We start from the raw sequence: 56,940 nt of genomic DNA, 5'->3' as shown, positions 1-56,940 counted from the left end.
GGATTTTTTTCATCAATCTTCCTTTCGGTATTTTGTCTCTGGTAATTTTGCAGAAGAATCTTACGGAAGATTTTGTCAGGCAGGAGCATACCATTGACTATGGGGGCATTGCTTTTTTGTCTATCGCTATTACCGCCTTTTTAGGTGGCTTAGTCAAATGGTATTCTTTCATTATTTTTCTGATAGCACTGATCTTTTTTTATTCTATCGAAAAAAAAGCCAAGGAACCTGTAATTCCTCTTGAAATTCTTACCAAGGACAGTGTCCTGGTTAATGGCCTAAGTTTTCTTGCCTCGGCAGTTCTGATGGGCGGGGATGTTTATTTGCCTCTTTTTATTCAAAGTGTCCTGGGATACCGAGCCACCATTTCCGGCTTGACCATGGCCCCCATGTCCATTTCCTGGCTGATTGCGGCTTTCTTTCTCGCTAAAGCCATTCCCCGTTACGGGGAGCGGTGGGTGATGATCCTTTCCTTTGGAGTTATTTTGGCAAGCTGTTTCATGCTGATATTTTTGGATCCCCAAACTTCATTATTTTTGATCGGGATCATCGTTTTTTTATTGGGACTTGGTTTTGGCGGATGTTTTACAGCCCTCACCCTTATGGTCCAGTCTTCTGTGGGTTATGAACAACGGGGAGCAGCCACGGCTCTTAATGCCTTGGTGCGTACAGTGGGTCAAACCATTGGTGTTGGTGCTTTAGGCAGTATGCTTAATTTATTTATGGCACGCTTTTATACATTCCATGGATCCTCGGGAACGGGGCAGGATATTTTAGCTTTAAATTTTTCCATCCATGCCCTATTCATTGCTTTCGTGGTGATTGCCTTGATTTGTTTCCTATTTTCTTTTTTCCTGCCTAATCATTTGAAAGAAGAACAGGGAGGGCTGTCATGAAAATTTCTTCGGAACATGCTGGGGTAATTTTCACATTAGCCTCAGCGATGCTTTTTGCTGCCGGCCCTATTATTATTAAATTAGCCTATCAGGTGCAGTTAAGCAATTGGCAATTTTTGTCCTTGCAATACCTCTGGTCCGTAGCATTGCTGCTGCCTCTTTATCTTCTGGGCAGGAACAAGCATCCGGAACAACCGATGACAAAGGAGAAGTTAGGTTCTTTAGCTCTTCAGGGGAGTATTGGTGCCTTTGGAGGTGCAGCCTTTCTTTTTACCGGGTACCAATATATCGGCGCCGCTGTGGGGACGGTGATCTTTTACACTTATCCGGCCTTTGTCGCTTTAGGGGCAAGAATTTTTTTCCGGGAGCGCTTGGGAAAAACCCATTTTATTTGTCTGTTCTTAACTTTTATTGGAGTTCTTCTGACCATAGATTTGCAGAGTTTCGGACAGGGTGATGTTTCATTAAAAGGAGTGCTGCTTATCTTTGCTTCCACCCTTTGCTATGCCTTTTTTAGTTTATATGGGGAGAGGAATTTAAAGCTCTCCTCTCCCCTGGAAGTAACTTTTTTTACCCAGATGTTTGCGCTGCTCACCTGCTTGATTATCAAGCCGCCCTATTTTTTATTTCAAGGGGTCTCCAAGCATGCCCTTTTGCTGGGATTTGCCATGGCATTTTTAACTTCAGTCTGTTCCTATCTCCTCTTATTTAAAGGGATATCTTTAATTGGCGCCAGTAAGTCTGCGGTGATTGGTACTTTTCAAATTCCCTTTGCCATTTTTTTAGCGATGGTAGTTTTAAAGGAGCATCTCACTTTATCCCAGTTTATCGGAGCATCCTTAATCTTGGGCGGAATAATTTATCTCTATGCAGGAAAAAACCATGACGATCGTCATGGTTTTCGGCAAGATTCATGTTAAATGATTAATAAAAGTCATTCCGGCACTACAGGTGTTTCCTCTTGTTTTTTTGGCCGACCAAAACTGAGGGCGATGGCACCTAAGCCGGTAAGGAGAGTGATCAAAATTACGGGGAAGCCGACCCAGGGTATGATGCTTGCGACACTATAGATTACTAACCCCAGAAGCGCCAGCCAGACACCCTTGTGCTTTTCCGGCCAGGAAAATTTATTGGCGACCCATGCTCCGATAAAGACGGCCACAACGATTTTTGCCAGATAGAGACTGACACTGTAAATTAAGCCTAAAATAATGCCTAAGGGAATGCCGATCATCGTTACCATGAGAAGAATGGCGACGATAGGGGTCAGGATCAGTACCAGTGCCCCCACCCCGATGGTTTTCAAAGGCTGCTGGGTAATAGTCCGGGTTGTTTTTGCCCATGCTTCAGGGCGCCATATTTTGATGACAAACCAGAGCAGCAAGGCGGAGGCAATGCTCCATAGCATGTTCATCAATGCACCCTGCCAGGGCATCATCGGTCTCTTTTCATCTTTGGCTTGTCCGGGGGAGCTTTTATGCCAGTTTCTTTCTCCCGTGATCTGAGCTTGGGATGAAATCAGTGCTTCATTAGCACTGTTGTAATTAAGATTCCCCTTAATAACGGCAGTATCCTGAATGGAAATATTTTCGGCGGCGATGTTGGCGTTGTCACCGACTGTTCCTTGCAAAATCATTCTGTTGACACCGACAAAAAGCTGACGGCCGGCTGCACCGGAAAAGGTAACGGTTTCTCCCGCTAGAAACACATCTCTGGAAAGCAGGGCATCGGAAGTAACGGTGGCCATCTGTCCAACTCCAAAAACGTCTCCCGTCACAGCTCCTTTGATTTCCAAGTTTTGTGCCGCGGCATAGATATTTCCTGTGACTTTTCCGTTGATATGAACGTACTGACCGGCGACAATAAGATCTCCGTTAATAATCCCGTCAACAATAACAGACTGACCGGCAGCAAAGGTGGTTCCGTCAATGTTTCCCTGAAGGTGAACGGTACTGCCGCTGTAAAATCCCGGGCCTTTCACATTTTTTTCAGCAGATACAACCACATTATCTCCACTGAGGGCACTGCCCGGGGCAAACCAGTCTTCATATTGATCCCCAAGGGCTGCGCAGGAAAACACCAGCAACATTGCTGTGATCAACAGGAAACATCCAAGTGTTTTTTTTAGTTTGATCATAGGAAACCCTCCTTTTCATCAAATACAGATTTTTCGTGAAGTCTTTAAAAACCACCCCTTTCCATCTCACCGTTCTGCATGTTACTGGAAGTTGAACCGGGTTATTCCTTGATTACCTTGTTTTTGTTCTTATTATATAACAAGAAGAGAGAAAAAATAAAGTATAATGATAAGTTCCAATACAATAATTAAGAAAGTCTTCATTTCATAGTGAATAGGCTGCATATTAAAATTTTAGGAGGAAAACTATGTATTCAGACTGTGAGGAAAAGGGCTTTGCATGCCTTGCCCAAATGATTGGGAAAACTCCTTTGCTGGAAATTAAATTTCGCTATCAGGGACAAGTTCGGGAAATATATGCTAAAGATGAGCGTTATAATTTTACCGGGAGCATTAAAGACAGAATGGCTCTGCACATCCTTTTTAAGGCATATGAAAAAGGTGCTTTAAAACCAGGGAGCAGGATTATCGAAGCGACCAGCGGCAATTCGGGCATTTCTTTTACCGCCATTGGCCGGGCTTTAGGTTACCAAGTCACCATTTTTATGCCGGATTGGATGAGCAGTGAAAGAATTAATCTGATCAAAGGTTACGGGGCGGAGAGTATTCTTGTCAGTAAAGAGGAAGGAGGTTTTTTGGGCTGCATCAAGATGGCCGATGAAAGAGCAGCTCAGGTGAAAGACTCCTTCCTGCCTCATCAATTTTCCAATCAGGATAATTGCGAAGTCCATTATCTCAGCACCGGTCCGGAAATTTGGCAGGAGCTCCAAAAGCACGACATCATACCAGATGCACTGGTCGCCGGTGTAGGCACCGGCGGTACAGTGATGGGTGCGGGGGCATATTTAAAGGAAAAAAACCCCGAATTAAAGGTTCATCCTCTGGAACCATCTAATTCTCCCACTATCTCCACCGGTTTTCAAACAGGGCATCATCGCATCCAAGGGATTTCAGATGAATTTATCCCCCCTGTCCTGAAGGTGGATAAACTGGATCAGGTTATTGGGGTAGATGATGGGGATGCCATTATTATGGCGCAAAAAATGGCTCGGGATCTGGGGATCGGAGTGGGTATTTCTTCAGGAGCCAATTTCTTGGGTTCGGTCAAAGCCCAATCCCAGTTGGGGGGTAATGGTTCTGTGGTGACGATGCTGGTAGATGACAACAAAAAATACATCAGTACGGATCTGATGAAGGATGAACCCCTTCAGGAAAACTTTCTGGCCCCACAGGTGGAGCTTCTGGACTTTAGACGACTTTAAAGACACTTGATTTTAATATCACAGGTCATAGTTTAACTTTGGTGATAGAGGGAAAAGATTGCGTCAAGAAAATCATGCACCTTTTCAAACATCAGCCCCAGGACAAACCAAACAGGAATAAAGTAGGGGGTAATAATGCTGTATATCAAGCCGTGAGCACCATAATTCCATGGACACTCCCCGATTAAGGAACGCAGCATGAGACCTGCGGCCAGCTCTACAAAAAAAATCAGCAGCATGTAAATTGTGCCCCGGAAGAAAAAGTTTTCTTCTTTCAATTTGTCTTGAAGCGGTTCCAGAAAGACCGCGAGACCATAGATGAAAAACATCCAGACATAGGTTCTCCCTTCCATAGTGTAGTCGGAATAAAGAAGAGATTGAAAGCCGGTCCAAAAAATTTCCAGACAGATGCCCAGCAGACCATAAATCAAGTATTTATATGGTGTGATTGTTTTATTCATATTCTTATTATCAATAATTTCGTTTAAGATATGCGAAAATCACACAGGGAAATAGTGGGATTATCCCAGCAACTCTGTCGAACTTCGGACAGCCTTATTGGAAAGGTTTACCGAGGATTTAATTTATTAACAATATATGATATACTGTTACAATAAAATTAGAAATCTAAAAGTGGAGAGATTTTAATGCAGGATAGGGATATTGAACTGATCAAGCAATATTTAATAAAAAAAATATCACCGGATGTTATTTATATATTTGGCTCTGCAGTTAAGGGAGTGGTTCATAGAGATAGTGATATTGATATTGCCTTTCTCAGTAATAAAAATATCGATAGTTATGACGTATTTATAATTGGTCAAGAATTGGCGGATATTTTAAATAAAAGAGTAGATCTGGTCGATCTGGGGAAATCATCGACGGTATTTCAGTCTCAGGTGGTAGGCAAAGGTAAAATAGTGTATTGCAAAGATGAACTGCGAAGGATGAATTATGAGCTTTTAGTCTTAAAAAAATATGCAAGATTAAATGAAGAGCGAAAAGATATTATTGATAAGATAATTGAAAGAGGGACTGTTTATGGTAAATGATGTTGTTCTTAATAAGGGTCAGACTATTGAGAGATGTATAAACAGGGTAAAAGAGGAATATCAGAATACACCAGAAAACCTGAGTAATTATACCAAACAGGATTCAATTATCTTGAATATTCAAAGGGCTTGTGAAGCAAGTATTGATTTAGCCATGCATTATGTTTTGGAAAATAAATTTGGAATACCACAAAGCACGAAGGATGTATTTGATTTTTTATATGATAATAAGATTATTGATGAACACCTGGCAAAAAGCTTGAAGAGCATGGTAGGTTTTCGAAATATAGCTGTTCATGATTATCAAAAGATGAATCTGGAAATAGTACAGAAGGTGATTGAGAACCATTTAGAAGACTTACTTGAATTTTCGAAAATTATGCTAAAGAAATAATTCAAAGACCTGTCACGAACTTTCAATAATGTTTCGTGACAGGTCTTTCTTTGATTTTTTATAATTCTGCTCGTCCAGCCATAAAGATTAATCCTCGTTTAACTTCTTCTTCTAATTCTGCCAGGTAGGTATCTTTTTCCGGGCTTTTCATCAAATGGGCATAGCGACCCTGGCACCCGATATATTCCTCCACAGGAATGGTTGCTGCTTTTCCTTGGGCATACAGGGCAGTGGGATTATTCAGGGTTAATTTGCCGTATTCTCCTTCCCACAGCATCCAGGCGCCGGATTTTACTGCTAATCGGCTCATCTGCACTGTATCACTGGCAGCAAATTTCCATCCGGGATAACAGGGGGCATGAACCTCAATATATTTGAAGCCTTTGATGCTCTTGGCCTTGGCTACTTTGCGGTACAAATCCATGGGATAGGCCAGAGAAGCAGTGGCTACATAAGGAATCCGGTGCTCCAGCATCAAAAGGGGCAGATTCTTCCGGTTAACTTCTTTGCCAAAAGGGGTGGTAGTGGTGGTGGCATAAAGGGGTGTCGCCCCGCTTCTTTGTACCCCTGTATTGGAATAAGCCTCATTGTTGTAGCAAAAATGGATAAAATCATCGTTTCTTTCTGCTGCGGCAGAAATACCTTGGAAGCCGATATCATAAGTGCCGCCATCCCCCACCCAGTTAAACACGGTGGGCTTTTCTCCCTGGAGACGGCCTTTTTCATAAAGAGCGTCCAAAGCCAGAGACATACCGCCGGCAGAAGCGCCGGCTGAGGCGAAGCAAATGTTCAGGGTGGGCACGGAATAACAGGATTTGGGCAATAGCCCGATGCTGGCTACGGCACAGGAGGGAGTCATAATCATAATGGCGTTTTCCCCCAGGGCTTTCCCAACCACACGCAAGGCCATGACAGAAGGACAACCGGCACAGGCTGCCGAGCCGGAGACGACAAATTCAGTTTCAGAAAAATCTTTCAGTTTTACACTCATTTTATCACCTCCATCATTTCCCGGGCTTTTTGCGCTAAATATGCGGCAGGCAGGTCTTCTCCGCCTAAACCCATAATCTGTCCCGCTACTTTAAGATTGTCTCTGCGGTCAAACAAAGCGTTCTTGGCTTCGCTTAAGAGAGCACCCCCGCCCGTACCGAAGGCACAGTTGCGGTCAAAGACCAATAATTTGGCACCCTGAGGCAAGATCTGAGAAAGTTCTGCTCCCGGGAAAGGGCGAAAGACGCGGAGACGGAGTCCAGCGGCAGGAATTCCTTCTTCTCGCAGCATATCGACGGCAATTTCCATTTCCGCAGCCATGGAGCCCATGGAGAGGAGAAAGACCTCTGCCCCGTCCTGACGGTAAACATCGAAAAGATCACCGTGCCAATGACCGGTCAGCTCCTGATATTCCCGGCTGAACTTCTTGATCAGATCACCGGTTTTCATAATATCCTCGGCCTGCCGGGTGCGAATAGGCACATATTCATGGGAAGGGGTCACGTTGGCAAAGGTACCGCCCCATTTTGGATGAAGTTGCCAAGCGGGCTCATAGGGAGGTAAAAACTTATCGATCACTTCCTGTTCCACCAGTTGGAAGGGCATCATGGAATGGGAGAGCAAGAAGCCGTCAAAGTTGACCATCACGGGAACATTGCTTGCTTCGGCTACCTTATAGGCCAAGAAGACAGTATCATAAATTTCCTGGTTGGAAGCAGCGTAGAACTGAATCCAGCCGGTATCCCGCTGGGAAATGGAATCCTGGTGATCCACATAAAGACACCAGGGAGCACATACGGCACGGTTCACATTGGCCATAACCAAAGGCAGCCGTCCTCCGGCCGCATAATGAATAATTTCATGCATATACAATAAACCCTGGGATGAGGTGGCGGTAAAGACCCTGGCACCGACAGTGGATGCGGCCGAAATCGCGCTTAATGCGCTGTGCTCTGATTCCACAGGGAGATACTTGGCGTTCATTTCTCCAGAACCAATATAAGAAGCCAGCTTTTCTGCAATCGAGGTTTGAGGAGTAATGGGATAAGCGGCAATCATATCCACATGGGCAGCTTTAACTGCCAGAGCACAAGCCGCATTTCCCGTATCAAGAATTTTTTTCATTATTCCTCCTCCTCCTTTACCATAGTAAATGCCTTCTGGGGACACTCCACCGCACAGATACCACAGCCTTTGCAATAATCATAATCAACGCTGCGATCTTCTTTGCGGATGACACCCTCCGGACAAAAGATCCAGCATAAGAGACATCCATTGCATTTTTCAGGATCTAAAACCGGGCGGATAGTGCGCCAGGTACCGGTAGGGCCACCGGCTCCTCTTGTCGGTTGGGATAGAGGAAAGACGACAGATTTAGTCATGGATAGCACCTCCCTGTACAACTTTGACAGATTCATAGGATTTCTGGGCTGCCCTCACATTGGGAAGGGCTTTTTTTTCAGTCCATTGCTCCCGGATGGTTTCCTCTACCAAGGGAAAAGGAATCTCCAGAATCCGGGCGAGTGCCCCCAACATGGGCACATTAATAAAAGGTTCTCCCCCAATGACAAGATCACTATCTAAAGCAATGCCGGTGGCGTCTACCAGCCATTGTTTTTGGTCAATGGCCAGGGGATGGGTGCCATTAGAGATAATGATCCCCTCCTGGGCGATCCCGTCTCCCAAGCCGATGGGGAGCAGGTTTTGATTCATAAGCACCAGAATATGAGGATGATAAGATTGGGAATGAACCTTAATGGGCTTTGTGTCAAAGCGAACAGCGGCTTTGACGGCAGCGCCTCTTCGTTCCACACCAAAGAAGGGCAGGGTTTGTACCTCTTGTCCTGCCTTCAGCGCAGCTTTGCCTAAAAGCTCAGCCAGGGTGACCACACCTTGTCCGCCCCGGCCGTGAATGCGCATTTCTAACATTAAAGGGACCTCCTTAACAGGGGAGTTCCGCAGACCCCCCGGATAATTTCCAAAGCTTATCCATTGTTATTAGATGCAGGTATTTCCTAAACTAACGCTGCATCTCAGTTTTATGGATGCACAAAGGATGTAGAAAAAGATATCATTCTAACTAAATATACTATAACAAAATGAAGAATTTCGTCAATGCAAAGTTTTGGTCTAAACAAGGGACGTCATGGAGTGAAATCCAAGACGTCCCTGCACTTTTATTTTAACGAGGCTACTTTTTCTTGGCCATAGCTTTTTTTAAAAGATCGCCTAAGCTGGTTCCTACATCCTCTTTGTCGGAATAAGTATTAATCAGCTTTTGATTAACCATGCTGGCCTTTTTGGAACTGCGGAAATTACCGAATTCTTCTTGCTTTTCCTGCTGCCGGTATCCACACCCTCGGTCGGGACAGGAGAGCATGCGCCCTCTTTTTCCGTTGACCAGGAGCATGTATTTACCGCACATAGGACACTTGGTTTTGCTGATATTATCTGCTTTATAAACGGATTCCTCGTCGTTTGCGATTTCTTTTACCAGGTGCTCCGTGTTGGCCTGAATGTCGGAGATAAAAGCCTCCTTTTTCCCTTTGCCCTGGGCAATATCGGAAAGCTGTTGTTCCCATTTGGCGGTTAACTCCGGGGATCTCAAATCAGGTGCGACCAATTTGATTAATTGCTTTCCTTTTGAGGTTGGCACCAGTTCCTTACCATGGCGTTCGATGTAGCTGGTATGGAGCAATTTTTCAATGATTTCCGCCCGGGTTGCCGGTGTCCCCAGCCCACTTCCTTTCATGGTTTCCCGCAGTTCCTCGTCCTCAATGAATTTACCGGGGTTTTCCATGGCAGTAAGGAGGGTAGCTTCGTTGTATCGGGCAGGGGGCTTGGTTTTAGCTCTTTTCAGGAGCACCTTCTTAACCTGTTTTGTTTCTCCTTTTTTAAACAGATCCAATGATTGTTCCGGCACCTGATCATCAGAGACTTCGTCCTTTTCTTTTGACGGAGCGCTTACGGCACGCCATCCCTGATCGATTACTCTTCTCCCCTTAGCATAGAATTTTTCTCCCTTGACTTCTGTCACCAGGGTGATCTGCTCATAACGATAAGGCGGATAAAGCAGAGAAATAAATCTTTTGGCGATCAGATCATAGAGGTTTTTTTCATCATGACTGAGGGCGGCCAGGTTTAAGGGCTGTTCTGTGGGAATAATGGCGTGGTGATCCGTCACCTTGCTGTTATCCACAAACCGTTTGGTTAGTGACAGGGTTTTCCCTAGAAGGGGCTGCACCAAAGACAGATAGGAGCCGGCAGCCATCCCTTTCAAGCGAGCCGGGAGAGTGGGTGCCATGTCGGAGGTAATGTACCGTGAATCTGTCCGGGGATAGGAGACTAGCTTGTGCTGTTCATAAAGATTCTGGAGTACAGATAAGGTTTTCTGAGCGGCCCAGCCAAAACGTCGGTTGGCATCCCGCTGTAGTTCCGTCAGATCATAAGCGAGAGGCGCCGGTTCGCTTTTCTTTTCCGTTTTAACTTCTTTAATGGTCCCGGTTTGATTCTGGATGCGGGCAAGGATTTCTTCCCCTTGAGCAAGATTAAAAATCCGGCTTTGTCCCGATGAATCCCGCCAGTCCCCAAAAAATGATCCAAAATCTGCCCGAATGGTCCAATAGTCAACAGGCCGAAAATTGTTAATCTCCTCTTCTCTTTGGACAATCATGGACAGGGTGGGTGTTTGTACCCGGCCCGCATTGAGCTGGGCATTAAATTTACAGGTTAAGGCGCGGGTGACGTTGAGCCCCACTAACCAGTCTGCTTCTGCCCGGGCGACAGCCGCATCATACAGCTTATTATAATCTTTACCCGGCTTTAGATGAGCGAACCCTTCCCGAATGGCCGCATCTGTTTGGGAAGAAATCCATAAGCGGCTGAAAGGTTTTTTCCAATCAGCCAGCACCATAATCCAGCGCGCCACCAGTTCTCCTTCCCGCCCGGCATCGGTGGCAATTACCAATTCGCTGATATCATTCCGTTTCATCAGTTTTTTTACCGTTTGATATTGATGTGAGGTCTGCCGGATCACCTTGAGCTTCATCCGTCCCGGAATCATGGGGAGATCCTCCAGACGCCATTCCTTATATTTATCGTGATAGTCCTCCGGCTCCGCCAGAGTGACGAGATGTCCTAAAGCCCAGGTGACCACATAATCAGGCCCTTCAATAAAGCCTTTATTTTTATGGGTGCATTTTAATACCTGTGCAATTTCCCGGGCTACGCTGGGCTTTTCGGCTAAAACGAGTTTCTTCATGGTCATTAACCCTCAATTCCATTTCTTTCATTTACATTCATTGCTATTTGTCAAATAAGCCGCCTTTTTTCGGTTTCTTTTTCTTAATACCCGGCTGATTGCTGCCGATGCTGGCCGGAGCCCGTTTGTTCAATCCCTGGGAAGCACTTTTTTGTTTTTTTTCATCTATAATTCTTTGCATAATTTCTCTGGTTTTATCCGTCATCAGGACCCCTCCAATTAACAAGCCTTAGGGTATCATTATATCACAAAATATCACAAATTAATTTTGAAGAGAATTTTCTTTAGAAGAAGGGTTTTTAAGAGAGAAGAACATGTTATTGCTCAAAAAGCATTGCAGCATTGTCAAGATCAAGTGAGAGGGATATGATTGCAGGTGAGGAAGAATAAAGAGACACCGATCATACAATATGGGGAAGGCGTTTCCCTATGAAAAATATAAGGGGATGAGCAAATATGAAAGAAAGACATCAATTTCAGGATGCCTTTAATTATTCACTGACAGCTTTTCAAAATCGAAGGCCTCAAGTGATGGCGGATTTGGCCAATGTTATTTGGGAAGAACCTTTTTTAAAATTCAACTATTTGAATATACCCATTCAGGTTTATTGGCCGACCGGAGAGATTTTTCCGGATGAATTGTCCATGGAAGAAAAGATTATCATATATCAGTATTTGGCGGAAAGTACGATCCTTCCCCACACCGGGCAAGGCTGGGTTTCCTTTCTGGAGCTGCCGGAGGGGCAGCACCACTATCAGCCCTTTATCAAGGAAGCTTTTGAGCCTTTGGCAGAACAATTCGGGGAAGATATTTCTTTGTTTCGAAAAAAGGGAGAAGCCCTGGAGGGAGTTGCCATTAAGGGTGGGGATGCCGCTTTTAGGATTCAGGTTCTGCCCAAAATTTCTATGCAGATTTTGATTTGGGGAAAAGATGAAGAATTTCCCGCCCGGGCTAATATTTTGTTTGATAATCAGGTGAGCTGTCATTTATCAACATCAACCTTATACATGTTAGGCATTGCCGTTGCTCAAAGATTCAGGAATGGGGGTTAAAGAATGTTTAAATTTTCTCCTAAGGATGATAGGTTTTATGACTTGTTTGTTTTGCTGGCCAAAAGAATTCATACTTCCGGAGAAATGCTGAGAAATTTTATTTACGAACCGGCTGATGGAGAAGATAAAGTTAAAGAAATTAAAGCAGCGGAGGTAAAATGCAATCAGACCTTGCAGCGCATTTTTAAGGAACTGAACAAAACCTTTATCACTCCCATTGACAGAGAAGATATTTACATTATCGGCAAAAGAATGGATGATATTGCCGATGATATTGAAGCTGCCGCCAACCGTTTTAATATGTTTCAGATCAAGAGAGCAACATCTGAGGCCAAGGGAATAAGCGATCTGGTAGTCAAAAGTACCGCCCAGGTTATTTGCTTAATAAAAGAATTTAAAGTTGTTCATCAGAACCAGAATTTACAGAAAATCATTGTGGAAATCAATCGATTGGAGGAAGAAGCAGAGGTCGTATTCAGGAAAGCCCTCGGAGGATTATTCAGTGCTTCTATCCCGACCATTGAGGTCATAAAATGGAAAGAGATCTATGAGCGTCTGAGAAATATCCTGGAAGTTTGTAAAAACGTGGCCGATACGATTGAAGGAGTAATTATTAAACATGCCTGAGAGCATCTGGATGATGACCATGACCATTATAGCTCTGGCCTTGATTTTCGACTTTATCAATGGGTTTCACGATACCGCCAATGCCATAGCTACCTCTGTTGCTACCCGGGTCTTGTCACCTGCTGCCGCCATCACCATGGCAGCAATCCTGAATTTTTTAGGCGCTTTTATTTCCGTCAAAGTGGCGGAAACCATCGGTGCCGGATTAGTTCCCCCGGAGAGCATTCCCCAAACTGCTATTGTTGCAGCCCTTTTGGGCGCGATTATTTGGAATCTGATCACCTGGTATGGAGGATTGCCCAGCAGCAGTTCTCATGCGCTGATCGGCGGCTTGCTGGGCGCAGCTATTGCCGCCGCCGGTTCTTTGGCGATTGTCAATTGGCAGGGCTTTTTCAGCAAAGTTCTTCTGTGGTTGGTTTTATCCCCTTGCATTGGCTTGCTCGTAGGTTTTTGCTTTATGAATCTATTGAACCTGTTACTAAAAACCTGGCATCCGGAGAGGGTCAAAAGAGTTTTTTCCAAAGCACAGATTATTTCCGCAGCTTTGATGGCCTTTAACCACGGGGCGAATGATGCCCAAAAATCCATGGGGGTCATCACGATGGCCTTGTTAAGCGGGGGACTCATTGCCCAGTTTGAGGTTCCTCTATGGGTAAAAGCAGCCTGCGCTTTAGCCATGGCTGCCGGCACTTCCTTTGGAGGATGGAAAATCATTAAAACAGTGGGACTGAATATGGCTCGTTTAGCACCGGTAAATGGATTTGCCGCAGAAACAGGAGCGGCAGCAGTGATTTTTACCGCGACCATGTTTCATGCGCCCGTGAGTACAACCCATATTATTTCCACTTCTATTATGGGGGTAGGTGCAGCGAAGAGGCTTTCCTCTGTGCGCTGGATCGTGGCTCAGGAAATCCTGATGGCCTGGCTCCTCACCATTCCGATTACAGCAATGATATCCGGATGTATCTTTTATCTGATCGATTTGGCAATGATTTAACGATAAAAGTTGATTTTAGTCCATGAACATCTTAAAATGGAGGGGAGAAGGAATAGTGAATGATAAAGGTGTTCAGGAGGAATTTGACTGGTGAAAACAGTGATTATCGGTGACTCATGCAGTGATTTACCCGGGGATTATGTTGCAAGTAGTCGGATTCCCGTTATGCAATATTCCTTTTCTTTGCAGGACAAGGAATATTTCGATGATTTTGGCGTTAGTCTATCATATGGGGAGTTCTATCAGCGGGTACGGGAAGGAGAAATGCCCACAACCTCCCAACTTAATGTCCATACGATAGTTGCCATGTTCCAGAAATATGTCAAGGAAGGAATCGGGGTCATATTTTTATCCTTTTCTTCCGCGCTCAGCAATAGCTATAACAATGGAATTTTAGCCCGTAAGATGGTTCTGGAGGAATACCCCGAAGGAGACATTACGGTCATTGATACCTTGAGTGCTTCCTTGGGCGAGGGTTTGCTCCTCCGTTCTGCTGTAGAAATGCAGAAAAATGGAGCAGGCAAGGAGGAAATCGTTTCCTGGGTCGAAGAAAATAAGCTGAAAGTCAATCATTGGTTTACGGTGGAAGATCTCCACCATCTTAAAAGAGGGGGACGGGTTTCCGGAGCAGCCGCTTTTGTGGGCTCCATGCTGCAAATAAAACCGATCCTGCATGTGGATGATCTGGGACGACTGATTCCCGTTACCAAGGTTCGGGGCAGGAAAAAATCAATAAAAAACCTGGCGGATATTTTGCAGGAACGGATTGTGGAACCGGAAAAGCAGATCATCGGTATCAGCCACGGAGATTGCCTGGAGGATGCTAACTATTTAAAAGAAATAATTATGGATTGCACCCCTGTCAAAGATGTCATAATTAATTTTATCGGACCGGTGATTGGAGCTCATGCCGGCCCGGGAACCTTGGCCTTATTTTTCTTTGGGCAGGAACGATAGAAAGGTTTATCATGAAAATTGTGTTGACCACCCTCAATGCCAAATTTATTCATTCAGCATTGTCCTTATATTATTTAAAAAATTATTGTGCTGTTCCGGAAGCGGAAATATTAATCAAAGAATATACCATTAATGAGCAGCTATTGGATATTGCCGGTGATCTCTATGGAGAAAAGGCGGATCTAATCGGCTTTTCTTGTTATATCTGGAATCGGGAGATGATTTTTAAGCTGGGCCGCATCCTGAAAAAAGTGCAGCCCCAACTCTTTATCCTCTTGGGCGGACCGGAGGTGTCCTTTGACGGGGAGGAAATTATCCGGGAAAATCCTTGGATCGATGGGATTGTAGCAGGAGAGGGGGAAGAAACCTTTCACCAACTGGTAGAAAGTATCAGTCGGGGGTTACCATTGACCAATCTTCCCGGACTGATTTTTCGACGGGAGAAGCAGATAATCCCTAATTCGGCAAGGCCCTTGATCCGGGAATTGGATCAAATTCCTTTTCCCTATACGCCGGAGGATTTGGCAGGGTTTGCCGGAAAAATAATTTATTATGAAGCCAGCCGGGGATGTCCTTTTAACTGCCAGTATTGCATGTCTTCAACTACTCATCAGGTAAGGTTTTTTTCTTTGGAACGGGTCAAAGAAGACTTGGAGAAAATGATCCTGGCCGGGGCGAAGCAGATCAAGTTTGTCGACCGTACCTTTAATTGTCACATGAAGCGCACCAAAGAACTCCTCGCTTTTCTGCTAAAATTTCAGGAACATAAAATCAATTTTCATTTTGAAATAGCCGGGGATTTTTTGGATGATGAGAGCATTGCATTAATGGGACAGGCACCTGAAGGATTCTTTCAGGTGGAGATTGGGATTCAATCAACCAATCCCCAAGTGCTGGATGCCATCAAGAGAAAGATGGATTTTACCCGGGTTGGCGTTCAAGTCACACAGTTAAGAGAAAAAGGCAATATCCATATCCATTTAGACTTAATTGCCGGGCTGCCCGGGGAGGATATGAAATCCTTTGAAAAATCATTTAATCAGGTTTACGATTTAGCGCCCCATCATCTCCAGCTGGGCTTCTTAAAGCTGTTACCGGGAACAGGACTCCGGGCGCAAAGCGAAGAATACGGTTTATCTTTTGAGGATCATGTTCCTTACGAGATTCTAAAGACGAAAGTGCTTTCCTTTGATGAACTGGTTCAATTAAAAAAGATTGAAAACGTCCTGGAGCAGATCTATAACTCGGGGAAATACCGTCATATCCTAAGCTATGCTATCCCCGCTTGTGGCAAGGGAGCTTTCCGATTTTTTTCCGGCTTAACAGACTTTTGGAAGCAAGAAGGGGCAGAAAAGTTGCTGGGAGGACAGGAAAGAACTAGGCTTTTATTTCGGTATCTGAAAAGTGTTTTGCCCGATGAAGACGAAACATTGCACCTTGATTTATTGAAACTGGACTGGCTGACCGGGGAACAGCGTAATACCCTACCTCCTTGGTTAGGAGGCAGCCGGGAGCAGGATCGCAGTCTGGATTTGGCGCATTACCTTAACTGGGCTAAGGGCATGACCCCTAAGGAAATATTCAAAAAAGTTACAGTGGTAAGCTTTCATCATTATTTTGATATCCAGGGAGAGCTTATACGTACCATGCATAAAGAAGAAAGCAAAGCCATTATCGATTATTCTCAGGTTCAAAGGGACAAAAAGACACCCTCGATCTTATTTGTAAAATTAAAGAGCTAAATATGTTAATAAAGCAAAGATTTAGCATTGTGATTGCCAATATAAGTTGTTATAATTGTGCTAATTAGCACAAAGTTATAAGAAGAGCTGCTGATGGTTTGATATAAAATTTTCAGATGCAGCAAAATACAGCAAAAAACAAGTACAAGTAAATAAAAGATTATTTAAGGAGGTTTTCTAAATGTGTGACGGATGTGCATGCGGACAAAAAGAAAGGCAGGTGCCTTTGGGGATTTCAAATCGACATATCCATTTAAGTCAGGAACATATTGATGTTTTATTCGGAGAAGGGTATCAACTCCAGGAAATCAAAGATTTATCTCAGCCCGGCCAGTATGCCGCTAATGAAGTATTAACTGTCGTGGGAAATAAGGGTGTATTGCAAGGAATCCGCATTTTAGGACCGGCACGCAAACAAACCCAGGTGGAACTGAGCCAAACAGAAGCCCGTCAGTTGGGAATCAAGGCACCTTTAAGGGAATCCGGTAATCTGGCGGGAACTCCCGGTTGTGTGCTGATTGGTCCTAAAGGCCCTCTGGTGATTAATGAGGGTTGCATTGTAGCCAAAACCCACGTTCATTTCCATACGGAAGACGGACTGCGGATGAACATCAAGGATGGAGACAAAATTGACCTTCTGGTTAAGGGAGAGAAGGAAGTTATTTTCTGCGGTGTGATAGCCCGGGTAGGGGATACCCACAAGCTTGATTTCCACCTTGATACCGACGAAGCCAATGCCGCCATGGCGAAAAACGGGGATTTTGCTTATATTGTTAATCGGGATTAAATCTTGATTAAAAGAGCGCCTTTTCAGGCGCTTTTTTTTCTGTCTGGGCTGTGGTAATATAGATAAGATATGGCTTTTGGATCAGGAGGAAATATGCAGGAAATCATTTTCATTTATTATCTGGTTTTAAATGCTGTGACATTTCTATTGATGGGATGGGATAAAAGGCAGTCCCAAAAGAGGGGAAGAAGAATTAGCGAAAAATCTCTTTTGCTCCTTGGCATCCTTGGAGGTTTTTTCGGAGCTTGGGTTGGGATGAGGCTTTTTCGCCATAAAACAAAGCACCATTACTTCGCGGCAGTTTATCTTGCTTCTTTTCTGCTTCATATCGTAATCATTTGGGGGTTATGGAGTAAATATGGGGTTGTAACCTTGGGAAAACTGATATAATAGTAAGTGGTGAAGAGCTTATGAGAATATTTGGATTGGGAGATTTGCATTTATCCTTGTGTCAATCAGTCGTTCCCGGGGCATGGCAACATCTCAGTGAACATAAGCCCATGGATGTTTTTGGGGAACACTGGCATCAGCATGTGGAAAAAATATATCGGAACTGGATCGACAGGGTAAGACCTGAGGATGTTGTTTTAGTGCCGGGGGATATTTCCTGGGCAATGAGCATGGAAGAGGTGGGCTTTGATCTGGAGTTTTTAAGCCTTTTACCGGGAAAGATTATTATGATTCAAGGCAATCATGATTATTGGTGGCAAAGCATCAGCAAAGTACGCCAGGTTTTACCGCAAAACGTTCAAGTGATTCAAAATGACGGTGTTTTGCTGGGAGATATATATATTGCCGGGACCAGAGGCTGGGTATGTCCCGGCAGTACCGGGTTTAATCAGCATGATAAAAAGATTTATCAAAGGGAGCTAAATCGACTGGCCCTGTCCTTAAAGTACGCGGATCATCGGGCCAGGAAGATTATTGCTATGTTTCACTTTATGCCCTGCAATGATCTTCATGATAGAAGCGGTTTTATTGATTTGTTGGAGGAATACGGCGTGGAACAATGTATATACGGGCATCTCCATCAGGGAGCATTTCATCTGCGCCTGCCCGAGAAAAAATGGGGTATTAACTTTTCTTTAGTCAGCGGAGATTATCTTAATTTTCAGCCTTTATTGCTGGAAGAAGAGGTGCACACAAGTTAGGAGGAATGATTTTTTGAACGATGTTTTTCTCAGAGCCTGCCGCAGGGAACCAGTGGAATATACGCCTGTCTGGTTAATGCGCCAGGCGGGCCGTTACATGGAAGATTATATGAAAATACGCAATAATCATACCTTTTTAGAAATGTGCCGTAATCCGGAAATAGCAGCAGAGGTAACACTTCAGCCCGTTAACCGTCTGGGGGTAGATGCCGCGATTATTTTTGCGGATATTCTTCTTCCCTTGGATGGGATGGGACTTAAGCTGGAATTTACCAAAGGGGAAGGTCCCTGTATTCATAATCCGGTACGTTCACAAAGGGATGTAGACCGGATTCCGATCCTGGGGGGAGAAGAAATGACCCCCTACGTGATGGAAGCCATCCGTTTGGTACGTAAGGAATTAGAAGGGAAGCTCCCTTTGATCGGTTTTGCCGGTGCTCCCTTTACCTTAGCCAGCTATATCATTGAAGGAGGCAGCTCCCGGGATTATCACCAATGTAAAAAAATGATGTGGGGCGCGCCCCAGGTTTGGCATCAATTAATGGATAAGGTAACGGCTGTGACCTTAAATTATCTCCGGGCTCAGGTTAAAGCAGGGGCACAGGCCATCCAGCTATTTGATTCTTGGGTAGGTGCCCTGCATCAGGATGATTATCGGCAATATGTGCTGGCTTATTCCAAGCAGATCATCGATGGCTTAAAAGATACCGGGGTGCCGGTGATTCATTTTGCCAATAACGGATCCACCCTTCTGGAAGCAGTTGCCGAAGCGGGAGGGGATGTAATTGGCATTGATTGGCGCATCAATCTTGATGAGGCGTGGTCCCGCATAGGTTTTGATAGAGGGATTCAGGGCAATCTGGATCCATCGGTTCTTTTTGCCCCCACTAAAATTATGCAGGACAAGGTGCGCAAGATTTTAGATCAGGCGGGGAATCGTCCGGGGCATATTTTTAATTTGGGTCATGGTATCAATAAAGAGAGTCAGGTGGAGCAGGTCATTGCCTTGGTGGAAACCGTCCATGAATATTCCCGGCGCAATTGAGCCTGATGGGTACCGTTTAGGGAGGAAAAGATGAGCATAGTGAAAACAGGCAAAACAGGCATTCTTCTACTGGGATTTGGTGCACCACGTAATATGGCGCAGGTGGGGCCCTTTATTACCCATATTTTTCGGGGCAAGAACCCCCCGGGGCAGGTGATCTTGGAGATGAAAGCCAGATATCAAGCTATCGGTGGAAGCTCTCCATATCTTGCCGCCACCATCACCCAAGGAAAGAAATTAGAGGAATCATTAAGAAAATTGGGCCAGCATGCTCCCGTTTACCTAGGCATGCTTCATAGTGAACCTTTTATTGCTGATACAGTGGATCAAATGGTCCGGGATGGCATAGAGCAGATTATTGGGATTACCCTGGCACCTTTTTATTCAAAGGTCAGCACGGGAGCATATCAGGCTGAAACAGAAAAAAGAGTTAATGCCTATCCCCAGATAAAGGTGGATTATCTTGATCATTGGCACAGTCAGCCTTTCTTTATCAAAGCCTGGGCAAGAAAAATTACCGAGGTTTTGCAAGATTTCCCTCCTGGGGCGGAAGTGCCCCTCATTTTTACTGCTCATAGTTTACCTAGTGATCCCCCGGATGATGCAGCCTGTTATGAAAAGCAGTTTCAAGAGACGGTGCAGTTGATCATCAATAAGTTGGCTCATAAAAAGTTTCATTTGGCTTATCAGAGCAAAGGCAAAAGGCCGGGTCATTGGTTGGGGCCCCAGGTGGAAGAAATGTTAGATGAACTTTCTGCCCAGGGAGAAAAGCAGGCTTTGATTGCCCCCGTCGGGTTTATTTCCGACCATATGGAAACCCTGTACGATTTGGATATAGAATTAAAGAAACCGGCTAAACTAGGTAAGATAGATTTGCGCCGTACCTCTGCCCTGAATGATGATCCTGAATTCATTCAAGGGCTGGCAGAATTGGTTTTGGCTATGAAGTAATGGAGTGATATCATGAAAAAGGTTGTCATTGTAGGCGGAGGTATTTCCGGATTGGCCGCCGCCTATACCTTGCAGGAAAGTAAAGCACAAATTGAATATACACTGATCGAAAAGGACACTCGCTTGGGAGGCAAGATCCAAACAAAATATGATGATGGTTTTGTGATTGAAGAAGGTCCGGATTGTTTTATTTCTACCAAACCCTCCGTGATTCAGTTAGCGCAAAAAATTGGTCTTACCCATCACTTAATTGGCACCAATGATGAACATAAAGGAACCTACATCTATTCCGATAAAAGGCTTCATGCTCTCCCCGAGGGATTGATGCTGCTGGTGCCCACGAAAATTGTCCCCTTTGCTTTAAGTCCCTTAATATCCTGGCCGGGTAAGTTCCGGATGGGTTTGGATTTTGTCCTGCCCCGAAAAAAGGAGCAGGAGGACGAAACCCTGCATAGCTTTGTGGTACGACGTTTGGGCCATGAAGCGATGAATAAAATTGCGGAACCCCTGATTGGGGGTATTCATGGGGGAGCACCGGAAACCATGAGCCTGAAAGCCAGCTTTCCCAGCTTCCTTGATATGGAGAGAGATCATGGGAGTCTTGTTAGGGCCATGCTGGCCGGAAGAAGGAAGGCAAAGAAAAGAAAGCCCTCCCCCCGGGAAGGAATACCCAAAAGTCATTTTATCTCTTTTAAAGGCGGCATGGGGGAACTGGTAACCACCCTGGAAAATAAATTGGAGGGGCAGGTGCTTAAAGGGAAGGAAGTAACAAGGATTACATCTACAGATACCGGTTTTCGCGTAGAAATTGCAGGAGAGGAGGATATTCTGGCTGATGGAGTGATTCTAGCTGTTCCGGCCCCTCAGGCTGCTGCCTTATTAGAAACAATTGACCCCCAGGGGGCGGATCTTCTTCACGCCACACCAATGGCTTCTTCCGCAACAATTTCTTTTGCCTATAAAAGCCGCGAGGTACCCCAGGCCAAGTCCTTTGGTGTCCTGATCCCTTATGTGGAGCAAACAAAAATGAACGCCGTGACCTTTACCTCTGTTAAATGGAATCATCGGGTGCCTGGAGAAGAATATACCTTATTGCGGGTATTTTTCGGCGGAGCTAAAAAATCTCATTATGCCTCTGTGCCTGATGAAGAGTTATTGGGCTGGGCCAAAGAGGAGCTAAGCTCTATCCTGGGCATTACAGCGACTCCGGAGCGCTACTGGATCCACCACTGGATTGAAGCCCGTCCTCAATACACTATTGGTCATCTGGACCGCATGCAGGAATTGACCGAGCGTTTGGACAAGACCCCTGGATTGGTTGTGGCAGGCGGTTCTTACCGGGGGATTGGTGTTCCCGATTGTATCAATGATGGAGTAAAGGGAGCGGAGGAAATCATCGCTTACCTTGGTAAATGAAAAATCATGGGGTTTTCTTAATAAAATTTTAACCCTATTCATGGGAAAACCTTAATCATTTTGGATTAAGATTAAATCGTTAATTAAAAACTCCTTACCCTGTTAAGTTCTTCAATTTCGTTGGAGAACTTTTTTTTCATGCCTTTTCATGCCTTTTCATGCCTATGAAGTATTAATTAAAATTAGCATTATTAAACAATAATACCAAATTAATTAATAAATATGGTATAATAATCAAAGTTCCAGCAAAAACAGATTACAAAGATCAGGAATTATAATAAACCGCGCAGTGCATCAAATATGCAGAAGAAGATATTGTTTCGAGGTGGGTAAGAAATGAGTCATAGCCATATCGGTATGATTATTAAAATGTATCGAATCGGATTAGGAATGAGCCGTAACCGTTTAGCCGAAAATGTGTGTTCAGAAAAGTATATTTATCTAATAGAAAAAGGGGAACGCGAACCGGCGACAGAAATGACCCGAAAATTGGGGAATAAGCTTGGTGTGGATCTGTTTGACTTCTACCAATATCTTGACTGTGCTGATCCGATCACAGTACGGGAAAGCATCAAGGATTTTGAATTTTACCGGCGTACTAATGATTTTGTTGCGCTTAAAGAAACGACGGATCAATTAATAGATTTACCTGATTTCCAAAAAAAACCATGGCTTTATGAAATTGCAATCAATCAATTATTATATATGACTTTTATTGAGAAGAGATATCAGGAAGTAATAATTGAGTCAACCAGATTGATTAATATGACAGATACGCAGATTTCTAATTGGGACTGCGTTTTGAGTTTGTATATAATAATGTCTTCCAAAACTGGCTGCCATTTTTTTGTTCCTTTTTAACAAGGTCAGGATGGTGCATATGACTGATATCGAACTGAAAAAATTGAAGCGGGCCGATTTGCTGGAAATGCTGATTGACCAAAGCAAAGAGAATGAAAATCTGCAGCAACAATTAAATGACGCTTTGGATCAGCTGTAACAAAGAGAAATAAAAATAAATAAGGCCGGTTCCATTGCGGAAGCAGCTCTTCAAATTAATGGCCTGTTTGAGGCTGCTCAAAACTCCTGTGTCCAATATCTGGATAACATTGAAAGACTTAATGTGGAACTGGAAGAAATCCGAGCGGAGCAAGAGGCAGTCAGCACCCGGATTTTGGCCGAAAGTCAGGAAAAGGCGGCACAGGTTCTTTCTGAGACGCAGGAAAAGTGCGATCAGATGGTCGCCGCCGCAGAAAGAGAATCGGTAGCATATTGGGACGAGATATTTCAAAAGCTTGAGGCATACCATGAAGAGTACAACGGATCCCAGGAGCTTCTCTTCCTTTTGAACAAACTGAGTAAACAAAAGGAAACTATAGATGAAAATTAATAAGAAGAAAAACAATTATAAAAGACCGTCCATACCCCCCTTTTAGAAGCTGAGTTAAAAAGGGAACGTCACCGCAACCAATATTTCAAAGTACTGCGCAGCACGATCTACACCTTGATCACAGTGGCGGCGGTAGCGATCCTTGTCGCACCCTGTGGCTGCCTGTGCTCCAGATTTACGGCAGCTCTATGACGCCCACCTTGCATGACGGGGATATTAGGATTTACGGTAAGCTACGCCACATCCGGCACCACGACCACGATTACCAATAGCGCCAAGCAAGAACCACCCGGAGTATTGGAACCATCTGATCCAGGTGATCCTTCTAATCCGACGGATCCCGTTCCTGTGATACCTTCACCCACGGGACCGCCCAACCCGCCGGGGATAGATGTGCCTCCCTGGTCTGTGCCCTCGTCACCTCTTAAACCGGGGGCTGCTCATCGACACCTGCCCTTGCCGGACCGACGACTCCCCCTGAGGGTGGAGGTCTGCTGGTCAAAGCAGGGCAGCTTAACTGGCCAATTCCTTTACTAGCGGTTATTGGCCTGATCCTCTTTGCCCTGGGTTGGCAATGGACTTTCCTTAATAAGAGAAAAGAACATGAATAAGAGAAAAGAACATGCGAAATAAAACGGGCAAGGGAAAGAAACTTATGATGGCAGGAGCTGTGTTGGTTGGTGCGGCATTGCTCTTGCTTGTGCATAACCTTTATGAAGATTATTTGGCGGGACAGGCCACCGGAGTGTTGCTGCCTGATGTGCAAGCTGCCATAGTGGATCAAAATCAGGGTTTGGGGCGGTTTCCCGGCGATGATATGACGGTCAGGGAAATCGACGGACATGATTATATCGGCTATCTTTCCCTTCCTGCTCTGGGTCTGGAGCTTCCTGTAATATCATCATGGGACGAGGAAAGGCTGAAAATAGCTCCCTGCCGCCATTTCGGTTCCACCTGGAACGAAAATCTGGTTATCGCCGGACATAACTACAAACGCCATTTCGGTACTTTGTCAAAGCTGGAAAAGGGCGATGCTGTTTTTTTTACCGATATGGACGGAATTGAAAACACCTATAAGGTTGAAGAGATCATTCTTGTAAAGCCGACGGCGGCGGATGAATTAAAAAACAGTAATTGGGATCTGATTTTGTATACCTGCACCTATGGGGGTCAAGACCGGGTCGCAGTTTGCTGCGCCCGGTCCCAGTGATATCAGAATTATGAATCTTTTCCTTTGTTATTTCTTCTTCTTATAATCCAAACCAGCCCTAATACAACTAAAGCAACCAGCGCCAGTGTGGGTAGGGCGGTAAAGAAAAACACCACCACATTCCCTGTTTTTGCTAATAAGGAATTAAAGCCATAAATAAAACCACTCCAGCTGCGAGAAAAAATATTGAGATTCTCCATATTAATATTGGCGTCACTGTTTCGGGGTTTATAAAGGCTTACCTGAATAGTAGCATATTCAATGTCATTCTTTAATGCCTTGAGCTGCCCTTCCAGGGACTCCCTTTCTTGTCTCGTGGAAGTAATTTGAGCTCGGACTTTAAGGATATCCTCTACCTTGTCCGCCTGATTAAGTAAATTCAATAAGCTTTCTTCCTCAGCTCGGAGCACTGTAACCCGGGCATCCAGATCCACATATTGGGTGGTGACGTCATTGGTATATTCTCGTTTATAATCAGGTTTGCCTTGTTGGACAACAAAATCTAACAAAGCTTGATAGTTTTGACTGGGAACCTTCAGTGACATATTGGCATTGGCGGTATTTTCGTTGATGTGCACGGCATAATCTGCCAGAAAACCTTGCAATTCCATGGTCTTGTTTTTAATTTTCTCCCCGATCCCTTCAATGTCATCCACCCGCAAATTTACCTCAGCAGTATAAATGATCTTGCGGTCCTTCAGGGTAATCTGAGTATCCTGATTTCCCATAGTGTCCTGCACTTCGGTTGTCTTCTGTTCTTCGGTTGGGGCAACATCCCCACCATCCCCACCTGCAAAATCCGGCGCAGAATTTTCATTAGTACTGCTCCCGCACCCGGAAAGAAATAAGAGCAGCAAGATCAAAATCATGCTAAATTTTTTCACATCAACTCTCCCCACGGAATCAACCCCTTCATTTACCTTTTTGTTCTTAGACGAAAAATTTGGCCAAAAGTTCTGCCAGGCATAAACAGATTTCGGGGGGCTCATTATTCGTCAAGGCGTCCTCGCAGTTGATTTAGAGGAAATAAATAATATCGGCTTATATTAAATTATGATATTCTCGTCTTCCACCCACAATGGCATAAATAATAATTAACTTATCTTCCTCATTTATCTTATAAAATACAAGATGCCTTTCAACAATCACTACTCTATAGCCTTGCTTTTTTAAAATCGAATATCTGGGAATGCTTCCCGACTCCGGAAACTCCTGAAGACGATTAATTGCTGTTTCAATCTTATCCAGATATCCTAATGCAATATCAACATTTCCGGAATCATCTGCAATATAAAAAATAATTTCACGGAGCTGTTCCTCTGCTTTATCCGTTCGTAAGATTGTATACTTCATTCGTGCTTCCTTTCAAGTAAAGATGCACGGAGATCGTCAAACGAAGGCTGCATTGGTGCAGTCCGCCCATTTTTTACATCATCTTCCGCCTCTGCAAGGGTTCTAAGTAATTCCAGTTCAGATTTCATCTGATAGTAATCCTGCAATCCAAGAACTGCCGTATCACCTCTTCCATTCACGGTAATAATAACTGCTTCTCTTGTTTCTTTGCACTGTTTGGAAATTTCATTATAGTGATTTCTTAAATCTGCTGAAGGTCTGATTGTCGTTCCCACAGTATCACCTCTATTTAGCATATCTTATAGTCATACCGTATCATAATATGACTATAAGATCAACAAATTATTGCTTACATCTGAATTTGAGAGTCATCAAGAAGTGTTTGCAGCTGGTTTATATCAGTAATAGGAGCTTGACAGGAAAAATTACGGCACACATAGGCAGTAACTTGGCCATTTTGTGGGGTATACCCTTTCATAAAAGGAATATCTTTTTCTAGAGTTTGATCTGCTGCCAGAACTACAGTGAAGGGACGAAATTGATGATTGATTTCCCGGATCATTTCCCTCAGACTGGAAAGACCATTGGGGCTTACCAGTACAATTTCTTGAGTATCGCTGAGACGAAAGAGCAGTGCCATGAGCAAATAAGAATATCCTGATGGGTATTGGCTAACCGTCGGAGAAAAGGTGCGCAGAATCCCGAGGGCTTTTTCCTCCCATTCATGTTGCCCGGTAAGACGGGCCAGTTTCAAAAAATTGAGGGCAGTTACGGAATTCCCGGAAGGCGTGGCTCCATCATAGATTTCTTTAGGGCGGGCAATAAGCTGTTCCCCGTCATCCCCATAGAGGAAAAATCCGCCTTTTTGATCATCATAAAAATGAGTGACGAGATCCTGGGAAAGAAGCAGCGCTTCTTGTAAATATTTAGGCTGGAAACTTGCCTGATACATTTCAATGAGTCCCCAGGTCAGAAAAGCATAATCGTCGATATACCCTAGATAAGCCGCTTCTCCTTGCCGGAAACGAGCCAATAGGCGGCCGTTATCATTGCGTAATTTTTTAAGAATAAAATCTGCACATCTTGCTGCCCCTTGAGCCCATTTTTCGTCCTCTAAGACACGAGCGGCAATGCTGAATGCCGCGACCATCAAGCCATTCCATGAGGTGAGAATTTTATCGTCCTTAAAGGGATGGATTCTTTTTTCTCGTTCCTCAAGAAGCTTAGCTCTTTGTTCCTGAAAGATTTTTGTTTGAGATAAGGTTTTCTGGTTGATCAGGTTAGGAACATTTTCTCCTTCAAAATTTCCTTTCTGGGTAATATCATAAAAACGGCAGAAAGCTTCCCCATCATTTTCTCCCAATATAGCTTTGATTTCCCCGGGAGTCCAAAGATAGAATTTTCCTTCCACCCCTTCTGAGTCGGCATCCTCCGCGGAGTAAAAACCTCCTTCCGGTGCCGTCATGTCCCGCTGTATGTAGGTGAGAATTTCTTCCGCCACTTCCTTAAAAAGTTCGTTCTTCGTTGCCTGATAAGTTTCCAGGTAAGCAATCGCTAAGAGAGCGTTATCATAGAGCATCTTTTCAAAATGGGGGATGAGCCATTTTTCATCGGTAGAATAACGGGCAAAACCATAGCCGATATGATCATATATTCCGCCCTGAAACATATGGGTCAGGGTTTCCACGACTATTTTTAAAGCCTGGTCTTCATGATAGACTTTCCAGTAGCGTAAAAGAAAACATAAATTTTGCGGGGTAGGAAATTTAGGTGCCTGGCCAAAACCACCGTAAACCGGGTCAAAGTTTTCTTTTAGGGTATGAAAGGCATCTTGGAGCACTGCTTCATCCAAATCTCCAGAGGACTCTGCATGGGATAAATGGTCCTCAAGGGTTTGAGAAATATTTTTACCGGCAGCGAGCACTTTTACCCTATCGGTGTTCCATAAATCAGCGATTTGCAGAAGAATTTCCCGAAGGCCAACCATTCTGCCCTGCCCTGTTTTGGGAAAGTAGGTGCCGGAAAAAAAGGGTTGCTTCTCCGGGGTCATGACCACAGTGAGGGGCCAGCCGCCTTGTCCGGTCATCGCCTGACAAACCGTCATATAAATATGGTCAATATCAGGACGTTCCTCCCGGTCTACCTTGATAGAGATAAAGGAGCGGTTGAGGATTTCTGCGATTTCCTGATCTTCAAATGATTCCCTTTCCATCACATGGCACCAGTGACAGGTGGAATATCCAATACTCAAAAAAATGGGTTTGGCTTCAGCTTCTGCTTTTGTAAAAGCTTCTTCTGACCAGGGAAACCAGTCCACAGGGTTGTAAGCATGTTGCAACAGGTAGGGCGATTTTTCATGGATTAATCTATTTGGTTGTCCATTCTTAGCCATCGAGCATGACCTCCCATTTTGTTAGACTTCAATTTATTCTCTCCAGTAATATTTTCCGTATCCTTTTAGTTATCGGATAAAAGAAGATATTAATAAAGGATTTCCATATACCAGTGCATGTATATGGAAATCTTTAATTAATTCCTGCCCGCTGAGTTCAGGATTTTCATGTAAATCTCTCCTGAAATGAATAATAAATTCTTCAATTGATTTCGCTTGATCTAAAAGGATTGACATAAAAATGCTCCTTTCTACGATACTTATAAAAATAGTATTATGATTTGCCGGTGCAAAAGTCAAGGCCAAATTAGCGGACGTATTAGGCAAAAAAATTTACTCCCGAAAGGCTAAGTGCTATAATGAATGAAGTTATACGATTGAATTTTGAAAGAAGTGAAATACATGATTTGCGGTTTGGGGACGGATATTATTGAGATTTCCCGGATTAAAAAGGCTGCCCAAAGGCCCTCTTTTTTAACGCGGGTTTTTACGGAGCAAGAAATTGCCTTGTGCCGGGAAAGACATAATTTTTTTGCTTCACTGGCGGTGCGTTTTGCCGCCAAAGAGGCGGTCTCCAAAGCATTAGGTACGGGATTTCGAGGATGTGGTTGGCAAGAGATCGAAATTCTATCGGACCCCTTAGGAAAGCCTTCCGTTGTCCTTGGGGGTAAGGCTAAAATAATCGAAGAAGAATTAAAAATTATCAATTGGGAGATCACCTTGTCCCATTGTAAAAATTATGCGGTAGCTTTTTGTGTTGCGGAAAGGGAGTGACAGGATGAAATTGGTTACAGCGGAAGAAATGCGACAATTGGATCACGCTGCCATCAATGATTACGAAATTCCGGGCATCGTTTTAATGGAAAATGCAGGAACCGCCCTCATGTCTGTGATTCGGGAACAATTTCCCGAGAGTTTAAATCGGGGACGGATCTTAATCTTGGCCGGCAAAGGAAATAATGGGGGAGATGGCCTGGTCATTGCAAGACATCTGGCCAATGCCGGTTGTGACGTTAAAGTATTTCTCCTTTGCAAACCGGAAGAGTTACAGGGGGATGCACTGATCAACTGGAACATTATTCGTAAGATGAATCTGCGTTATCAATTAATCACTACCGACCGGGATTTGAATTTGGTGAAGGTGGGGTTGATGTACACGGAATTAATCATCGACGGGATCTTTGGCACCGGTTTCAAAGGCCAGGCCCAGGGGACGGTGGCCAGGCTCATTGATTTAGTTAATGAATCTGGAAAGCCTGTTCTGGCCATTGATTTACCCTCCGGCATGGAAGCAGATACGGGACGGGTCAAGGGGCCTTGTATCCAGGCGCAGGTAACTGTAACTATGGGGCTGCCTAAGATCGGTATGGTGTTAGATCCGGCGGCTAAATTTGTGGGAAAGCTGATTACAGCTGATATTTCTTTTCCCTATGAATTGATTTCCCAGGGACAGTTTACCCGGGATTTATTAGACCAAAAGTTCTGCCGAAATCTTTTTCCCCTGCGAGAAAAAGATGGTCATAAGGGTTCCTATGGCCATGTGGTGGTGATCGGAGGTTCGCCGGGCATGACCGGAGCCGTCGCTTTATCTTCCTGGGCAGCGGTACGTTCCGGGGCAGGGCTGGTCACGGCGGCGATTCCCGCGGGACTTAATGGGATCTTGGAGAATAAGCTGACGGAAGCCATGTCTTTGCCCTTGCCGGAGACGCAGGAAGGAAGTATTTCAACAGAATCACTGGAACTCTTAAGAAAGATCCTGCCCCGTAAAGTGGCAGTCCTAGGGCCGGGCTTATCCCGCCATCAGGAAGCACAAGGGCTAGTCCGGGGCTTGGTCAGGGATGTACCCTGTCCCCTTGTTGTGGATGCGGATGCTCTTTATACCTTGAAAGAATGTGGGGAGCTCCTGGAAAACAGCAGTTATCCGGTGATCCTAACCCCCCATCCGGGAGAAATGTCCCGTTTGATCGGAAAAACCGTTGCTGAGATTCAGAATGACCGGGTTGGAGCCGTAACAGAATGTGCCAGGAGGTATCGGAGTATTGTGGTGCTTAAAGGAGCAAGAACCTTAATTGCCACCCCGGAAGGGCACCTTTATGTGAATACCACCGGTAATTCCGGGATGGCGACAGGAGGCAGCGGCGATGTGTTGGCGGGTATGATTGGGGCATTCTTAGCTCAGGGCCTGGAAGGGGTGTCGGCAGTGACCTTAGCCGTTTATATTCATGGGCAGGCAGGTGATTTGGCGGCAGCTGAAAGAAGTCAAACCGGCTTAGCTGCCGGAGATATTATTGAATATTTGCCGAAAATATTTTTGGGATATGAGGGATGATGATGATGAAGGAGATTGCCCGCCCGGTATGGGCGGAGGTGGATTTGGGAGCGGTGGCTCATAATGTTCAGGCTGTTAAAGGTTTGCTAAAACCGAAAACGAAGCTGATGGCCATTGTCAAGGCCAATGGATATGGCCATGGAGCCTTTCAAATTGCCCGTACGGCCTTAAAACATGGGGCGGAATATCTGGGGGTAGCCACCCTGGGTGAAGGGGTGCGCCTTAGGGAACAAGGCATTGAAGCCCCCATTATTGTCCTGGGATATACACCGGCGGACGAGGTACAGGAAGTGTTGGATTATAGAATCGCAACCACTCTTTATACCTGGGAGATGGCCGAGGCTCTGTCGCGGGCAGCAGTCGAGAGAGGGGAGCAGGCGTACGGACATGTTAAAATTGATACCGGTATGGGTCGCATCGGCTTTCTCCCTGAAAAAGAGTCAATCGAAACGATTAAAAAGATTGTCGCCCTGCCCGGCTTGACAGTGGAGGGGCTTTTTACTCATTTTTCTGCAGCGGATGAAGCTGATAAGACTTATACCCGAAAACAATTAACCCTGTTTAAGGAATTCATCTCTCAGTTGGAGCAAGAAGGAATTGATATTCCTCTCAAGCATGCCGCCAACAGTGCCGGGTTGATTGATCTGCCGGAAACCCATTTTGATATGGTGCGGGCGGGGATTATTTTGTATGGTTTGTATCCATCAGAGGAGGTAGAGCGGGATCGCATTAAACTCATCCCAGCGATGACATTGAAAGCCAGGGTTTCCTTCGTTAAACAAGTGGAAGCAGGTGCGTGTATCAGTTATGGGCGCAAATATACAGCGCAAGATAAAAGGGTGATCGCCACTTTGCCCTTAGGATATGCAGATGGTTATCCCAGATCCTTGACCCACAAGAGTCAAGTGCTTTTGGGAGGGCAAAGAGTACCTACAGTGGGCAGGATTTGTATGGATCAGCTCATGGTGGATGCCTCAACGGTACCCCAGGTGAAAATTGATGACGAGGCCGTAATTTTTGGTTCCCAAGGGAAGGAACGTATTGCAGTAGAGGAAATTGCCGAAATGCTGCAGACGATTAATTATGAAATTGTGTGCATGCTCAGCGAAAGAGTTCCTCGTATCTATCTCAATGAAAACTGATTACCAATATTTACCTGAATTTAAAGTTATGGAGATGTTGCAAATAATATGGAAAAACGTATATAATATTTTTAACTCTGGAGATATATCTTATGGAGGTGTACCTTGTGCCCAATTTAAGAAGGATTATGATTAGCGTTCCTGATCAGCTGCTTCAAGAATTCGATGGGATTGTTAATGACGAGAAGAGAAATAGAAGTGAATTTATCCGAGAGGCGATGCAATTCTATATTGTAGAGCGCCGCCGTCGTATTCTTCAGGAGCAAATGAAAAAAGGTTATCAGGAGATGGCTGTGATTAATTTATCCATTGCCTGTGAATGCTTCTCTATGGAAAGTGAAGTGTTCGAGAACACGGCTGGAAGCCGGGTGGAGCGTGGAAAATGATTGTACGACGCGGGGAAGTATTTTTTGCTCAACTAAATCCCGTTCAGGGCTCGGAGCAAGGAGGCACCAGGCCTGTTTTAGTTGTGCAAAATGATATTGGCAACCAATATAGTCCGACGACAATTGTGGTCGCAATTACCTCCCAAATCAATAAAGCAAAACTTCCTACGCATGTGGAACTGCCCAAAGAAAAAACCGGTATGGAAAAAGATTCGGTCATTTTAGCGGAGCAGGTGCGCACCATTGATAAAAGCCGCCTGCAACAAAAGATAGCTGTCATCGGTGAGGATGTCATGCAGCGTGTCGACCGGGCTTTGGAGATTAGTTTGGGATTAATAGAAGTATAGAGTTTTTGGTCAGGCTGAGCTTATAGCCTGGCTATTTTTACTTTCAGGGAGGAGATATCTTGAAAATACCCTTGATTGGGATTACCTGCGGAGAAGATGGGCTGAATTTTTATGTCCGGAACTTCTATATTAAGGCGATTGAAGCGGTGGGTGGAGCAGCTTTACTGATACCTCCCACAGCCCGGCAGAGCATCAGGGAAAAATATCTGAAATGCATTGACGGACTGATTTTATCGGGAGGAGTGGATGTCAATCCCCTGCTGTTTGGTGAAGAACCCATTCTGGGCATGGGGGAAATTACACCGGAACGGGATGCTTTTGAATTGTCTTGGAGCAGGGAATTCTTCTTCTCAGGAAAACCGATCCTGGCAGTATGCCGGGGTTGTCAGGTATTGAATCTATCCCTGGGTGGTACGATATTCCAGGATATTAAAAGCCAGATGGTGCCCGCGTTGAAGCATGACCAGGAGGCCCCCAGGGAGTGTCTGACCCACTCCGTTAATCTGGTTCCCGGAACAAGACTAAGCCAGATTATGTCGGGGGATCATATCCAGGTAAACAGCTTTCACCATCAGGCAGTGAAAACTCCTGCTCCGGGATTGCAGGTTTCTGCTGTTGCCGCGGATCACGTGGTTGAAGGAATTGAAGGGGAAGAACATTCTTTTGCCTTAGGTGTGCAGTGGCATCCGGAATGCCTTTGGCGGCAGGATATCGGAAGCTATCGTTTGTTTCAGGCGTTTATTCAATCTTGCCGGCGATGAAACTTTCCTTGGTGATCATTGCAGGGTTTTGGCTTTTTATGGCGAAAGTTTTATTGTTTAACTGATAGGAGGTTAGATTTTAATGCTGGCTGTTGCAAATGGAAAAATCATGACCATGGAAGGAAACACTTACCAAAAAGGGACTCTGTTAATTGACCAGGGCAAGATTGTAGCCATTGGTGATAATATATTGATTCCCAAGGGAGCAGATGTCATTAATGCCCAGGGCAAGGTAGTGATGCCGGGATTAATTGATGCCCATACCCATATGGGGATTGCAGAAGAGGTTTATCAATATGAGGGAGATGATACCAACGAAATGACCAATCCCCTGACCCCTCATCTCCGCGCCATAGACGGGGTTAATCCTCTGGATCTGGCATTTGGCGATGCCATCAGCGGAGGCGTTACCACCGTTGCTGTTGCTCCCGGCAGCGCCAACGTAATCGGAGGACAGGTGGCGATCCTGAAAACCTATGGACATATTGTGGATCAAATGGTTTTAAAAGAACCGGCGGGATTGAAAATTGCTTTTGGGGAAAATCCCAAACGTGTTTATGGAGAACAAAAGAAAACTCCTTCTACCCGTATGGCTACAGCAGGAATGCTCCGGGAGATGTTTTCCAAGGCACAAAATTATGCTGCGACACCGAAAGAACGGGACCTTCTTTTGGAACCGGTCGTGAAAGTGATGAATAAAGAAATATCCCTTCATGCTCATGCTCATCGTTCCGATGATATCTTGACGGCGGTGCGAATTTCCCAGGAATTTGATATGCCGGTCATTATTATTCATGGAACGGACAGTCAAAATATCGGAAAGGAATTGGCTGAGAGGAACATTCCGGTGGTTTCCGGACCCCATCTGGTGAATCGGGCCAAAGTGGAGATGAAGGATAAAAGCTGGAAAACACCCGGTTTATTAGCCCAAGCCGGTGTGAAAGTGGCGTTAACAACAGATCATCCGGTAGTGCCCATTCAGTACCTTTCCCTTTGTGCTGCGCTGGTTTGCCGGGCTGGGATGTCAGAGGAAGAGGCCCTGAAATCAATTACCATCAATGCGGCAGAAATTCTTGGGGTTGACCACCGGGTGGGCAGCCTTTCCGTGGGTAAAGATGCGGATATCCTTATTGTTAGCGGCAGTATTCTAGCTATGGAGTCCATTGTGGAAACGGTGATCATAGACGGCAGTGTTGTTTATCATGACCAGGGGGAACCGGCTTAAGGATATGGTTGGCTAAAGCTTTATATTTTGGTTATAATGGAAATATATTTTTTTGCTTCTTAGAGGAGAGGGAGAAATCTTGCTAACGATCAGAACAAAAAGTCCCGAAGAGACTTTTAGGTGGGGTGAACGTCTGGCAGCTTATCTGACCCCTGGGATTGTTGTTGCACTCACGGGAGAGTTAGGTGCGGGCAAAACCAGTTTTGCTAAGGGCGTAGCCCAGGGCTTAAAAGTGCAGGAGCAGATTACCAGCCCCACTTTTACCATCATTAATGAATATCAAGGAACCTATCCCTTATATCATATGGATGCGTATCGGTTGGAAGAGGATGAGGATCTGGAGGAACTGGGTATGGAAGAATATTTTCATTCTTCCGGGATTACTTTGATCGAATGGCCGGAGCGGGTGGCCTCAATTTTACCTGACTCTTACCTGAAAATCGATATTCAAAAGGGATGGGAACCATCCGGTGATGAATTTCGTATTTTGTATTTTATGGATGTAGGTAGGAAATGGGCAAATGTGATCGGAGCGTTAGAAAACGATGAAAATATTAGGGATTGATGCAGCTACCAAGGCAGCCGGCGTGGCAATTGCAGATGAGACAGGTGTTTTGGCAGAAAATTGGTTAAATAATGGAAAAACACATTCCCAGAGTTTACTTCCTTTATTGGACAGTCTTTTAAAAAATGCCAATATACCATGGGCAGACATTCAGGGAATTGCTGTGACCATAGGTCCCGGCTCTTTTACCGGGCTGCGCATTGGATTGGCAACGGTACAAGGTTTGGCTCAGGTTTTGGATCTGCCGGTGGCGGGTGTTGTTACTCTGGATGCTTTAGCGGAGAATCTGCCCGGGGTGCCGAATCTGATCTGCCCCATTCTTGATGCACGAAAAAATGAAGTCTATACCGCAATGTACCGGTATGAGGCCGGGCGCATGACCCGTTTATCTCCTTATCAGGCTGTGACACCGGAGAAACTAGTGACAGAGCTTTTGGTTTTAAAGGAAAAGGTCACCTTTTTAGGTGACGGGGTGCCTGTTTATCAGGAGTTTATTTTAGATCGTATGAAAGAAAAAGCAGTTTTTGCCCCGGCAAGCCACAATTTGTTGCATGGTGCCCAGGTGGCACTTTTAGGATTAAGCAAGTTTCAGCGGGGGCAGGAAACCAGTATTTTTGAGATTAAACCTTTTTATTTAAGACCATCTGAAGCGGAAGTGAAGTGGGTAAAGACCCATGGTGAGGTCTGTTTATGATGATGGATATTGATTTTGTGCCTTTACAAGAAGAAGATTTGGAGCAGGTTATAAAAATTGAACAATGTTCTTTTCCCACACCATGGAGCAAACAGGCATTTATTAGTGAAATATATGATAATTCACTATCCTATTATTGCGTCGGAAAGCTGGATGGCCAAGTTATTACCTATGGAGGAATGTGGATCATCATTGACGAAGCCCATGTTACCAATATAGCAGTTCATCCGGATTATCGGGGACGGAAAATCGGAGAAAATCTGCTCCTCCATTTAATTGTCCAGGGTATCATGCGGGGAGCGCTGCGTATGACCTTAGAGGTACGGCCATCTAATTTGTCAGCCCAAAAGCTTTACCAAAGGATGGGCTTTGAAGCTGCAGGGCTGCGTCGTGGTTATTATACTGATACCAAAGAAGATGCCATTATTATGTGGAAGACATTGGTGGAAAAGTTTACGGAAGATTAGAACATGAATTGAGGAAAGAAAGGAGGTAATTACATGGCAGGACATGAAGAACCAATGGAGTTGATGAGAAAATATCCCATCCCTCAAACACCGGAAGATGTCCATAAATATACTTTTATTGGATATGGTGTATTTGCAGTTTGCTTGATCGGAGTCATTGCCTTAACTTTAGCTTTCGTATCATAATAAAAATAAAGCCCATATGGGCTTTATTTTTTCAGAATTTAGGGAAGCTATTTTTTAATAAAAGTAAAGGAGATTAATATGGCGGTAAATATCTTAGCCATTGAAACCAGTTGTGATGAATCCTCTGTTGCTGTTATTCAAGACGGAAGAGTCATCAGATCTAATATTATTTCATCACAAATCGAGATCCATAAAAAATATGGCGGTGTAGTTCCGGAAATTGCTTCCAGAAAACACTTAGAAGCTCTGCCTTTTGTGGTTCAAGAAGCATTAAGTGAGGCAGAAGCGGATTTTAAGGATATTGACGGGATTGGGGTTGCCTACGGGCCTGGCTTAGTTGGTGCCTTATTGGTCGGCCTTTCTTATGCCAAAGCGGCGGCCTATGCCATAGAAAAACCACTCATCGGAGTGCATCATTTGGAGGGGCATATTCATGCCGGTTTTTTGGAATATCCTGATTTAGCTTTCCCCTTGGTGGCTTTGGTTGTATCGGGGGGACATACCAGTTTGGTTTATCTCCCTAAAAGGGGTGCATACGAATTATTAGGGCAAACCAGGGATGATGCAGCGGGGGAAGCCTTTGACAAGGTTGCCCGGCATTTAGGCCTGGGTTATCCGGGGGGACCGCAGATTCAGCAGGCTGCCCTTCAAGGTAACAGAGAGAAGCTGGTATTTCCCAGAGCTTGGTTAGAAAAAGACAGTCTTGATTTTAGCTTCAGCGGCTTGAAGTCTTCGGTGTTAAATTATTTGAATCAATGCAAAATGAAGGACGAAGCCTATGATATCCCTGATATTGCGGCTGGTTTGCAGGAGGCCATTGGGGATGTATTGGCAACCAAGGCCGTGGTTGCGGCAAAAAAGAAAAAGGTGCCAACGATTCTTTTAGCCGGTGGAGTCGCGGCCAATCTCAGATTAAGAGAAATGCTGCAAGAAAAAGCGGGGCAAGAAAACATCAATGTGTTATGGCCGTCTCCTGTTTTGTGCACGGATAATGCGGCGATGATTGGCTGTGCTGCTTACTATAAGTATCTCAGAGGGGAATTTTCCGATTTGACCTTAAATGCGGTACCCAATTTATCATTATTCACCTCATGAATAATAAAACCCAGGGTATTTTACAGAAAAACATTAAGTATTTAAACCATAGCTAATTACCCACTTGTGGACGAAGAAACTGTGGATAATGTGGATAAGTTTGTTAATAACTTAGAGCGATGGGGATGAAAAGGTGTGGAAGAAAAAATAGCTTATCTGGGGAATAAAATAGGGTTTCTGGGGATAACTATATAAAACGCCAGCTAAAGAGCTTATCAGCTGTGGATAGACCGGTGGACAGACAAAAATGAAGAACAAACCTATTTGATCTTGACAAACGAAAAAGAAATGCTTCACAAAGAAAAATTTATGGATTTACTAAGAAAAAATACCTGATTTCGGATATCGTGGAGTTAACATCCATGAATAAATATGCAGAATAATAAATGAATATTAATGGGAGGGTTCTATGAAAAAGAAGCAGCGCAAAGAACTTTTAAAAATAAGGGGATCTCTGGATCGGAATCAAGTAAGAGAAAAAAGCAAAATTATTTGCGAAAAAATTTTACAATTTCCGAGCTTTCAAAAAGCAAGTACAGTGATGCTTTATCTTCCGTTTCGTAATGAGGTGGATGTCATGCCTTTAATCGAGCACCTGTGGCAGGAAAATAAAAGGGTAGTGATACCCGTCTGTGAGCCAAAAAATATCGTCATCGTTCCTTCTGAACTGAGGGACCTGGAAGAGGATTTGGCGCCGGGCACATGGGGTATCTTGGAACCAAAAGCAGATAAAATGCGGCCCGTAGCACCGGAGGAACTTGATTGCGTCATTGTCCCCGGGGTAGCCTTTGACGAAGCTTGCAACCGACTGGGTTACGGCGGGGGCTATTATGACCGCTTTTTACCCCGCTTAAAGGAGCAAACCCCGAAAATCGCTGTGGCCTTCGCTATGCAGATCGTCCCCTCCTTAGATCCGGATCCGTATGATATTCCCATGGATCTGGTAGTGACGGAAGACAAGGTATATTCTCGGCCATAAATGACAAAAAAAGCCTTTTCGAAGTGTTTTTGACGAATGATGCTGGAATTATACTAAAGGGAAAAATCTACCGGGCACGAATTTATTAAATATTGCGCTTAAGAAAACGTTTTGGGGAGTGGTTACGATGCTCTCACCCAGTTATTTTTTCTGGTGGGGAATATATTTAATGAGTGTTTTGCCCTTGGTGGTTTTACCCTTCTTTTTTGGGGATCCGGAGTTGCAGGTTCTGATGATCTTCCTTTCTCTGATCTGGGGTATTCTGGTCCTTGCACTTTATCGAAGTTTTTTCCATCATTATTACCATCATGAAGCAAATGAAGAGAAAGATGCTCATTTCTGGATCGGTGAAATCCTTGACCGCATGCCTTTCGTAATCTTTATCGTGAGTAAGGAGGAAACCATTGTCTATATCAATGATTATGGGGCGGAATTCATAAACTTAAATCGGCAAGACGTGGTGAGCAAGAAACTCCAGGAGTGTATGGGGAAAAGGGTTATCCTGGATGGCTCTTTAGAACTTTCTGACTTTATTAAAGACACCTTATATCATAGAATTGCTTATGAACAGGTGCCTGTCGGTGTTCGAATCAATGGAACAAGGGAGATGGTGCGTCTTACAACCTATACATTGAACCAAAAAGAGGGTTTCCAGGGGACTTTTGTCATGCTTACAGATGATAGGACAGGTAAGGTTTTTGAAGAACAAATCGAGCGAAATGAGTGTCTTACTGCGGTGGGACAAATGGCTGCCGGGATTTGCCATGAAATCAGGAATCCCCTTCAATCGGTCAAGGGTTTCGTGCAGCTTCTGGGAGAAGAGAATCAAGATAATGAAAATGTTAAGGCCTATGGAGAAATTATTATTAGTGAAATTGATCGCGCCAATGGGATAATTCAGGAATTTCTTCAATTGGCAAAACCCTCTGTGGCGAAATTTCTGAGAAAAGATATGAACGCTTTAGTGGAAGAGGTGATCTTGCTGATGAGCAGTGAGGCACTGATGCAAAATGTGGCCATTGAAGCCCGCTTCGATGAGAAAATGCCTTTGATGCTGGTGGATGAAAGCCGGATAAAACAGGTGCTGATCAATCTTCTTTCCAACGCATTCGGGGCAATTTCTGCTCAGGGATTGATCGAAATTGACACTAAATATGATGCTGAAACCGCGGAAGGCAGAGTTACCATCTCAGATAATGGCACGGGGATGGATCCAGAGACTTTGGCATGTATCAATCAGCCTTTTTTTACGACCAAGGAGGGGGGGACCGGGTTGGGTCTCCCCATATGTTATTCAATTATAGAGGATCATGGGGGGCATATCCAAGTGGAAAGTGCTTTGGGAAAAGGGACTACCTGTACAATTATTTTACCGGAATCGGCATATTTTCAACCTGACTAACTTGGCGTAAGTCTCCCGCCTCTTATTCCTCTTTGGAGGAATTTTTTTTTGCGTGCATAAAAATCAGATTAATGGAAATAATTTCTCAAGGAAGTAATTTCCCCACTGAAAAGCTCTGTTCAATATTAATTAAATTAGCGAGAAATATTAAGCATTCGAGTTAAATTATCCATAAATTGAACAAAAATGCTTAAAAACAGAGGAATTAAAAGGTTGCGGATTAGTACTTCCCTTGATTATTATATTTAAAGGGTATTAGCACTCGATCATAGTGAGTGCTAACAATATAAGTAATAAAAACAAATTTTTCTATTAAATGAAGGAGGCAAAGTAATGAATATTAAACCCTTAGGAGATCGTGTCGTAATCAAAGTACTCGCATTGGAAGAAACCACCAAAAGCGGCATCGTATTGCCTGATACTGCCAAAGAAAAACCTCAGGAGGGCGAAGTTGTAGCAGTTGGCCCAGGAAGAGTCTTAGAAAATGGCGAACGGGCTGCCTTGGAAGTTAAGGTTGGAGATCGGGTCATTTATTCAAAATATTCCGGTTCCGAAGTGAAAATGGATGGAGAAGAATATTTGATTTTAAATGGCGATAGAGATATTTTAGCAGTAGTTGAAAAATAAAGCTTAGGAGGAGGATATAAAAATGGCCAAACAAATTATTTTTCGTGAAGAAGCGCGTCATGCTTTGGAAAGAGGGGTTAATTCTTTAGCAAACGCCGTTAAAATTACATTGGGACCTAAAGGTCGTAACGTTGTATTAGAAAAAAAATTCGGATCCCCTTTAATTACCAATGACGGGGTTACCATTGCTCGGGAAATTGAATTGGAAGATCCCATTGAGAATATGGGTGCTCAATTGGTGAAAGAAGTAGCTACTAAAACCAATGATATCGCTGGTGACGGAACCACTACCGCGTGCATTCTGGCCCAGGCTATTATTCGAGAAGGAATGAAAAACGTTGCTGCCGGTGCCAACCCCATGTATTTGAAAAAGGGTATTGAAAAAGCTGTAGCTGCAGCTGTAGCTGAATTAAAGAATAGCTCGCAAAAAGTGGAAAGTAAGGAAGCCATTGCTCAGGTTGCCACTGTTTCCGCTAATGATCCTGAAATTGGTGACTTGATTGCTGACGCTATGGATAAGGTGGGCAATGACGGTGTTATTACCGTAGAGGAAAGCCAAAGTTTCGAAACCACCCAAGAAGTAGTTGAAGGGATGCAGTTTGACCGGGGTTACATTTCTCCTTACATGATTACAGATACGGACAAAATGGAAGCAGTATTAAATGATCCTTACATTTTGATCACCGACAAGAAAATTGCTGCCATTGCAGACATCCTGCCTGTATTAGAAAAGGTTGTTCAAGCCGGAAAAGCTCTCCTGATTATCGCTGAAGATGTAGAGGGGGAAGCGTTGGCTACCTTAGTTGTTAATAAGCTCCGCGGTACCTTTACCTGTGTGGCAGTTAAAGCACCTGGATTTGGTGATCGCCGCAAAGCGATGTTAGATGATATTGCTACCTTAACCGGCGGCCAAAGAGTTTCTGAAGAAGTAGGTATGAAGTTGGAAAATACCGAACTTGGCATGCTGGGCCGTGCCCGTCAGGTGAAGGTTGGCAAAGAACATACCACAGTTATTGACGGATCAGGAAATTCTGCTGATATCGAAGCCCGTGTTAACCAAATCCGACGACAATATGAAGAAACCACTTCAGAATTTGATAAAGAAAAGCTTCAGGAACGTTTGGCAAAATTAGCTGGCGGCGTAGCAGTTATTAAAGTAGGTGCTGCTACCGAAACTGAATTAAAAGAAAAGAAATTACGAATTGAAGATGCTCTTTCTGCAACCAGAGCAGCTGTTGAAGAAGGTATCGTTTCCGGCGGTGGTACAGCCTTGATTAACGTCCTTCCTGCTATTGAAGCGCTTCAAGGTGAAGGCGATGAATTGACCGGTGTCGGCATTGTGAAAAAAGCTTTGGAAGAACCGGTAAAACAAATCGCTTATAACGCTGGAGCAGAAGGCGCTGTAGTTGTTGAAAATGTGAAATCAGCTGAAAAAGGTATCGGTTTCAACGCTGCTACCGGTGTTTATGAAAATATGATTGCTGCCGGTATCGTTGACCCGGCTAAAGTTACCCGTTCAGCTCTTCAGAATGCAGCTTCTATCGCTGCCATGATGTTGACCACAGAGACGGTTGTGGCTGATATTCCCAAAGAAGAAGCAGCTCCCATGGGCGGCGGAATGCCTGGCGGCGGAATGCCCGGCATGATGTAATAAACAAAGCCAAAAATAGAATAAGCAGCCACTGGCTGCTTATTTTTAATTTTCAGAAAGTATAAAAGGGCTCTTGGCATAAAGGCAGGTTTTTTTTAAATCAAAGGATATAGTGTTAGGAACTGAGGGAGGGAGGTTTAATATTAAATTCTTTATTGAAATTTTCCAGTATTACTTCAATAGTCAGACTGCTGCTTTCCTTCTCTTTTGAGATGGCGGTCATCGTGGCCTTTTTGATCATTTTATCCTTTTTATCAATCCAAATGATATAGTTCAGATCTTTAAAATAACCATCCAGCCATTTGTTGTTAATCCTGGGCCGACATGTTATTTTATACATTTTATGACGATCTATTTTTTCCATTCCTAAATATTCTGCCGAAACGATTTCCTTGAAATAAAAATTGGATAGGGGGTTAAGCTCTGCCATTAATAAGGATTCCCTGAGCAGCGAATTATTCTCTGTTACAATCCATTTATTCGTAAGGGAATCTAAACGATAAGTGGTGTCTCCGATTTGGTAAACATTAATGTCTGTTCCCAGCATGGAACCGGTGACATGAAAGGTTTTACTATCTCCTCTTTCTCCGGCAATATCGCTGAAAGTTTTTTCCTGGCCGTCTATGATGATGCTGGACTTAGTATGAAATTGGTAGGATTTTGCCTCCAGGGTATTGGTTAGAGCCGTATTCAACAGTTCCTGAGGGACGATATTTGTTGACTCCTGAAGATAGAAGGCGCCGCTGATAATAATGCTGATGATAATGGCGGTGATGATCAGATTTTTTAAATTGAAATACCTTTTCCACGATAAATTTTCTGAGGACATTTTTTTTCCTCCCTTGCCGTACTCTTACATATAATTTATATTTACTAGGATAAGGATGATAATATGTCTTAAAGACGACAAAATTTCTTATGCAGCAGGATTTTATCAAGGTTGAGGCGAAGTTAATTTGCATGTAAACAGATTGTATTTAAAAATCGGGGAGGCCTTACTTTGGAAAGAGATTTGCTTAAAATATTGATTTCAACAGAAGATATTCAGAAAAAGGTAAAAGAGCTGGGAGAAACTATTTCCAGGGATTATCAAGGCCAAAATCTGCTGGTGGTAGGCATTTTGAAAGGCTCTGTTATTTTTATGGGAGACTTAATCCGGGCAATTAAGATCCCTGTCCAGATTGATTTTATGGAAGTATCCAGTTATGGCAGATCAACAGAATCATCCGGTGCAGTTCGCATATTAAAGGATTTAGAATCCAATATTGAAGGTAAAAATATTTTAATCGTGGAAGATATCATCGATACGGGATTGACTTTAAGTTATTTGCTGGACATGTTGAAAGCCCGAAAACCGGGAAGTATCAGGATTTGTACCTTGTTAAATAAACCTTCCCGCAGAAAAGCATCATTAAAAGTAGATTATGACGGATATGACATTCCCGATGAATTTGTGGTGGGTTATGGATTGGACTATGGCGAGTTATACCGCAATCTGCCTTTTGTGGGCGTGCTGAAACCGGAAATATATGCGCGCTGTGGGGAAGATACAACCCCCTCTAAGTGAACTCGTTCAGCAAGCTCTGCATCGGGGCTTTCAACCTTTTAAAGGTTATACCTTCTGAAAGTATAAATAAGAACCCCACTTATGAAAGTGGAGTCTTGGAATTTGATAAAAAACCGGGGATTAATTTCACCCCCCGGTTTTTTTCTGCAATTTGGCTTGTTATAAGACCAGATTCCAAATTTTAGAGTTATGGGAACATAAGGAATGGGTCAGCCTTAACAAAGAGGGACTGCAATTTTTCTTTTTTCAAATCAAGGCCGATGAAGCTGGCAATACCTGAGGTAGTGGAGGAGATCTTGTCAATCTGATATGCTCCGTTGACGATATTAAATTCCCAGCAATTTTCCCGGGCATTAACAATCCCCTTGCCCCTCAAAATCTTTCCATATTGGGCAGTAGACAATTGTCCCAAGATTTCTTCCAGTTCAGTCTGCTCAAAAATTCGTCCTGTTCTGATGCCTACTGACTGAAAAACATGGGGCTCATGTACATGATGATCCTCCGACATTTCCTCCAAATAATTTTTCAGAGCATACTTGGTGTTACCATCTAATATCAGCATCATTTCTTGATGGGAAATATCTCCCCATTCTTTGGCAATACAGGGGGCGCGGTTATTTTTTTCTTTGAGCAACTGAACAATTTCTTCTATTGCTGCCGGTGCCATGTTTTGGGTTTTGCTTAATACCAAAGTGGAAGCGTGCTGGATTTGGTTATCAAAAAAACGGGTAAAGCTATTGTTGTTTTGATGAAAATTAGGAGCATCAACAATGGTAGTTACGGAATTAATGTAACATTGCTCAGCTATTTTCGGATCCTTAAAGAGATTAAAGATTTCATCAAAGATAAAGATCCCGGAGGGCTCGAATATAATCCGATCTGGCTTTTGTTGCAGGATTTTTTGTAGGGTAAAAGCAAATTCTTCCTTTAGCGTACAGCAGACACAGCCTTGGAGCAACTCGTGAATTTCAATATCCTGATCCTTTAATAAGGCACCGTCCACGTTGATTTGCCCGTATTCGTTTTCAATCAGCACGATTTTTTCGCGGCGTTCTATGCAGGCTTCAATTATTTTTTTGATAAAGGCTGTTTTCCCAGCACCTAAAAATCCGGAAACAATATCAAGTCGAACCATGCGTATTTTCCTCCTATCAAGCCAATATTATTTCTAATTTTTTATTAACTTTTATCTTAAGATTATTTTGCACCATTTTCCAGGGATCTTCTTGACAAAAACATCACTATTCTGTGCAAAAAAACAAACATAAGAAAATAGCAAGGAGAAAAATTTTAAATTTTCATCACAAAAATTTAAAAAAAGAACAAAAAAACAAACAGGACAAGATTTGACGATTTATCAAAAGATTGTCCCAAGGGAATTAATTAGTTTGTTAGAATATTTAAAATACAATAAAGTTCTCAAAGCAAAAAAAAGAAAAAATAAGATTTTTAGGAGGAAACAAAATGGCAAAACTTACTTTTAATGAGCTCGCTTATAACAATCTGGATGAATTTATTTATGGGTATGCCAAAAAACCGGTTACTTTTAAAAACGGGATGGTGATTGGAAACGGGATTGTTTATCCTGAATTGAATGTTACTTTGCCTCCGATAAGCATTAATGAGTCTACGATGAAAAAAGTACTTTCCCAATATAAGGAAATGATTACCGGGGCTTGTGAGAAGGCGATAAAACTACATGCTCCCGGAATTATTGTAGAAATTGAACTTCTTCCTCCCTGTACCTTTAATCCCCAATGGGGCATTGATGTAGCTAAAGTTGTCAAAGATGTGCTGCGGGAATATGAGGGTCAAGGACTTAAAAGTCTTTTGCGTCTCACCCCCGTCGACATTCGGGAAGGCAATGACTTAGTGCATATGTATCATGGAGAACATTGGGATAAAGTTATGAAAACCTTCCAAGGTTCTGCGGAAGTCGGTGCCGATATGCTGGCTATTGAATCCGTGGGCGGCAAACATCTTCATGATGAAGCAGTGATGAATTGTGATTTGCCCAAAGCCTTATTCGCCCTTGGAGTAGTAGGTGCCAAAGATATGGAAGTGCTTTGGACCAATATCGTAAAAATCGCCAAAGAAACAGGTTCCGTGGCATCTGGTGATACCGCTTGTGGTTTCGGTAATACCTCCATGGTTTTGGCGGAAAAGAACTTTATTCCTCGAGTATTTGCAGCAATTGATCGGGTGATGTGTGCGGTTAGAACCATGGTGGCTGTGGAATGTGGTGCTACCGGTCCGGATAAAGACTGCGGTTACGAAGGAGTATATCTCAAAGCGATTACAGGAACACCTATTTCTATGGAAGGGCGAACCAGTGCCTGTGCTCATTCCAGTTCTGTAGGAAATATCGTCGGAGCCCTCTGTGACTGCTGGAGCAACGAATCCGTAGAATTTCAAAGAATGCTGGGTGGAATGGCTCCTACTGTTTACATGGAACAATTAATCTACGATTGCCGTTTGTTTAATACCTTTACTGCTTTAGGTCAAGCTAAGATTTATCAAGATGTTATGGTTGCTTCAGATAAAAAATTGGATCCTCATGCTTATATTCTTGATCCGAAAGTCGTCTTAGATCTAAGTGCCAAAATTATCAAAGGAAAAACCACTTTTGAAAGAACGAAGATCGCTGCCCAAGCTACCATTGAAGAATTAAAACGGGGCATTGCTGCGAAGGAACTGGACGTGACTGAGCGTGAAGTAAACTATTTAGATATTCTGGAACAGCAGTTGGCCACTGTACCCGATGATGAAGCTCAATTTACAGCAGAAATGATTAAGAACAATACCAACGATAAATTTGACCCCAAGCAATATGATCTATAAGAAACAAAATATCCAAAAGATTCAGGCTAAATAACATTAATAAGATTAAGTGGCGCTTAGCAGAAAATAACTAAGCGTCACTTAGTCATATCATTATTTAAGGACGGCTGTACTTAACCTTATTTATGGAATAAATATCAATAATAGAAATGTTTTAAAATAAACTTCAGAATCTGTTATAATAGGATCAATGAATAATAGCCGTAATCATAATATATTTAAAGAGATTTTCAAAAAAAAATAAGTATGCAGGACGGATATACAGACGCATTTCTTTGACAACTTGGAGGCATGGAAACCCAAATAGGAGGTGGCCTACGTGATGAAAAAAGGAACATCGTCAAGGAGTTTGGAGTGGCTGGAGCAATTAGTAGATCATGATATTCTGCAAAAAATGCTTTCCTCCTTTTCAAGATCTACCGGTCTAAAGGCTGTTTTTGTGGATACGGAAGGAAATACCATCATATCCCCAGAAAAAGAAATCGTGGATTGTAAATTTTGTCAAATGATCAGGTCGGATCAAAAAGGATTGGCAAAATGTCAACGTTCTTATGCTCAGGCGGGAAAAGAAGCGGCTAAATATGGAGAACCTTATATATTTCGCTGCCATGGAGGCTTAATCGCTTGGGCTGCGCCTATCATTCTGGATGAACATATAGGTTCCATGATCTGCGGCCAGGTTTTAATGTGGGAACCGGAAGATTATTTTCTGGAAGAAATAGAAGAAATGGTGAAGGGGCTGGATCTGGATCTTGTCCAAATTAAGTTGGCAGCATCCCAATTGAATGTACTGTCCAGTGGTAAAGTCCAGGCGGCAGCCGACTTACTATTTATTGTCGCCAATCAAATCATGAAAAGCGGTTTAATTCTCTTGGAACAAAGAAGGAAAATTGCTGCTCAGCAGGCAGAATTAGCAGATGAAATGCAGGCGCGGAAACAAGCAGAGGTGGCGATGCGCACCATAGAATCCCGATCCCAACGCATTTATTATATGGAGAAAGAGCATAAATTGAAAAATGAAGTGCGCAATTGCGAATATAAGGACGCCAGCTTGCTTTTGGAAAAACTTCTTGCCGAAATTTTAACACAAACCAGTGGTGATATGGATGCCCTAAAAATGAGAGTTATTGAACTGTTGGTGATTGTTTCTCGTTCAGCCCTGGATGGGGGTGCGGACATGAATCAAGTTTCAAAATTGAATGTCCGCTATTATCGAGAGGTACTTGATCAATTTAAAATTGATGAGATGTGTCTATTGGCCCAAAATATGCTGAAAACCTTTATTGATTTGGTAGATGTTTCCAAAGATAAAACGGGTTTGCAAGCGACTCAGAAAGCGGCAGAATTTATTAGAAAGAATTTCCGTGAAAAATTAACGATAGATGATATTGCCCAAGAAGTATATCTTAGTCCTTGTTATTTAAGCCGCATCTTTAAAAAAAGTCTAGGATGTACCTTAATGGATTATCTTGCCCAGGTAAGAGTGGAAAATGCTAGGGTGATGCTTAAAAATCCTCAGTATAATGTGATGCAAGTAGCGGAAGAAAATGGCTTTGAAGACCCAGGTTATTTTACCAGAGTATTCAAAAAAATCGAGGGGATCACACCCAGCCAATATAAGCAGAAAGCGTTATAACCAACCGGGATATGGGGAGGAGACGAGATGAGTTATGAATACGCCTTAATTCAGGAAGCCTTGTTGGAGGGCAAAGCCAATGTGGTAAGAGACTTGACAAAGGATGCCCTAAGTAAAGGAATTGAACCGATGACCGTCCTGGAAAAAGGACTTCTCCCCGGAATGCGGATTATCAGTGAAAAATTTAAGAATAATCAAGTCTATATTTCAGATGTGTTAATTGTTTCCCGGGCGATGCATGCCGGACTTCATGTTTTGAAACCAATTTTATCGGAAGCCCAGCAATCATTAAAAGGCCGTGTCGTAATTGGTACGGTGGCCGGTGATTTACATGATATCGGGAAAAACCTGGTGGTGATGATGATGCGGGGGGCCGGTCTGGATGTCATTGACTTGGGTGTCGATGTGCAGCCGGAGGATTATGTTCAGGCAGTAGTGGAGTATCACCCGGATGTCTTAGCCATGTCGGCGATGCTTACTACCACCATGGGTGTAATACCGGAAACAATTCAAGAACTGGAACAAAAAAAGCTTAGGGATCGAATCAAGATTGTTGTGGGCGGCGGTCCTACCACGAAAGATTTTGCGGATAAGGTTAAAGCAGACGGCTATGCTGCCGAAGCTACCGAGGTTGCGGATTTAATGGAACGAATATTATCCGATCATTAACAAACTTTGTCGATCAACAAATGAGAAATAATGAATTGAAAATATATAAAGGGTGTATCGCCGGCTTTGGTATTATAAGCGTGCGATGCACCTTTTTTTATGAAACTCCTTAAATGATTTCTTTGCAGGAATTTACTATTGTTCGACGAAATTAGACATATTACAGAAGCATAAAAGATAATGCATAAAAGACAAAATGAACTGGGAAATGTTCTGGATGGAGAGGGGAAAAAATTTTGAAAAAGAATTGGGGGGTTATCTTAGGGATTGCTGTGCTTGCTGCACTTTTCCTGATCGCGGGCTGCGGGAGTAAGAATGAACAGAAAGAGACAGGGGATTCTCAGGAAGTGGAGCAGAAGATCACCTATAATGTAGGGGGAGAACCTGAAACCTTGGATCCGGCGGCTTCTACCAGTCTAGTGGACGGTACGGTGCAAATGGCTTTATTCGAAGGTTTAGTACGTTTAGATGAAAAAGAGCAGCCTACTCCCGGGATGGCTGAAAGATGGGATATCAGTAAAGATGGGCTTACCTACACCTTTTATTTAAGAGATGCTTTGTGGAGTAATGGAGATCCTGTGACAGCCCAGGATTTTGAATATGCCTGGAAAAGGCTGTTGGATCCAGAGTTGGCTAATTATTATGCCTATCAGCTTTATTACCTGGTACAGGGAGAAGCATATAACACAAGGAAGGGGACAGCTGAGGCGGTAGGTGTAAAAGCCCTGGATGAAAAGACATTGGAAGTTAAATTGATTGCCCCCACCCCTTATTTTTTGAGTATGACCGCGCTTTCCAATCTTTATCCGGTCAATCAAAAAGTGGTCGAGGCTGATCCTGATTGGCATACAAGTCCCGAGACTTACGTCAGCAATGGTCCTTTTAAGCTGGTGGAATGGTCACATAATCAAAGATTAGTGCTGGAAAAAAACGAAAACTACTGGGCAGCAAAAGATGTAAAGCTGGAAACCTTGATTATGACCACGGTAGAGTCTGATACCACCCAATTAACGCTCTTTGAAACAGATCAAATTGATATTGGGGAGGTTCCCCCTTTTCAGGAAATAAGCCGGCTTTTGGAAGAAAAGAAAGCCGGCATTCATCCGGATTTAGGCGTTTATTTCTATACTTTTAATACAGATGTAAAACCGTTAGGGGATGTCAGGATACGCAAAGCATTGTCTATGGCTATTGATCGGCAGAGTATCATTGATCATGTGACCTTAGCCTTTGAGAAGCCGGCTTATGCTCTGGTGCCTTATGGGGTTGTCGATGGGGAGAAGGGCGATTTCCGGGAAAACGGCGGCGACTATTTTACGGAAAATGTGGTAGAAGCCAAAAAATTGCTGGCAGAAGCAGGCTATCCTCAGGGGCAGGGATTTCCTGTTTTAAAAATTCTATATAATACCTCTGAAGGACATCAAAGAATTGCCGAAGCGATTCAGGAAATGTGGAAAAATAACCTGGGGATCCAGGTGGAATTGACCAACCAGGAAGGCGGTGTTTACGCCAAGTCCATGAACCTGGGAGATTATGAAATCGGACGAGCCGGCTGGACTCCGGATTATAATGATGCGATGACTTATTTGGATTTATGGGTGACCAGCGATTTACCCATGTATTATACGGGTTGGAGCAACAAAACATATGATCAGATAATCCGCAAGGCAAAGACTGAACTGGATGGGACTGCCCGGAGAGCAGCTTTACATGATGCAGAGGCCCTTTTAATGGACGAAATGGTGGTGATGCCTATTTATTTCTACACCAATCAAAACCTTGTTAAACCTTGGGTAAAAGGGGTAATCGTTCCAACCATGGCCTCTTATCAGGAATTTCGTTGGGCTTATGTAGAAAGATAATGCTTCCGATAAAGGGCAGGATTATACCAGTGCTGAACCGATAGCCGGGGATAAGCTATGCAGTTTTAAGGTGTGAAGGGGGGTGTGGTGTGGCGCATTATCTTTTACGGCGTATCCTGAGTATGGTTTTAACGATGTTTTTTATCATTTCCCTCACTTTTTTTATGATGCAGGGGATTCCAGGGGGACCCTTTGATCAAAACAAAAAATTACCGCCAGGGATCGAAGAAAACATTAATGAAAAATATCACCTGGACGATCCCCTTTTCGTTCAGTATCAGGATTATCTTGGGGATGCCCTGCGCTTTGATTTTGGCCCTTCTTTTCGCTATCAGAGCCGCACGGTGAATGACATTATTAAAGAGGGCTTTCCCGTATCCGCTCTGTTAGGGTCTGCTGCCATTTTGATTGCCTTACTGCTGGGGTTTATACTGGGCATCATCTCAGCATTATATCCCAATAAATTCCCGGACTATTCAGCCATGATCATTGCCACCTTTGGTTTTTCAGTTCCTGGTTTTGTGATGGCCAGTATTTTAATGTATGTTTTTGCTTATCGATTAGGCTGGTTTCCTGCAGCGATGTGGGGCACGTGGCATCATCTGGTTTTACCGGCCCTTTCATTATCCTTTTTTCCCATGGCGGTCATTACCCGGCTCGTAAAATCCAGTTTTCTTGAGGTTTTACAGATGGATTATATTAGGACGGCAAAGGCCAAGGGATTAAGCAGAGGAAGGATTCTCTGCCATCATACCTTAAGGAATGCACTGACCCCTTTAAACACTTATTTTGCTCCCCTGATTGCCACGACTCTGACGGGAAGCTTTGTCATCGAACATATTTTAATATTCCCGGTTTAGGGAGATACTTTGTTACCGGAGTTTTAAACAGAGATTATACCTTAATCATGGGGACCACGGTTTTTTTTAGCTGGGTTTTCATGCTGATGAATTTGCTTAGCGATCTGTTTTACGTTTTAATCGATCCCCGGGTAAGGCTGATGGAGCAGAAGAGGTGAAAAAAATGTGGCGGCGGTTTAGGGAGAATAAGCTGGCTTTGGCAGGGTTAATCATGGTGATAATTTTGTTGACTTTCGCTAGCCTTGGCCCCCTGTTCACACCATTTTCTTATTCGGAGCAGATCTTGCCATTGAAAAATAAACCGCCAGGATATCAATTTTACGTTAAATTGGAACTGGATAATCAGGGCAACCGACACATCGTGGATTACTCCCAGGAACCTATTACAGCAGGGACCGGCTTTCAGGTGGAGTCCAGAACCTTTTGGTTTGGAAGCGATGCTTTGGGGCGGGATTTGTTTGCCCGGACCTGGTACGGAGCCAGAATTTCCCTGGCCATCGGACTGATTACACCTTTAATCGTTTTTATACTGGGTCTGATTTATGGGGGTATTTCCGGTTTAATCGGAGGTTGGGTTGATGAGATTATGATGCGCGTGGTAGAAATTCTCTCAACCATCCCTTTTCTGTTATACGTAATCTTGCTCATGGTAATCATGGAACCGGGCTTAAAAACAATTTTTATTGCGATCGGCGCCGTCTATTGGCTGCCGATGGCGCGCTTGGTACGAGGACAAATTCTTTCCCTTAAGGAGGAAGAATTTGTTCTGGCAGCCCGCACTCTGGGCGCAGGGATGAGGCACATTATTTTTCGTCACATCATGCCTAATTGTCTGGGACCGATCCTGGTTTACCTCACCTTTGTGATTCCTGAAGCGATTTTCACCGAGTCCTGGCTGAGCTTTTTAGGATTAGGCATATCTGCGCCTGTTGCCAGCTGGGGTACCCTAGCCAGCGACGGCATCAAAGGGATTCAGTCTTATCCTTGGCAGCTTTTTTTCCCGGCAGGCCTGATCAGCCTGACGATGCTCTCCTTTCATGCTTTAGGAGATGGCATGAAAAATGCCCTTGATCCTGAATTATGAAAGTAGATGTTCTCATTATTGAGATAAGAATCAGTATGTGAATGAATTTTCAGGGCAAAATAGAAATTGCCTGACAAGAGAAGGATGGATTGAATTTCCAAAGAGGAAATGATAAAATGTTTTTATTGTTAAACTCTTTCGGCAGACGATCGTCATTATCGAAATATCGCCAAGAGAAAGGGGCAAGATGCATGAAAATAAGAATCACGATTTGGTCATTGCTTATCATTACCTTTATGGGGACAACTTTGGTTTTTGCTGAGACAACCGATCACAGCGTGTTTACAGATTCCACTCAGTGTTTGCAATGTCATGGTTATGAAGGAGTAACCATGGAGCAAGACGGGAAGATGGTTTCCATTTATGTGGACAAAGAGGTCTATGATGCATCTGTACATGCTTCCGTGGATTGTCTTTCTTGTCATCAGTTTACCCAAGGAGTGAGTTCTGATCCCACCCAATCTTGTGGGACATGCCATTCAGGAGCAGTTGATGATTATCAGCAGAGCGTCCATCAAAACTCCTCCTATGGACCCAGTTGTACCAATTGCCACGGCGAAGCACATGGCATCCTGCCTGCAGACAATCCTGCCTCACCTGTGCACAAAAAGATGATTATTGAAACCTGCGGAGACTGTCATGGCGGCGTAATTGAATCCTATCAAGATAGTTTTCATGGTAAGGCGGTGGCCTTAGGCGCGAAAGATTCTCCTGATTGTACAGGCTGCCACGGTGCTCATAAAGTGCTCAGTAAAAATGATCCTTTATCCATGACTCATCCGGATCAAAAACCCCAATTATGCGGAGAATGCCATGGTAATGGGGCCATTGGGGTCAATGCCAAGGAACATTATACTTTAGAACCGACAGGCTACAGCGCACCCATGTACTGGATTAATAAGGCGTTTATGTGGTTAATTTTATTGGTGGTGGGATTTTTCCTGATCCATATTATCTTGGACTTGTTACATAGACTTCGTACCCGAAAACAATAATCTGCCAAGGAGGTGGTTTTTATGGACAATCCTGTGGAGCATAAATCGGAACGGCTTTATGATCGTTGGGATATCCATCAGCGGATTCAGCATTGGTTCATGGTGCTTAGCTTTACACTACTTACTGTAACCGGCCTGATGATGCATTTTGCATATACCGGCTGGGTTCAGAAGGCAGCTCAAATTTTCGGATCCTTTGAGAATCTTTTTCTGGTTCATCTTACCGCTGCGGTGCTCATGATGATCAATGCCTTTTATCATCTGATCTATTTGATAGTGCTGGCTTTCCAGGGGAAATTGCGCGGATCTATGCTGCCGCGTATCCAGGATGCCAAAGACATTATCGCCAATCTTCGTCTTTTCTTAGGTTTTGCCAAAGAAGGTCCTCGGTTTTCCAAATATTCCTACAAGGAAAAGGTGGATTATCTGGCAGAATATTGGGGTACACCGGTGATGATTGTCACCGGTCTGATACTTTGGTTCCCTCATGTAGCAGCTAATATCTTTCCCCGTCAGGTGATTGACAGCGCTCATGTTATTCACCAAGGAGAGGCACTTTTAGCGATTCTGGTAATTTTTATCTGGCACATTTATTCAGTGCATTTTACACCCAGCTTTTTCCCGATGAATCAGGTTTGGTTAACCGGCCGGCTCAGCCGCGAGGTGATGGAAGAAGAATATCCCCTGGAATTGGCACGATTGGAAGAGGAGGAGAAGGACCATGAGCGGTAAATATGAAAAGAATAGGATATTAATGCTTGTAGAACTTTTGTTTTACAGTGGATTATTGGCGATGCTTATTTGGTATTTTCTTCCTCGGGCTCTGCAATAACAAATAATATAAAGAAAACTAAGGCTTAAACCAAGCCTCTGGTGCCGGTAGAAGCCTTAGTTGCACGGATACGTTCAACCTTAAAATTAATACTTTCAGAAAGTATTAAAAAGAGGCTGGTGTTGTGTTTCAACATCAGCCTCTTTTTAATATTATTTTGCTTTCGCCTGGTCTAAAGCTTGATTTACCAGATCAAAGAATTGATTGTAGTGAATGGTCGCACCTGAGATTGCATCTGATTTTCCTTCTTCATCAAAGGTAACACCGGTGGCACCTTGCTTTTCAATGATGTAGTCTTCAATTGCTTTTGCCTGCTCATCCCAATCGGCTTTAGCTCCTGCTGCCTTCATGTCATATTCTCCATTGGCCACAGCAGTCAATTTGTCTCCCTTGGCAGGGTCCTCGTTGATAGCGTTTAAAATCACATCGTCAATTTTTCCATCTCTAATGGTTACGGTCGCATTGTCTTTCCAACCTTTGTCATCGAATTCCGGCATTTCGGCAAAATATTTACCATCCACATAACTTGTGGTAGTTGGTTTATTCGTGCCGCCGCATCCTGCTGTAAATGCTAATGCTATGATCAGCATTAGACCAAAGATACTTATTTTTTTGTAATTCTTCATTCCTAAAATGCCTCCTTAAATAATAATTTAATACTTTTTTAACATAGTGAAAGATTACTATAATTATTTGATCTTGTCAACATCTTAAGAATATTTAATACAAAACATTATCGTTTAATTATGATTCACGAAAAATAGTTGAAGCATTACGGCAGTTGAAAATTAAAAAGAATCCAGAGAGAAGGAGTCTCTTTAGATTCTTTTTAATCTTTGTGCCGCTTGTTTCAATCGTAGATCGATGTCTTTGATCTTGGACGTGTGCTTGCCGTGACCATTGGCCTTGATCAGCATTTTCCGGTATTCTTTGCCTTGCTCAATATAAGTTTGCAAAAGTGCCTTGTTGCTCATTTTTTTACCCCTCCGTAAGGTGTTATCTATGTATATGGGTATGCTTCCCAATAAATAACACACTTAAACATAAATGGATAAATTATCCTAACTTCTTTTTGCGGGATGATTGCCATATAAATATAGAAGTAATTGGATATTGACTCTGGAGTCCAGTAAATCAAGGGAAATAAGGGGGAAAAAATTTGGACTATTTAAAGTCATTAGAAGAGTACAGACGTCAACAGGAGAAACTACGTTGGCAAGGGTCCTTTCTTGAATATATGGAGCTGATTAAAAAAGATCCTGCCATCGTAAAAACAGCTCACACCCGAGTCTACGATATGATTGTGCAAGCCGGAATTGAAGAAACTGCCCTAGGGAAAAAATATAATTTCTTTTCCCATGAAATTTTTGGTTTGGATGGGGTGCTGCAAAAATTAGTAGAAGAGTATTTTCATTCTTCCGCACGTCGTTTGGATGTGCGCAAACGGATTTTGCTCCTGATGGGTCCGGTGAGCGGCGGAAAATCCACGATTGTGACCATGTTAAAAAAGGGATTAGAAAAATATACCACCACAGATGAGGGTGCTGTTTATGCGATTAAGGACTGCCCGATGCACGAAGAGCCCTTGCATTTAATTCCTGACCCATTAAGAGAGGAATTTGAACAGGAGATGGGGCTCAAGATTGAGGGAAGTCTATGTCCCTCTTGCCGTATGATGGTGCAGGAACGATATCAGGGTCGGATAGAAGATGTGGAAATCGAGCGCATCACTTTTTCCGAGGAGAACAGAGTTGGTATTGGCACCTTTAGTCCATCTGATCCTAAATCTCAGGATATTGCCGACCTCACCGGCAGTATTGATTTTGCCACGATCACTGAATATGGCTCAGAATCAGATCCCCGGGCTTATCGCTTTGACGGAGAATTAAATAAATCCAATCGAGGTTTGATGGAGTTTCAGGAAATGCTGAAATGTGATGAGAAATTTCTTTATCATCTATTAAGCCTTTCCCAGGAGGGGAATTTTAAAGCCGGCCGTTTTGCCTTGATTTCTGCAGATGAAATGATCCTTGCCCATTCCAATGAAACAGAGTATCGTTCATTTATCAGTAATAAAAAAAATGAAGCTCTCCACTCACGTATTTTAGTGATGCCCATTCCCTATAATTTAAAAGTGACGGATGAAGTAAAAATTTACGAAAAACTCATCGGACAAAGTGATTTAAAAGATGTTCATATCGCACCCTTTGCTCTGCGGGCTGCTGCTATATTCACCATTCTTTCCCGCCTGAAGGAATCTAAAAAAATTGGTGTGGACCTCTTGAAAAAAATGAAGCTCTATGATGGAGAAGATGTAGAAGATTTTAAGCAAAAAGATCTCAAGGAACTGCAGTCGGAGAACGAAGGCGAAGGGATGAGCGGCGTGGATCCCCGCTATGTCATCAATCGAATTTCCAGTGCCTTGATTAACAGTGATACTAAGTGTATCAATGCCCTGGATGTGCTTAGAGCCTTAAAAGAAGGGATGGATCAACATCCTTCCATTTCGAAAGAAGAAAAAGAAAGACTGACTAACTTTTTAGCTTTGGCGCGCAAAGAGTTTGATGATTTTGCCAAAAAAGAAGTTCAAAGGGCCTTTGTATACTCTTATGAAGAATCTGCCCGGGCCCTGTTTGAAAATTACCTGGATAATGTGGAAGCCTTCTGCAGCGGGG

General features: G+C 43.5%; 62 protein-coding genes and 1 pseudogene (2 of these 63 running past the window's edge). 46 read left to right on the top strand and 17 right to left on the bottom strand.

What is annotated here, in order from left to right:
* Together CEQ75_RS01480 and CEQ75_RS01475 are read left to right on the top strand one after the other, a co-directional pair.
* Nucleotides 1-896: the 3' portion of an MDR family MFS transporter gene (locus tag CEQ75_RS01480; protein WP_089612464.1), read on the top strand. Its footprint begins 445 nt before the window's first position; the window shows 896 of its 1,341 coding nt (coding positions 446-1,341); its start codon lies off the left edge, out of view; the stop codon is at nt 894-896.
* Nucleotides 893-1,816 carry a DMT family transporter gene (locus tag CEQ75_RS01475; protein ID WP_089608766.1) on the top strand — a complete coding sequence of 308 codons (924 nt, stop codon included), beginning with the start codon at nt 893-895 and terminating at the stop codon, nt 1,814-1,816. Before CEQ75_RS01480 ends, CEQ75_RS01475 begins: the two co-directional genes overlap by 4 nt.
* A gap of 14 nt (nt 1,817-1,830) precedes the next feature.
* On the opposite strand, the gene CEQ75_RS01470 is transcribed toward CEQ75_RS01475, so the two are convergent.
* Complete coding sequence (locus tag CEQ75_RS01470) at nt 1,831-3,033, bottom strand: polymer-forming cytoskeletal protein (protein ID WP_089608765.1); 1,203 nt, start codon at nt 3,031-3,033, stop codon at nt 1,831-1,833.
* A gap of 248 nt (nt 3,034-3,281) precedes the next feature.
* Between CEQ75_RS01470 and CEQ75_RS01465 the strand changes: the two genes are divergently transcribed.
* Nucleotides 3,282-4,295 (top strand): PLP-dependent cysteine synthase family protein, encoded by a 1,014-nt coding sequence (locus CEQ75_RS01465; protein ID WP_089608764.1) that lies wholly within the window; start codon nt 3,282-3,284, stop codon nt 4,293-4,295.
* A gap of 32 nt (nt 4,296-4,327) precedes the next feature.
* Here CEQ75_RS01465 and CEQ75_RS01460 read toward each other — a convergent pair whose 3' ends face one another.
* Nucleotides 4,328-4,756: a hypothetical protein gene (locus CEQ75_RS01460; protein WP_089608763.1), complete on the bottom strand. Its 429-nt coding sequence runs from the start codon at nt 4,754-4,756 to the stop codon at nt 4,328-4,330.
* Nucleotides 4,757-4,942: 186 nt separating this feature from the next.
* On the opposite strand from CEQ75_RS01460, the gene mntA reads away from it, so the two are divergent.
* Both mntA and hepT read left to right on the top strand, forming a co-directional pair.
* A complete protein-coding gene (gene mntA / locus CEQ75_RS01455) occupies nt 4,943-5,347 on the top strand; it encodes a type VII toxin-antitoxin system MntA family adenylyltransferase antitoxin (protein ID WP_089608762.1) in 405 nt (134 codons plus the stop codon).
* Nucleotides 5,337-5,741: a type VII toxin-antitoxin system HepT family RNase toxin gene (hepT, locus tag CEQ75_RS01450; protein ID WP_089608761.1), complete on the top strand. Its 405-nt coding sequence runs from the start codon at nt 5,337-5,339 to the stop codon at nt 5,739-5,741. Before mntA ends, hepT begins: the two co-directional genes overlap by 11 nt.
* Nucleotides 5,742-5,799: 58 nt before the next feature.
* On the opposite strand, the gene CEQ75_RS01445 is transcribed toward hepT, so the two are convergent.
* The 6 genes from CEQ75_RS01445 to CEQ75_RS18230 form a co-directional block, all read right to left on the bottom strand.
* Entirely contained in the window at nt 5,800-6,732 is a 933-nt protein-coding gene (locus tag CEQ75_RS01445; protein ID WP_089608760.1) for a thiamine pyrophosphate-dependent enzyme, read from the bottom strand.
* Nucleotides 6,729-7,856 carry a transketolase C-terminal domain-containing protein gene (locus tag CEQ75_RS01440; RefSeq protein WP_089608759.1) on the bottom strand — a complete coding sequence of 376 codons (1,128 nt, stop codon included), beginning with the start codon at nt 7,854-7,856 and terminating at the stop codon, nt 6,729-6,731. The genes CEQ75_RS01445 and CEQ75_RS01440 overlap by 4 nt, the downstream gene beginning before the upstream one ends.
* Nucleotides 7,856-8,113, bottom strand: coding sequence for a 4Fe-4S binding protein (locus tag CEQ75_RS01435; RefSeq protein ID WP_089608758.1), 258 nt, complete (start codon nt 8,111-8,113; stop codon nt 7,856-7,858). Before CEQ75_RS01435 ends, CEQ75_RS01440 begins: the two co-directional genes overlap by 1 nt.
* Entirely contained in the window at nt 8,106-8,660 is a 555-nt protein-coding gene (locus tag CEQ75_RS01430; protein ID WP_089608757.1) for a 2-oxoacid:acceptor oxidoreductase family protein, read from the bottom strand. The genes CEQ75_RS01435 and CEQ75_RS01430 overlap by 8 nt, the downstream gene beginning before the upstream one ends.
* 262 nt (nt 8,661-8,922) lie before the next feature.
* Complete coding sequence (locus CEQ75_RS01425; protein ID WP_089608756.1) at nt 8,923-10,992, bottom strand: DNA topoisomerase III; 2,070 nt, start codon at nt 10,990-10,992, stop codon at nt 8,923-8,925.
* Nucleotides 10,993-11,035: 43 nt separating this feature from the next.
* On the bottom strand, nt 11,036-11,197 hold the full coding sequence (locus CEQ75_RS18230) for a hypothetical protein (RefSeq protein ID WP_157677259.1): 162 nt from the start codon (nt 11,195-11,197) through the stop codon (nt 11,036-11,038).
* Nucleotides 11,198-11,448: 251 nt separating this feature from the next.
* Between CEQ75_RS18230 and CEQ75_RS01420 the strand changes: the two genes are divergently transcribed.
* The 15 genes from CEQ75_RS01420 to CEQ75_RS01355 all read left to right on the top strand — a co-directional run bounded on the left by CEQ75_RS01420 (nt 11,449) and on the right by CEQ75_RS01355 (nt 24,318).
* Nucleotides 11,449-12,045 (top strand): DUF3786 domain-containing protein, encoded by a 597-nt coding sequence (locus CEQ75_RS01420; protein WP_089608755.1) that lies wholly within the window; start codon nt 11,449-11,451, stop codon nt 12,043-12,045.
* Between the two features lie 3 nt (nt 12,046-12,048).
* Nucleotides 12,049-12,672 (top strand): DUF47 domain-containing protein, encoded by a 624-nt coding sequence (locus CEQ75_RS01415; protein ID WP_089608754.1) that lies wholly within the window; start codon nt 12,049-12,051, stop codon nt 12,670-12,672.
* A complete protein-coding gene (locus tag CEQ75_RS01410) occupies nt 12,665-13,669 on the top strand; it encodes an inorganic phosphate transporter (RefSeq protein WP_089608753.1) in 1,005 nt (334 codons plus the stop codon). The genes CEQ75_RS01415 and CEQ75_RS01410 overlap by 8 nt, the downstream gene beginning before the upstream one ends.
* A 90-nt stretch (nt 13,670-13,759) precedes the next feature.
* On the top strand, nt 13,760-14,626 hold the full coding sequence (locus CEQ75_RS01405; protein WP_089608752.1) for a DegV family protein: 867 nt from the start codon (nt 13,760-13,762) through the stop codon (nt 14,624-14,626).
* Between the two features lie 11 nt (nt 14,627-14,637).
* Nucleotides 14,638-16,368: a B12-binding domain-containing radical SAM protein gene (locus CEQ75_RS01400; RefSeq protein ID WP_089608751.1), complete on the top strand. Its 1,731-nt coding sequence runs from the start codon at nt 14,638-14,640 to the stop codon at nt 16,366-16,368.
* A 181-nt stretch (nt 16,369-16,549) separates the two neighbouring features.
* A complete protein-coding gene (gene pduL / locus CEQ75_RS01395; protein ID WP_089608750.1) occupies nt 16,550-17,155 on the top strand; it encodes a phosphate propanoyltransferase in 606 nt (201 codons plus the stop codon).
* 93 nt (nt 17,156-17,248) lie between these two features.
* Entirely contained in the window at nt 17,249-17,545 is a 297-nt protein-coding gene (locus CEQ75_RS01390; protein WP_242965348.1) for a DUF1294 domain-containing protein, read from the top strand.
* Between the two features lie 20 nt (nt 17,546-17,565).
* Nucleotides 17,566-18,306 (top strand): metallophosphoesterase, encoded by a 741-nt coding sequence (locus tag CEQ75_RS01385; protein WP_089608749.1) that lies wholly within the window; start codon nt 17,566-17,568, stop codon nt 18,304-18,306.
* Between the two features lie 13 nt (nt 18,307-18,319).
* Nucleotides 18,320-19,351: a uroporphyrinogen decarboxylase gene (gene hemE / locus CEQ75_RS01380; protein ID WP_089608748.1), complete on the top strand. Its 1,032-nt coding sequence runs from the start codon at nt 18,320-18,322 to the stop codon at nt 19,349-19,351.
* A gap of 30 nt (nt 19,352-19,381) precedes the next feature.
* The gene (gene hemH, locus CEQ75_RS01375) at nt 19,382-20,302 is read left to right on the top strand and encodes a ferrochelatase (RefSeq protein ID WP_089608747.1); all 921 of its coding nucleotides are present in this window, start codon (nt 19,382-19,384) and stop codon (nt 20,300-20,302) included.
* A 12-nt stretch (nt 20,303-20,314) separates the two neighbouring features.
* Complete coding sequence (gene hemG, locus CEQ75_RS01370; protein ID WP_089608746.1) at nt 20,315-21,718, top strand: protoporphyrinogen oxidase; 1,404 nt, start codon at nt 20,315-20,317, stop codon at nt 21,716-21,718.
* 336 nt (nt 21,719-22,054) lie between these two features.
* On the top strand, nt 22,055-22,579 hold the full coding sequence (locus tag CEQ75_RS01365) for a helix-turn-helix transcriptional regulator (protein ID WP_089608745.1): 525 nt from the start codon (nt 22,055-22,057) through the stop codon (nt 22,577-22,579).
* Nucleotides 22,580-22,841: 262 nt separating this feature from the next.
* Nucleotides 22,842-23,108, top strand: coding sequence for a hypothetical protein (locus tag CEQ75_RS18545; RefSeq protein WP_198306602.1), 267 nt, complete (start codon nt 22,842-22,844; stop codon nt 23,106-23,108).
* Nucleotides 23,109-23,312: 204 nt separating this feature from the next.
* Entirely contained in the window at nt 23,313-23,645 is a 333-nt protein-coding gene (locus CEQ75_RS18225; protein ID WP_157677257.1) for a hypothetical protein, read from the top strand.
* Nucleotides 23,646-23,730: 85 nt separating this feature from the next.
* Nucleotides 23,731-24,318, top strand: coding sequence for a sortase (locus tag CEQ75_RS01355; RefSeq protein WP_089608744.1), 588 nt, complete (start codon nt 23,731-23,733; stop codon nt 24,316-24,318).
* 8 nt (nt 24,319-24,326) lie between these two features.
* On the opposite strand, the gene CEQ75_RS01350 is transcribed toward CEQ75_RS01355, so the two are convergent.
* The 5 genes from CEQ75_RS01350 to CEQ75_RS01330 all read right to left on the bottom strand — a co-directional run bounded on the left by CEQ75_RS01350 (nt 24,327) and on the right by CEQ75_RS01330 (nt 28,300).
* Nucleotides 24,327-25,202: a DUF4349 domain-containing protein gene (locus CEQ75_RS01350; RefSeq protein WP_157677255.1), complete on the bottom strand. Its 876-nt coding sequence runs from the start codon at nt 25,200-25,202 to the stop codon at nt 24,327-24,329.
* A gap of 157 nt (nt 25,203-25,359) precedes the next feature.
* Nucleotides 25,360-25,671, bottom strand: a complete 312-nt coding sequence (locus CEQ75_RS01345) for a type II toxin-antitoxin system RelE/ParE family toxin (protein ID WP_089608742.1) — start codon at nt 25,669-25,671, stop codon at nt 25,360-25,362.
* Nucleotides 25,668-25,967, bottom strand: coding sequence for a type II toxin-antitoxin system Phd/YefM family antitoxin (locus tag CEQ75_RS01340; protein ID WP_276538499.1), 300 nt, complete (start codon nt 25,965-25,967; stop codon nt 25,668-25,670). The genes CEQ75_RS01345 and CEQ75_RS01340 overlap by 4 nt, the downstream gene beginning before the upstream one ends.
* Nucleotides 25,968-26,020: 53 nt before the next feature.
* Entirely contained in the window at nt 26,021-28,063 is a 2,043-nt protein-coding gene (locus CEQ75_RS01335; RefSeq protein ID WP_089608740.1) for a thioredoxin domain-containing protein, read from the bottom strand.
* A 69-nt stretch (nt 28,064-28,132) separates the two neighbouring features.
* Nucleotides 28,133-28,300: a hypothetical protein gene (locus tag CEQ75_RS01330; protein WP_157677253.1), complete on the bottom strand. Its 168-nt coding sequence runs from the start codon at nt 28,298-28,300 to the stop codon at nt 28,133-28,135.
* A gap of 156 nt (nt 28,301-28,456) precedes the next feature.
* Here CEQ75_RS01330 and acpS point away from each other — a divergent pair, with 156 nt between their 5' ends.
* The 16 genes from acpS to groL all read left to right on the top strand — a co-directional run bounded on the left by acpS (nt 28,457) and on the right by groL (nt 41,919).
* A complete protein-coding gene (gene acpS / locus CEQ75_RS01325) occupies nt 28,457-28,837 on the top strand; it encodes a holo-ACP synthase (RefSeq protein ID WP_242965436.1) in 381 nt (126 codons plus the stop codon).
* Between the two features lie 4 nt (nt 28,838-28,841).
* On the top strand, nt 28,842-30,392 hold the full coding sequence (locus CEQ75_RS01320) for an NAD(P)H-hydrate dehydratase (RefSeq protein WP_089608737.1): 1,551 nt from the start codon (nt 28,842-28,844) through the stop codon (nt 30,390-30,392).
* Nucleotides 30,389-31,534: an alanine racemase gene (alr, locus tag CEQ75_RS01315; RefSeq protein WP_338031986.1), complete on the top strand. Its 1,146-nt coding sequence runs from the start codon at nt 30,389-30,391 to the stop codon at nt 31,532-31,534. Before CEQ75_RS01320 ends, alr begins: the two co-directional genes overlap by 4 nt.
* Nucleotides 31,535-31,662: 128 nt before the next feature.
* Entirely contained in the window at nt 31,663-31,920 is a 258-nt protein-coding gene (locus tag CEQ75_RS01310; protein ID WP_276538516.1) for a CopG family ribbon-helix-helix protein, read from the top strand.
* On the top strand, nt 31,917-32,267 hold the full coding sequence (locus CEQ75_RS01305; protein WP_089608736.1) for a type II toxin-antitoxin system PemK/MazF family toxin: 351 nt from the start codon (nt 31,917-31,919) through the stop codon (nt 32,265-32,267). Before CEQ75_RS01310 ends, CEQ75_RS01305 begins: the two co-directional genes overlap by 4 nt.
* A 59-nt stretch (nt 32,268-32,326) precedes the next feature.
* Entirely contained in the window at nt 32,327-33,028 is a 702-nt protein-coding gene (locus CEQ75_RS01300) for a gamma-glutamyl-gamma-aminobutyrate hydrolase family protein (protein WP_242965347.1), read from the top strand.
* An 82-nt stretch (nt 33,029-33,110) separates the two neighbouring features.
* Entirely contained in the window at nt 33,111-34,253 is a 1,143-nt protein-coding gene (locus tag CEQ75_RS01295) for an amidohydrolase (protein WP_089608735.1), read from the top strand.
* 79 nt (nt 34,254-34,332) lie between these two features.
* Nucleotides 34,333-34,818: a tRNA (adenosine(37)-N6)-threonylcarbamoyltransferase complex ATPase subunit type 1 TsaE gene (tsaE, locus tag CEQ75_RS01290; protein WP_198306601.1), complete on the top strand. Its 486-nt coding sequence runs from the start codon at nt 34,333-34,335 to the stop codon at nt 34,816-34,818.
* Nucleotides 34,799-35,512: a tRNA (adenosine(37)-N6)-threonylcarbamoyltransferase complex dimerization subunit type 1 TsaB gene (tsaB, locus tag CEQ75_RS01285; protein WP_089608733.1), complete on the top strand. Its 714-nt coding sequence runs from the start codon at nt 34,799-34,801 to the stop codon at nt 35,510-35,512. The genes tsaE and tsaB overlap by 20 nt, the downstream gene beginning before the upstream one ends.
* Nucleotides 35,509-35,979, top strand: a complete 471-nt coding sequence (gene rimI, locus CEQ75_RS01280; RefSeq protein ID WP_338031985.1) for a ribosomal protein S18-alanine N-acetyltransferase — start codon at nt 35,509-35,511, stop codon at nt 35,977-35,979. Before tsaB ends, rimI begins: the two co-directional genes overlap by 4 nt.
* A gap of 33 nt (nt 35,980-36,012) precedes the next feature.
* The gene (locus CEQ75_RS18220; protein WP_157677251.1) at nt 36,013-36,165 is read left to right on the top strand and encodes a hypothetical protein; all 153 of its coding nucleotides are present in this window, start codon (nt 36,013-36,015) and stop codon (nt 36,163-36,165) included.
* 72 nt (nt 36,166-36,237) lie between these two features.
* Nucleotides 36,238-37,260 carry a tRNA (adenosine(37)-N6)-threonylcarbamoyltransferase complex transferase subunit TsaD gene (gene tsaD / locus CEQ75_RS01275; protein ID WP_198306685.1) on the top strand — a complete coding sequence of 341 codons (1,023 nt, stop codon included), beginning with the start codon at nt 36,238-36,240 and terminating at the stop codon, nt 37,258-37,260.
* 409 nt (nt 37,261-37,669) lie between these two features.
* Complete coding sequence (locus tag CEQ75_RS01270) at nt 37,670-38,239, top strand: 5-formyltetrahydrofolate cyclo-ligase (RefSeq protein WP_089608731.1); 570 nt, start codon at nt 37,670-37,672, stop codon at nt 38,237-38,239.
* Nucleotides 38,240-38,408: 169 nt separating this feature from the next.
* Nucleotides 38,409-39,641: a two-component system sensor histidine kinase NtrB gene (locus tag CEQ75_RS01265; protein ID WP_198306600.1), complete on the top strand. Its 1,233-nt coding sequence runs from the start codon at nt 38,409-38,411 to the stop codon at nt 39,639-39,641.
* A gap of 333 nt (nt 39,642-39,974) precedes the next feature.
* Nucleotides 39,975-40,268 (top strand): co-chaperone GroES, encoded by a 294-nt coding sequence (gene groES / locus CEQ75_RS01260; RefSeq protein WP_089608729.1) that lies wholly within the window; start codon nt 39,975-39,977, stop codon nt 40,266-40,268.
* Nucleotides 40,269-40,290: 22 nt separating this feature from the next.
* Entirely contained in the window at nt 40,291-41,919 is a 1,629-nt protein-coding gene (groL, locus tag CEQ75_RS01255; protein ID WP_089608728.1) for a chaperonin GroEL, read from the top strand.
* Between the two features lie 115 nt (nt 41,920-42,034).
* Here groL and CEQ75_RS01250 read toward each other — a convergent pair whose 3' ends face one another.
* On the bottom strand, nt 42,035-42,748 hold the full coding sequence (locus CEQ75_RS01250; RefSeq protein WP_089608727.1) for a hypothetical protein: 714 nt from the start codon (nt 42,746-42,748) through the stop codon (nt 42,035-42,037).
* 171 nt (nt 42,749-42,919) lie between these two features.
* On the opposite strand from CEQ75_RS01250, the gene hpt reads away from it, so the two are divergent.
* On the top strand, nt 42,920-43,486 hold the full coding sequence (hpt, locus tag CEQ75_RS01245; protein WP_089608726.1) for a hypoxanthine phosphoribosyltransferase: 567 nt from the start codon (nt 42,920-42,922) through the stop codon (nt 43,484-43,486).
* A gap of 187 nt (nt 43,487-43,673) precedes the next feature.
* Here the strand turns inward: hpt and CEQ75_RS01235 are convergent, their stop codons facing one another.
* On the bottom strand, nt 43,674-44,621 hold the full coding sequence (locus CEQ75_RS01235; protein ID WP_089608724.1) for a CobW family GTP-binding protein: 948 nt from the start codon (nt 44,619-44,621) through the stop codon (nt 43,674-43,676).
* Nucleotides 44,622-44,950: 329 nt separating this feature from the next.
* Here CEQ75_RS01235 and CEQ75_RS01230 point away from each other — a divergent pair, with 329 nt between their 5' ends.
* From CEQ75_RS01230 to CEQ75_RS01195, 8 genes and pseudogenes are all read left to right on the top strand, one after another.
* Nucleotides 44,951-46,327: a methyltransferase MtaB domain-containing protein gene (locus CEQ75_RS01230; protein ID WP_089608723.1), complete on the top strand. Its 1,377-nt coding sequence runs from the start codon at nt 44,951-44,953 to the stop codon at nt 46,325-46,327.
* Between the two features lie 322 nt (nt 46,328-46,649).
* Nucleotides 46,650-47,963, top strand: coding sequence for a PocR ligand-binding domain-containing protein (locus tag CEQ75_RS01225; protein ID WP_089608722.1), 1,314 nt, complete (start codon nt 46,650-46,652; stop codon nt 47,961-47,963).
* Nucleotides 47,964-47,990: 27 nt separating this feature from the next.
* Nucleotides 47,991-48,632 carry a cobalamin B12-binding domain-containing protein gene (locus CEQ75_RS01220; protein ID WP_089608721.1) on the top strand — a complete coding sequence of 214 codons (642 nt, stop codon included), beginning with the start codon at nt 47,991-47,993 and terminating at the stop codon, nt 48,630-48,632.
* Nucleotides 48,633-48,868: 236 nt separating this feature from the next.
* Nucleotides 48,869-50,494: a peptide ABC transporter substrate-binding protein gene (locus CEQ75_RS01215; protein ID WP_242965346.1), complete on the top strand. Its 1,626-nt coding sequence runs from the start codon at nt 48,869-48,871 to the stop codon at nt 50,492-50,494.
* 122 nt (nt 50,495-50,616) lie between these two features.
* Nucleotides 50,617-51,512 (top strand): annotated as a pseudogene (locus CEQ75_RS01210) (ABC transporter permease).
* Nucleotides 51,513-51,517: 5 nt separating this feature from the next.
* Nucleotides 51,518-52,438: an ABC transporter permease gene (locus CEQ75_RS01205; protein ID WP_089608719.1), complete on the top strand. Its 921-nt coding sequence runs from the start codon at nt 51,518-51,520 to the stop codon at nt 52,436-52,438.
* Nucleotides 52,439-52,629: 191 nt separating this feature from the next.
* Entirely contained in the window at nt 52,630-53,433 is an 804-nt protein-coding gene (locus CEQ75_RS01200; RefSeq protein WP_157677249.1) for a cytochrome c3 family protein, read from the top strand.
* A gap of 21 nt (nt 53,434-53,454) precedes the next feature.
* On the top strand, nt 53,455-54,165 hold the full coding sequence (locus CEQ75_RS01195) for a formate dehydrogenase subunit gamma (RefSeq protein ID WP_089608717.1): 711 nt from the start codon (nt 53,455-53,457) through the stop codon (nt 54,163-54,165).
* 252 nt (nt 54,166-54,417) lie between these two features.
* On the opposite strand, the gene CEQ75_RS01190 is transcribed toward CEQ75_RS01195, so the two are convergent.
* Nucleotides 54,418-54,891, bottom strand: a complete 474-nt coding sequence (locus CEQ75_RS01190; RefSeq protein ID WP_089608716.1) for an FMN-binding protein — start codon at nt 54,889-54,891, stop codon at nt 54,418-54,420.
* A 192-nt stretch (nt 54,892-55,083) separates the two neighbouring features.
* Nucleotides 55,084-55,239 carry a hypothetical protein gene (locus tag CEQ75_RS18215; RefSeq protein WP_157677247.1) on the bottom strand — a complete coding sequence of 52 codons (156 nt, stop codon included), beginning with the start codon at nt 55,237-55,239 and terminating at the stop codon, nt 55,084-55,086.
* Nucleotides 55,240-55,424: 185 nt separating this feature from the next.
* On the opposite strand from CEQ75_RS18215, the gene CEQ75_RS01185 reads away from it, so the two are divergent.
* On the top strand, nt 55,425-56,940 hold the 5' portion of the coding sequence (locus CEQ75_RS01185) for a PrkA family serine protein kinase (RefSeq protein WP_089608715.1). 380 nt of this gene lie beyond the right edge of the window; only the first 1,516 of its 1,896 coding nucleotides appear in the window; its start codon is at nt 55,425-55,427; its stop codon lies off the right edge, out of view.

The sequence above is a fragment of the Dehalobacterium formicoaceticum genome (assembly GCF_002224645.1).
In the GTDB taxonomy this organism is placed as follows: Bacteria; Bacillota; Dehalobacteriia; order Dehalobacteriales; family Dehalobacteriaceae; genus Dehalobacterium; species Dehalobacterium formicoaceticum.
Note: the sequence above shows the minus strand (reverse complement) of the source record. Positions and strands in the feature narration are given on the sequence as shown.

Coding starts and splice junctions, on each gene's coding strand:
- CEQ75_RS01475 (WP_089608766.1), top strand. CDS start 893: ATGAAAATTTCTTCGGAACATGCTGGGGTAATTTTCACATTAGCCTCA.
- CEQ75_RS01470 (WP_089608765.1), bottom strand. CDS start 3,033: ATGATCAAACTAAAAAAAACACTTGGATGTTTCCTGTTGATCACAGCA.
- CEQ75_RS01465 (WP_089608764.1), top strand. CDS start 3,282: ATGTATTCAGACTGTGAGGAAAAGGGCTTTGCATGCCTTGCCCAAATG.
- CEQ75_RS01460 (WP_089608763.1), bottom strand. CDS start 4,756: ATGAATAAAACAATCACACCATATAAATACTTGATTTATGGTCTGCTG.
- mntA (WP_089608762.1), top strand. CDS start 4,943: ATGCAGGATAGGGATATTGAACTGATCAAGCAATATTTAATAAAAAAA.
- hepT (WP_089608761.1), top strand. CDS start 5,337: ATGGTAAATGATGTTGTTCTTAATAAGGGTCAGACTATTGAGAGATGT.
- CEQ75_RS01445 (WP_089608760.1), bottom strand. CDS start 6,732: ATGAGTGTAAAACTGAAAGATTTTTCTGAAACTGAATTTGTCGTCTCC.
- CEQ75_RS01440 (WP_089608759.1), bottom strand. CDS start 7,856: ATGAAAAAAATTCTTGATACGGGAAATGCGGCTTGTGCTCTGGCAGTT.
- CEQ75_RS01435 (WP_089608758.1), bottom strand. CDS start 8,113: ATGACTAAATCTGTCGTCTTTCCTCTATCCCAACCGACAAGAGGAGCC.
- CEQ75_RS01430 (WP_089608757.1), bottom strand. CDS start 8,660: ATGTTAGAAATGCGCATTCACGGCCGGGGCGGACAAGGTGTGGTCACC.
- CEQ75_RS01425 (WP_089608756.1), bottom strand. CDS start 10,992: ATGAAGAAACTCGTTTTAGCCGAAAAGCCCAGCGTAGCCCGGGAAATT.
- CEQ75_RS18230 (WP_157677259.1), bottom strand. CDS start 11,197: ATGACGGATAAAACCAGAGAAATTATGCAAAGAATTATAGATGAAAAA.
- CEQ75_RS01420 (WP_089608755.1), top strand. CDS start 11,449: ATGAAAGAAAGACATCAATTTCAGGATGCCTTTAATTATTCACTGACA.
- CEQ75_RS01415 (WP_089608754.1), top strand. CDS start 12,049: ATGTTTAAATTTTCTCCTAAGGATGATAGGTTTTATGACTTGTTTGTT.
- CEQ75_RS01410 (WP_089608753.1), top strand. CDS start 12,665: ATGCCTGAGAGCATCTGGATGATGACCATGACCATTATAGCTCTGGCC.
- CEQ75_RS01400 (WP_089608751.1), top strand. CDS start 14,638: ATGAAAATTGTGTTGACCACCCTCAATGCCAAATTTATTCATTCAGCA.
- pduL (WP_089608750.1), top strand. CDS start 16,550: ATGTGTGACGGATGTGCATGCGGACAAAAAGAAAGGCAGGTGCCTTTG.
- CEQ75_RS01390 (WP_242965348.1), top strand. CDS start 17,249: ATGCAGGAAATCATTTTCATTTATTATCTGGTTTTAAATGCTGTGACA.
- CEQ75_RS01385 (WP_089608749.1), top strand. CDS start 17,566: ATGAGAATATTTGGATTGGGAGATTTGCATTTATCCTTGTGTCAATCA.
- hemH (WP_089608747.1), top strand. CDS start 19,382: ATGAGCATAGTGAAAACAGGCAAAACAGGCATTCTTCTACTGGGATTT.
- hemG (WP_089608746.1), top strand. CDS start 20,315: ATGAAAAAGGTTGTCATTGTAGGCGGAGGTATTTCCGGATTGGCCGCC.
- CEQ75_RS01365 (WP_089608745.1), top strand. CDS start 22,055: ATGAGTCATAGCCATATCGGTATGATTATTAAAATGTATCGAATCGGA.
- CEQ75_RS18225 (WP_157677257.1), top strand. CDS start 23,313: ATGACGGGGATATTAGGATTTACGGTAAGCTACGCCACATCCGGCACC.
- CEQ75_RS01355 (WP_089608744.1), top strand. CDS start 23,731: ATGCGAAATAAAACGGGCAAGGGAAAGAAACTTATGATGGCAGGAGCT.
- CEQ75_RS01345 (WP_089608742.1), bottom strand. CDS start 25,671: ATGAAGTATACAATCTTACGAACGGATAAAGCAGAGGAACAGCTCCGT.
- CEQ75_RS01340 (WP_276538499.1), bottom strand. CDS start 25,967: ATGCTAAATAGAGGTGATACTGTGGGAACGACAATCAGACCTTCAGCA.
- CEQ75_RS01335 (WP_089608740.1), bottom strand. CDS start 28,063: ATGGCTAAGAATGGACAACCAAATAGATTAATCCATGAAAAATCGCCC.
- CEQ75_RS01330 (WP_157677253.1), bottom strand. CDS start 28,300: ATGTCAATCCTTTTAGATCAAGCGAAATCAATTGAAGAATTTATTATT.
- CEQ75_RS01320 (WP_089608737.1), top strand. CDS start 28,842: ATGAAATTGGTTACAGCGGAAGAAATGCGACAATTGGATCACGCTGCC.
- alr (WP_338031986.1), top strand. CDS start 30,389: ATGATGATGATGAAGGAGATTGCCCGCCCGGTATGGGCGGAGGTGGAT.
- CEQ75_RS01310 (WP_276538516.1), top strand. CDS start 31,663: ATGATTAGCGTTCCTGATCAGCTGCTTCAAGAATTCGATGGGATTGTT.
- CEQ75_RS01305 (WP_089608736.1), top strand. CDS start 31,917: ATGATTGTACGACGCGGGGAAGTATTTTTTGCTCAACTAAATCCCGTT.
- CEQ75_RS01295 (WP_089608735.1), top strand. CDS start 33,111: ATGCTGGCTGTTGCAAATGGAAAAATCATGACCATGGAAGGAAACACT.
- tsaB (WP_089608733.1), top strand. CDS start 34,799: ATGAAAATATTAGGGATTGATGCAGCTACCAAGGCAGCCGGCGTGGCA.
- rimI (WP_338031985.1), top strand. CDS start 35,509: ATGATGATGGATATTGATTTTGTGCCTTTACAAGAAGAAGATTTGGAG.
- CEQ75_RS18220 (WP_157677251.1), top strand. CDS start 36,013: ATGGCAGGACATGAAGAACCAATGGAGTTGATGAGAAAATATCCCATC.
- CEQ75_RS01270 (WP_089608731.1), top strand. CDS start 37,670: ATGAAAAAGAAGCAGCGCAAAGAACTTTTAAAAATAAGGGGATCTCTG.
- CEQ75_RS01265 (WP_198306600.1), top strand. CDS start 38,409: ATGAGTGTTTTGCCCTTGGTGGTTTTACCCTTCTTTTTTGGGGATCCG.
- groES (WP_089608729.1), top strand. CDS start 39,975: ATGAATATTAAACCCTTAGGAGATCGTGTCGTAATCAAAGTACTCGCA.
- groL (WP_089608728.1), top strand. CDS start 40,291: ATGGCCAAACAAATTATTTTTCGTGAAGAAGCGCGTCATGCTTTGGAA.
- CEQ75_RS01250 (WP_089608727.1), bottom strand. CDS start 42,748: ATGTCCTCAGAAAATTTATCGTGGAAAAGGTATTTCAATTTAAAAAAT.
- CEQ75_RS01235 (WP_089608724.1), bottom strand. CDS start 44,621: ATGGTTCGACTTGATATTGTTTCCGGATTTTTAGGTGCTGGGAAAACA.
- CEQ75_RS01230 (WP_089608723.1), top strand. CDS start 44,951: ATGGCAAAACTTACTTTTAATGAGCTCGCTTATAACAATCTGGATGAA.
- CEQ75_RS01225 (WP_089608722.1), top strand. CDS start 46,650: ATGAAAAAAGGAACATCGTCAAGGAGTTTGGAGTGGCTGGAGCAATTA.
- CEQ75_RS01220 (WP_089608721.1), top strand. CDS start 47,991: ATGAGTTATGAATACGCCTTAATTCAGGAAGCCTTGTTGGAGGGCAAA.
- CEQ75_RS01205 (WP_089608719.1), top strand. CDS start 51,518: ATGTGGCGGCGGTTTAGGGAGAATAAGCTGGCTTTGGCAGGGTTAATC.
- CEQ75_RS01200 (WP_157677249.1), top strand. CDS start 52,630: ATGAAAATAAGAATCACGATTTGGTCATTGCTTATCATTACCTTTATG.
- CEQ75_RS01195 (WP_089608717.1), top strand. CDS start 53,455: ATGGACAATCCTGTGGAGCATAAATCGGAACGGCTTTATGATCGTTGG.
- CEQ75_RS01190 (WP_089608716.1), bottom strand. CDS start 54,891: ATGAAGAATTACAAAAAAATAAGTATCTTTGGTCTAATGCTGATCATA.
- CEQ75_RS18215 (WP_157677247.1), bottom strand. CDS start 55,239: ATGAGCAACAAGGCACTTTTGCAAACTTATATTGAGCAAGGCAAAGAA.